This is a genomic window from Streptomyces sp. BoleA5, from assembly GCF_000373665.1.
Lineage (GTDB): Bacteria > Actinomycetota > Actinomycetes > Streptomycetales > Streptomycetaceae > Actinacidiphila.
Genome location: NZ_KB892146.1, coordinates 115,344 through 172,055, shown reverse-complemented (window position 1 = coordinate 172,055; position 56,712 = coordinate 115,344). Strand labels below are relative to the sequence as shown.

Sequence of the window (56,712 nt, the reverse complement as noted above, 5' to 3'; positions counted from 1 at the left end):
TCGCGGGATCCCCTTGGTACGGTCCCCCAAGTCCTCGCCGCCGTACGGCAACGATGCCGCGGCATCGCGAGGCAGAAACGCCCGTGAAACAAGGAGAGTCATCGAACGATGGCCGGACCAGCCTTCCGCGCCGCCGCCGTCCGAGTGCGCGTCCCCGCGACCAGCGCCAATCTCGGGCCGGGCTTCGACGCCTTCGGCCTGGCGCTCGGACTCTACGACGACGTCGTGGTCCGGGTGGCCGACTCCGGTCTGCACGTCGACATCGCCGGCGAAGGCGCCGACTCGCTCTCCCGCGACGAGAACCACCTGGTCGTACGGTCCCTGCGGACCGCCTTCGACCTGCTCGGCGGTCAGCCGCGCGGCCTCGAGGTGGTGTGCGCCAACCGCATTCCGCACGGCCGCGGCCTGGGCTCCTCCTCCGCCGCCATCTGCGCCGGCATCATGGCGGCCCGCGCGGTGACGATAGGCGGGCAGGACAAGCTCGACGACGCCACGCTGCTGGAGCTGGCGAACGAGATCGAGGGCCACCCGGACAACGTCGCCGCCTGTCTGCTCGGCGGCTTCACGCTGGCCTGGACCGAGGGCGGCGCCGCCCACGCGGTCCGGATGGACCCCGCCGGGTCGGTCGTTCCGGTGGTCTTCGTGCCGGGCAGGCCGCTGCTGACCGAGACCGCCCGGGGGTTGCTGCCGCGCACCGTCCCGCACGTGGACGCGGCGGTGAACGCGGGACGTGCCGCGCTCCTCGTCGAGGCCCTCACCCGGCGGCCCGACCTGCTGCTGCCCGCCACCGAGGACCGGTTGCACCAGGAGTACCGGGCGCCCGCGATGCCGGAGAGCACGGCACTGGTGAACCGACTGCGCGCCGAAGGCGTCCCCGCTGTCATCTCGGGTGCGGGACCCACGGTGCTCGCGCTGGCGGACGAGGAAACCGCCGACAAGGTCTCCCGGCTGGCGGGCGAGGGGTGGGCGGCGAACCGCCTGGCCCTCGACGCGGCGGGGGCGAGTGTGCTGCCGCTCGCTGTGGGGCAGTGACACGATTGCCGGTCGTAGAGAGGGGGAATGTTTGTTGGATCCGGTAGTGTTAATCTCATTGCTGCACCCGTGGACTCAGGCACCCGCCTGTTGTACCTGTTGTCCCGGTGCCTTGTGTCCCGCATCGGGACCGCCCACTCTTCCGGGAGCCTCCCACACCGCATAGGCAGCCTGCCTGGGCAGTGCCGAGCACGCTCCGGAGACGGCGCGGGTGACATTTCACCCGAGAGTGAACTCTCACCTCGCCGGTAACTGTGTTTTTTTGTTCCACATCATCTCCTCCGCCATCAGGCGGACCACCGCCCCGGGTCCGGCGCAAGTGATAAGGACCGGATCCGGACAGCACGACCGGTCGCCGAGCCAGACAGGCCGACGTCCGCTCCAGGGAAGGACCCTTCGTGAGCGACACCACCGATCTGATGGGCGTACGCGCAGACAGCCCTGTCGCCGCGTCCGATGCTGCCGCGCCTGCCACCGGTGCTGCCACTGCCCCCGCCGCGCGGCGCCGTCGCGCGGGTACCGGTCTTGAGGGCATGGTCCTGGCCGAGCTGCAGCAGCTCGCCTCCGGTCTCGGCATCAAGGGCACCGCTCGGATGCGCAAGAGCCAGCTCATCGAGACCATCAAGGCCGCGCAGTCCGGCGGCGGCGCCAAGGCCTCCGCCGCCGAGGGCGCGCCCGCTGCCGAGAAGCCGAAGCGCCGGGCCACCTCGCGTACCCGTACGGGTGATTCCGCCGAGGCCGGCGGCCAGGCCGCCGAGCAGCAGCAGAAGCAGATCGAGATCCCCGGCCAGCCGGCCGGCGAGAAGGCCGCACCCGCGGCCAAGGACAAGGCGGAGTCCGCCAGGTCCGAGCAGTCCGCCGAGGGCCGTGCCGAGGCCGCCGTGGACAGCGCCGAGGGCAAGTCCGGTGACGGCAAGGGCGGCGACGACCGCCGCGAGAGCCGCCGCGACCGTCAGCGGGACCGGCAGCGCGACCGCCGCAAGGGCGGCGAGGACGGCGGCCAGCAGCGTCAGCAGCAGGACGGCGGCCAGCAGCGTCAGCAGCAGGGCGGCGGCCCGCAGGGCGGCCAGGGTGGCCAGGACGACTATGACGACGGCGAGGGCGGCGGCCGCCGCCGCAGGGGCCGTTACCGCGACCGCCGCGGCCGGGGCGGCAACCGCCGCGAGGACTTCGCGGGCGAGCCGCAGGTCGCCGACGACGACGTCCTGATCCCGGTCGCCGGCATCCTGGACATCCTCGACAACTACGCGTTCATCCGGACCTCCGGCTACCTGCCCGGTCCGAACGACGTGTACGTCTCGCTCGCCCAGGTCCGCAAGAACGGCCTGCGCAAGGGCGACCACGTCACGGGTGCCGTCCGCCAGCCGAAGGACGGCGAGCGCCGCGAGAAGTTCAACGCGCTGGTGCGCCTGGACTCCGTCAACGGCATGGCGCCGGAGAGCGGCCGCGGCCGCCCGGAGTTCAACAAGCTCACCCCGCTGTACCCGCAGGAGCGGCTGCGGCTGGAGAACGAGCCCGGCCAGCTGATCACCCGGATCATCGACCTGGTCGCCCCGATCGGAAAGGGCCAGCGCGGCCTGATCGTGGCCCCGCCGAAGACCGGTAAGACGATCATCATGCAGGCGATCGCCAACGCGATCACCCGCAACAACCCCGAGTGCCACCTGATGGTCGTCCTCGTCGACGAGCGTCCGGAAGAGGTCACCGACATGCAGCGGTCGGTGAAGGGCGAGGTCATCTCCTCGACCTTCGACCGTCCGGCCGAGGACCACACCACCGTCGCGGAGCTCGCCATCGAGCGCGCCAAGCGGCTGGTGGAGCTGGGCCACGACGTCGTCGTCCTGCTGGACTCCATCACCCGTCTGGGCCGCGCGTACAACCTCGCGGCGCCCGCCTCCGGCCGCATCCTGTCCGGTGGTGTCGACTCGACCGCGCTGTACCCGCCGAAGCGCTTCTTCGGTGCCGCGCGCAACATCGAGGACGGCGGCTCGCTGACCATCCTGGCCACCGCGCTGGTCGAGACCGGCTCGCGCATGGACGAGGTGATCTTCGAGGAGTTCAAGGGCACCGGCAACATGGAGCTCAAGCTCGACCGCAAGCTCGCGGACAAGCGGATCTTCCCGGCGGTGGACGTCGACCCGTCCGGTACCCGCAAGGAGGAGATCCTGCTGGCCCCGGACGAGCTGAACATCACCTGGAAGCTGCGCCGGGTGCTGCACGCGCTCGACTCGCAGCAGGCGATCGAGCTGCTGCTGGACAAGATGAAGCAGACCAAGTCCAACGCCGAGTTCCTGATGCAGATCGCCAAGACCACCCCGGGTGGCAACAACGACTGACGCCCCGGCGTCGGCACGGCCCAGAAGGCCGGTCCGGTCACTTCGGTGACGGGACCGGCCTTCCGTCGTCCGAGCCCGCCGGCGGCCGTCCGAGCCCGCCGCGGCACCGACCGGATGGCTCTCACCTGCGGCGGTGTCCGGCGCGTCCCGCGGCGGGGCGGCCCCGGACCCGCTGTCATTGCCCTGCGGGCACCCCCTCGCGTGGCTGATCGGGCACGGGAGCGGGTACCCCATCATGGGGAGCCGATCAGGACAGAGGAGCCGATGCCCGAGCACGCGGACGAGGGACGAGCCGCCCGGCGGCGCCTGCGCGGCCCGCGCCGGCGGGCCCTGCGGATCACCGCCTGGGTCGTGGCGACGTTCCTGCTGCTGACCACCACCGCCGTCGGATGCCTCTACCTCAAGCTCAACGGCAACATCAGGGGCATCGACATCAACGCCCTCCTCGGGCGCGACCGGCCGGCCGACGTCGACAACGGCTCGATGGACATCCTCGTCCTCGGTTCCGACTCCCGTTCGGGCAGCAACCAGAAGGCCGGCGGCGGCACGGACGACGGCACCGCCCGCTCCGACACCGCGATGATCGTCCACGTCTACCAGGGGCACGACCGGGCGAGCGTGGTCAGCATCCCCCGCGACACCCTCGTCGACCGGCCCGCCTGCGCCGAGCCCGGCGGCGGCACCGCCCCGCCCCGCAGCGGCGAGATGTTCAACGAGGCGTACGCCATCGGCGGCCCGGCCTGTGCCGTCAAGACGGCCGAGACGATGACCGGCATCCGCATGGACCACTACATCGAGATCGACTTCTCCGGCTTCCAGCACCTGGTCGACGCCCTCGGCGGGGTCACCGTCACCACCAGCCAGGCCATCAGCGACGACCGCAGCCACCTGCACCTGCCCGCCGGCACCCACCACCTCGACGGCAAGCAGGCCCTCGGCCTGGTGCGCACCCGGCACGGGGTGGGGGACGGCAGCGACCTGGGCCGGATAAAGCTGCAGCAGGCCTTCCTGAAGGCCCTGGTGGACCGGGTGAACGGCATCGGGCTGCTGAGCTCGCCGACCCGGCTCTACGAGATCGCCGACACCGCGACCGGCGCCATCACCACCGACTCGGAGCTGGCGTCCGTCAAGAAGCTGGTCGGCCTCGGGGAGAGCCTGAAAGGGCTGGGGTCCAAGGACATCGGCATGGTCACCATGCCGGTGCGCTACGACCCCGCGGACCCCAACCGCGTCCTGCCGATCACCGACCAGGCGGAGCGGGTCTGGGCGGCGCTGCGGGCCGACAAACCGATCCCCAGGTCCGCCACCAAGGGCTCGGCGGGTGACGACGTCGACACGAACGGCGTGGTCAGGGGCTCCTCGCAGCCGTCCGGCGGCGGACCGGAATAGATCACCGCGGCCCCCGGTTTGGGCAGATGCGGCCAGTGCTGGCAGACTGGTACGTCGGCCCCGGTTCACGTGACGCAAGCCCGCGGCACGACCCGGGACCCTCCCGAACACTAGGAGAACCCCTTGAAGCGCGACATCCACCCGGAGTACGTGGAGACCCAGGTCAGCTGCACCTGCGGCGCCTCGTTCACCACCCGCAGCACCGTGAAGGACGGCGTCATCCGTGCCGACGTCTGCTCCGCGTGCCACCCGTTCTACACGGGCAAGCAGAAGATCCTCGACACCGGTGGCCGTGTGGCCCGCTTCGAGGCCCGCTTCGGCAAGGCGGCCGGGTCCGCCAAGAAGTAGCGACCCGAAAGCGCCGGTCCACGGCCGTCCGGATATCCTCCGGCGGCCGGACCGGCGCTTTGTCGTCCCAGGCTGGTCCACCGGCGTCCACCCCTTCCAGAAGCAGGGATCCTGATGTTCGAGGCGGTCGAGGAACTGATCGGCGAGTACGCCGACCTCGAGAAGAAGCTTGCCGACCCGGCGGTCTTCGCCGACCAGGCCAACGCGCGCAAGCTCAACAAGCGCTACGCGGAGCTGACTCCCATCATCGGCACCTACCGCGGCTGGAAGCAGACCGGCGACGACATCGGCACCGCGCGCGAACTGGCCGCGGACGACCCCGACTTCGCCGCCGAGGTGAAGGAGCTGGAGAAGCAGCGCGAGGAGCTCACGGAGCGCCTGCGGCTGCTGCTCGTGCCGCGCGACCCCAGCGACGACAAGGACGTGATCCTGGAGGTCAAGGCGGGTGAGGGCGGCGAGGAGTCCGCGCTGTTCGCCGGCGACCTCCTGCGCATGTACCTGCGCTACGCCGAGCGCCAGGGCTGGAAGACCGAGATCATCGACGCCAACGCCTCCGACCTCGGCGGCTACAAGGACGTCCAGGTCGCGGTGAAGACCAAGGGCGGCAACGGCGCCACCGAGCCCGGTCAGGGCGTCTGGGCACGGCTGAAGTACGAGGGGGGCGTGCACCGCGTCCAGCGCGTGCCGGCCACCGAGTCCCAGGGCCGCATCCACACCTCCGCCGCCGGTGTGCTGGTGACCCCCGAGGCCGACGAGGTCGAGGTCGAGATCGGCCCCAACGACCTGCGGATCGACGTCTACCGCTCCTCGGGCCCCGGCGGCCAGTCGGTCAACACCACCGACTCCGCGGTGCGCATCACCCACCTGCCCTCCGGGCTGGTCGTCTCCTGCCAGAACGAGAAGAGCCAGCTGCAGAACAAGGAGTCGGCGATGCGCATCCTGCGCTCCCGGCTGCTGGCCGCCGCGCAGGAGGAGGCCGAGCGCGAGGCCTCCGACGCCCGCCGCAGCCAGGTGCGGACGGTGGACCGCAGCGAGCGCATCCGCACCTACAACTTCCCGGAGAACCGCATCTCGGACCACCGCGTCGGCTTCAAGGCGTACAACTTGGACCAGGTCCTCGACGGCGAACTGGACGCGGTCATCCAGGCGTGTGTCGACGCCGACTCGGCGGCCAAGCTGGCCGCCGCGGGCGACGGAAGCTGAACCGGAGGCGGAGAACGTGAACCTGCTGCTCGCCGAGGTCGCCCAGGCGACCCAGCGGCTGGCCGACGCCGGCGTTCCCTCGCCGCGGTTCGACGCCGAGGAGCTCGCGGCGTATGTGCACGGGGTGAAGCGCGGCGCGCTGCACACCGTCGCCGACGCCGACTTCGACGCGCGCTACTGGGAGGCCGTGGCCCGCCGCGAGGCCCGCGAGCCGCTGCAGCACATCACGGGCCGGGCGTTCTTCCGGTACCTGGAGCTCCAGGTCGGCCCCGGGGTCTTCGTGCCCCGCCCGGAGACCGAGTCGGTCGTCGGGTGGGCCATAGACGCGGTACGTGCCATGGACGTCGCCGAGCCGCTCATCGTCGACCTGTGCACCGGTTCGGGCGCCATCGCGCTCGCCCTGGCGCAGGAGGTGCCGCGCAGCCGGGTGCACGCGGTGGAGCTGTCCGACGAGGCGCTGGTGTGGGCCCGCAAGAACGTCGAGGGCAGCAAGGTCGACCTGCGGCAGGGCGACGCCCTGGAGGCCTTCCAGGACCTCGACGGCCAGGTCGACCTGGTGATCTCCAACCCGCCCTACATCCCGCTCACCGAATGGGAGTACGTGGCGCCGGAGGCCCGCGACCACGACCCCGGGATGGCGCTGTTCTCCGGCGAGGACGGCCTCGACACGATCCGCGGCATCGAGCGCACCGCGCACCGGCTGCTGCGCCCGGGCGGGGTCGTCGTCATCGAGCACGCCGACACCCAGGGCGGCCAGGTGCCCTGGATCTTCACCGAGGAGGCCGGCTGGGCGGACGCCGCCGACCACCCCGACCTCAACAACCGTCCCCGGTTCACCACTGCCCGCAAGGCGACGCCGTGACCACGGCGCCGCACGTCATGGAGGTCTGCTGATGGCACGGCGTTACGACTGCTCGGACGCGACGGACCGGATCGCCGGACTGCGCGAGGCCGCGTCCGCCGTACGCCGCGGCGAGCTCGTGGTGCTGCCCACCGACACCGTCTACGGGATCGGCGCGGACGCGTTCAACACCGAGGCCGTCGGCGACCTGCTGGAGGCCAAGGGCCGGGGCCGCAACATGCCCTCGCCCGTCCTGGTCGGCTCCCCGAACACCCTGCACGGCCTGGTCACCGACTTCAGCGAGCAGGCCTGGGAGCTGGTCGACGCCTTCTGGCCGGGCGCGCTCACCCTCGTCGCCCGTCACCAGCCGTCGCTCCAGTGGGACCTGGGGGACACCCGCGGCACCGTCGCCGTCCGCATGCCGCTGCACCCGGTCGCCATCGAGCTGCTGACCGAGACCGGCCCCATGGCCGTCTCCAGCGCCAACCTGACCGGTCACCCCTCGCCGCAGGACTGCGACGCGGCGCAGGAGATGCTCGGCGACTCCGTCGCGATCTACCTCGACGGCGGCCCGACGCCCGCGGCCGTTCCGTCCTCCATCGTGGACCTCACCGGCAAGGTGCCCGTCCTGCTGCGGGCGGGCGCGATCAGCGCGGAGCAGCTCCGTGAGGTCGTACCCGACCTGGAGGTCGGCAATTGACACCGCCCATACCCGGGCAGTGGGATCACGGCGAGCGCCCGTTCCGCATCCTCCACGTCTGCACCGGCAACGTCTGCCGCTCGCCGATGGCCGAGCGGCTGACCCGGCACGAGCTGACGCTGCGGCTCGGTGACGGCGCCGCCGGGATCATCGTGGAGAGCGCCGGCACCTGGGGACACGAGGGCGCGCCGATGGAGGCGCACGCGGCGGCGGTGCTCGCCGAGTACTCCGCCGACCCGGTCGGCTTCCTCGGGCGCGAGCTCCTCGACGACCACGTGATCGACGCCGACCTCGTGCTGACCGCGACCCGCGACCACCGCGCCCAGGTGATCTCCATGGGTCATGCGGCGGGTCTGCGCACCTTCACGCTGAAGGAGTTCACCCGGCTGGTGAAGGCGATAGACCCGGCGACGCTGCCGGAGGGCAGCGTGACCGAGCGCGCGCGGTCCCTGGTGCGCGCCGCCGCGGCCCTGCGCGGGTGGCTGCTGGCGCCCACCGCCGACGCGGACGAGGTGTACGACCCGTACGGCGCCCCGCTGACGTTCTTCCGCAGCATCGGCGAGGAGATCCACGACGCGCTGGACCCGGTCCTGACGGCGCTCACCGGGGTTCCGGCGCCCACCGCCTGACCCCGGGGGCGGAAGGTCTCCCCGGGTCGCGGACGGCCCTTCGGGCGGGCTCCCGGGGCACGGTGGCGCGGCCCGCGGCGACCACCCGGCCCCCGGTGGAGCACAACGCGGCGCGAAATGTCCGGAAGGATGCAACAGTGGCAGGTGAGAACCTTCCCAGCCGCCCCCGGGAGCGCCGCCATGCCCACCGCGGAAGTGTCTTCACCCCACATAGTCACCCCCACGCTCCCGGCCGGGGGCCCCGGCCTCGACGAGCTGCGCGCCCATGACCCGGAACTGGCCGACATCCTCCTCGGGGAAGCCCAGCGGCAGGCCTCGTGCCTGCAGTTGATCGCGGGTGAGAACTTCACCTCCCCGGCCGTCCTGACGGCGCTCGGCTCACCGCTGGCCAACAAGTACGCCGAGGGCTACCCCGGCCACCGCCACCACGCCGGGTGCGAGCTGGTGGACCTGGCCGAGCGGCTGGCCGTGGAAAGGGCCACACGGCTGTTCGGAGCCGCGCACGCGAACGTGCAGCCCTACTCCGGCTCCTCGGCCGTGCTGGCCGCCTACGCGGCCCTCCTGGTCCCCGGGGACACCGTCCTGGCGATGTCGCTGGCCCACGGCGGCCACCTCACCCACGGGTCCGAGTCGAACTTCTCCGGCCGCTGGTTCCGCATCGTCGGATACGGAGTGACGCGGGGCGAGACCTTCGAGGAGGGCGGCCTGATCGACTACGCGCAGGTGCGGGACCTGGCCCACCGGCACCGCCCGAAGGCGATCGTCTGCGGCGGGATCGCCTATCCCCGGCACATCGACTACGCCGCCTTCCGCGAGATCGCCGACGACGTCGGCGCGTACCTGATCGTGGACGCCGCGCACACGCTCGGCCTGGTCGCCGGCGGCGCCGCGCCCAACCCGGTGCCGTACGCGGACGTGGTGTGCGCGACCACGCACAAGACGCTGCGCGGACCGCGCGGCGGGCTCGTCCTGTGCGGCGCGGACCTGGCCCAGCGCATCGACCGGGCGGTCTTCCCCTTCTCGCAGGGCGGTCCGCACATGCACGCCGTCGCCGCGAAGGCGGCGGCCCTCGCCGAGGCGGCGCGGCCGGAGTTCGCGCTCTACGCGCACCAGGTCGTCGCCAACGCCCGCGCGCTCGCCGGCGCGCTCGCCGCGCAGGGCCCGCGCATCGCCACCGGCGGCACGGACACGCATCTGATCGCCGCGGACGTGTCGGCCCTGGGCGTCACCGGTATGCGCGCCCGCGGACTGTGCGCGGCCGCCGGGATCGTGCTGGACAAGTACACGCTGCCGTACGACACGGAGCCCTGCACCGCCGGTTCCGGAATCCGCCTGGGCACCGCGTCGGTGACCACCCAGGGGATGCGCGAGGAGCAGATGCCGCAGGTCGCGGACCTGATCGTGCGCGCGCTGCGGGAGGAGCGGGGACTGGCCGGCGAGGTCGCGGAACTGGTGGAGGGCTTCCCCCCGTACCCCGGCTGAGACGCGCTTCACAGGGGGGCCGGGCCACCCCGGTGGGTGGCATGTGCAACCCTGGGTACCCGCTGTGAGTCTTCGTCTGTGTTTACAGTCGACACCCGGACGCGAATAGGGTGTGCCCGTGCGCGAGTACCTCTTGACCCTGTGTGTCGCAGCAGCCGTGACCTACCTCCTCACGGGGCCGGTGCGGAAGTTCGCCATCGCGGCAGGGGCCATGCCCGAGATCCGCGACCGCGACGTCCATCGCGAACCCACGCCGCGCCTCGGCGGCATCGCCATGTTCGGCGGCCTGTGCGCGGGCCTGCTGGTGGCGGCCCACCTGACCAACCTCAAGAGCGTCTTCGAGCTCTCCAACGAGCCCCGGGCGCTGCTCTCGGGCGCCGGGCTCATCTGGCTGCTGGGCGTGCTGGACGACAAGTGGGGCGTGGACGCCCTGATCAAGCTGGGCGCGCAGATGATCGCGGCCGGTGTGATGGTGCTGCAGGGCCTCACCGTGCTGTGGCTGCCGATCCCGGGCAAGGGCATCGTCGCGCTCACACCGGTGCAGTCGACCCTGCTGACCGTGGCGCTGGTCGTGATCACGATCAACGCGGTCAACTTCGTCGACGGACTCGACGGACTCGCGTCCGGAATGGTGTGCATCGCCGCGATCGCGTTCTTCATGTACGCGTACCGCATCTGGTACGGCTACGGCATCGAGGCGGCCGCCCCGGCGACGCTGTTCAGCGCCATCCTCATCGGGATGTGCCTGGGCTTCCTGCCGCACAACCTGCATCCCGCGCGGATCTTCATGGGCGACTCGGGCTCGATGCTGATCGGCCTGGTGCTGGCCTCCGGCGCCATCTCGATCACCGGTCAGACCGACCCCGACGCCATCACCAACCTCACCGGTTCGACCCGGGACACCACGCACTTCATGGTGCCGTTCTACCTCCCCCTGCTGCTGCCGCTGACGCTCATCGCGATCCCGGCGGCCGACCTGGTGCTGGCCATCGTGCGCCGCACCTGGAACGGGCAGTCGCCGTTCGCCGCCGACCGCGGACACCTCCACCACCGGCTGCTGGACATCGGCCACTCGCACAGCCGGGCCGTGTGGATCATGTACTTCTGGTCCGCGCTGATCTCCTTCGGCGCCGTCGCCTTCTCGGTCAACTCCTCCAGCCTGCTGATCGTCCTGAGCATCGTCGTGCTGAGCGCCATGGGGCTGCTCGCGCTGCTCATGCCGCGTTTCCGCCCCCGGGCCCCGCGCTGGGCCGAGGCGTTCGTCCCGCCGCGGTACCGCCGTACCCGGGCGGAGGCCGCGCGAGAGGCCCACGACGCCGCCGCGGCCACCATCGCCGCGGGGGAGGCCCCCGGCGTCAACGGCGCTACCGCGCTCAGCGCGCGGTCCCTGGTGGACGCCGGCCGCGGTTCGGGCAGCCGTCCGTAGGCCGAACGCTCTTTAGCACAGCCGTCGAGAGGCGTCCGGAAGACTCCGCGAGAGTTACTTCTTCCGTGTGACAGGTCACACACGAACCGGGTAAAGACCTCATCAAATAGTTTGTGATACCGTTCACGAGAACCCGGAATCAAGCCGAAAGACCCTAGTGCGATGGTCTTCCGGCGTGAGGCATGTCCTCGCCGCCGGGCTACCCTCGTCCTCGACGACCCCTGTACTCCTAACCTCGCCGGAGGAGCTGCCGCCATGCAGTCCAACGACGTCCGAACGCTTCTGAACTGCGCCGTGCCCGCCGTAGCCGCGGGGGTGATCGCGGTCGCTGTCTCCAGCGTGCTCGCGGGCGGCAAGGGCGCGATCGGCGCGGGCTTCGGCGCGGTGGTGGTGATCGCGTTCATGGGAATCGGTCTGACGGTGCTTCAGCGCACCGCCCGTTCCTATCCCACGCTGTTCCAGATGATGGGCCTGATGCTCTACACCGTGCAGCTGCTGCTGCTCGCCATCGTGCTGGCCGTGTTCAAGAACACGACGCTCTTCGACACCCAGGTGTTCGCCTTCACCCTGCTCGGCACGACCCTGGTGTGGATCGCCGCCCAGGCACGTGCTCATATGAAGACCAAGATGCTGTACGTGGAGCCCGGCTCCGCCGGAACTTCACCGTGAAAAGCAGGGCCGGTGCAGGCGGACTTCCGCTCGTTTGCTATCGTCCGGTCTCAACTGCGGCAGAGCTGGCGCGGGTGGCAGTCATGCCTTCGCAACAGCCCTTCGGCTCAGCGCCCACCCGCCGCCCCCACATCCGTCAGACCAGTCCAGTGCCGTTCCGTGGCCGTGTGCCGCGCCGACACGTAGAGGTTGCCGTACCTATGCGCCACGCTGAAGGAGCTCTCGGTGAGTGATGTAACGACGCTCGCCTTCGAGACGAACTGCCACATCTTCGACGGGTGCGGCTTCCCGGCCCCCGGCCTGCACTCCTTCCTCTTCAAGCCGCTGATCGGCGACGGGGACAGCAGCGTCTACTTCAACAAGACGATGCTGCTGGCACTGCTCGGCAGCATCGTGATCGTCGGCTTCTTCTGGGCTGCGTTCGCCAAGCCGAAGATCGTGCCGGGCAAACTGCAGATGGTCGCCGAGGCCGGCTACGACTTCGTCCGCCGCGGCATCGTCTACGAGACGATCGGCAAGCGGGACGGCGAGAAGTACGTGCCCTTCATGGTCGCGTTGTTCTTCTTCGTCTGGATCATGAACCTGTGGTCGATCGTGCCGATCGCCCAGTTCCCCGTGACGGCGATCATCAGCTACCCGGCCGCGCTCGCCGCGATCGTGTACATCACGTGGATGTCGCTGACCTTCAAGAAGCACGGCTTCGTCGGCGGCTGGAAGAACATCACCGGCTACGACAAGAACCTCGGCGCGGTGCTGCCGATGGTCGTCGGCCTGGAGTTCCTCTCCAACGTCATCGTGCGGCCGTTCACGCACGCCGTGCGACTCTTCGCGAACATGTTCGCCGGGCACGTCCTGCTGCTGCTGTTCACCATCGCCAGCTGGTACCTGCTCAACGGGATCGGCATCGCCTACGCCAGCGTCTCGTTCGTGATGGTCATCGTCATGACCGCCTTCGAGCTCTTCATCCAGGCCGTCCAGGCGTACGTCTTCGTGCTGCTGGCCTGCTCCTACGTGCAGGGCGCGCTCGCCGAACACCACTGAGCAGCCGCACGACGCACAGCCCCCCGATTGTCCGGTGGCCAACCCCCACCGGTCCGTGAAAGAGAAGGAAGAAACAGCATGTCCGCTGTGAACCTCGCCGCCACCCAGATCCTCGGCAACCTGGGCTCCATCGGCTACGGCCTCGCGGCCATCGGCCCCGGCGTCGGCATCGGCATCATCTTCGGCAACGGTACGCAGGCGCTCGCCCGTCAGCCCGAGGCCGCCGGCCTGATCCGTGCCAACCAGATCCTCGGCTTCGCCTTCTGTGAGGCGCTCGCGCTGATCGGTCTGGTCATGCCGTTCGTCTACCCGACCTCCTGAGTCCGGGCTGACGAGACCAACCCCTTTCGACGGAAGGCACTGATGTGAACGCCCTGGCACAGCTGGCGGCCGAGGAGGCGGAGAACCCCCTCATCCCGCCGATCCCAGAGCTCGTCATCGGTCTCATCGCCTTCGCCATCGTCTTCTTCTTCCTCGCCAAGAAGCTCCTCCCGAACATCAACAAGGTTCTGGACGAGCGCCGCGAGGCCATCGAGGGCGGCATGGAGAAGGCCGAGGCCGCACAGGCCGAGGCTCAGCGGACCCTCGAGGAGTACAAGCAGTCGCTCTCCGAGGCCCGCCACGAGGCCGCGCGTCTGCGCCAGGAGGCGCAGGAGCAGGGCGCCGCGCTCATCGCCGAGATGCGTGCGGAAGGCCAGCGGCAGCGCGAGGAGATCATCGCCGCCGGTCACGCCCAGATCGAGGCCGACCGCCGGTCTGCCGCGCACGCGCTGCGCCAGGACGTCGGCAAGCTCGCCACCGACCTGGCCGGCAAGATCGTCGGTGAGTCCCTCGAGGACACCGCCCGCCAGAGCCGCGTGATCGACCGCTTCCTCGACGAGCTCGAGGAGAAGGCCGAGGCCGCGCGATGAACGGAGCGAGCCGCGAGGCACTGGCCACCGCGCGCGAGCGCCTCGACGCGGTGACGGACAGCACGTCCGTCGACGCGGCGAAGCTCGCCGAGGAGCTGGCCGCCGTCACGGGGCTGCTCGACCGCGAGGGTTCGCTGCGCCGCGCCTTGACCGACCCGGCCCAGCCGGGGGAGGCCAAGGCGGGCCTGGCGCAGGCGGTCCTCGGCGGGCAGATCGGCGGCGAGACGTCCGATCTGGTCTCGGGCATGGTCCGCAGCCGCTGGTCGCAGTCGCGTGACCTGGTCGACGCGCTGGAGGAGCTGTCCTACGGCGCCGACCTGATCGCCGCGGAGCGGGCGGGCCACCTCGACGACGTCGAGGACGAGCTGTTCCGCTTCGGCCGCATCGTCTCCGGCAGCAGCGAGCTGCGGGCGGCGCTGACCGACCGCGCCGCGGGCGGCCAGGCCAAGGCGGCCCTGCTGCACTCGCTGCTGGGCGGCCGCGCCAACCCGGTCACGGAGCGGATCGTGGTCCGTCTCGTGACCCACCCGCGAGGCCGTAGCCTGGAGGCAGGGATCGACGCCCTGTCCAAGCTGGCGGCGACGCGCCGTAACCGCACGGTTGCGGTCGTGGTGTCGGCGGTACCGCTGAACGACCGGCAGAAGCAGCGCCTCGGCGCCGCGCTGGCCACGATCTACGGCCGGCAGGTGCACCTGAACCTCGACGTGGACCCCGCGGTCCGCGGCGGCATCTCGGTTCGGGTCGGCGACGAGGTCATCGACGGGACCATCGCGGACCGCCTCGAAGAGGCGAGCCGCCGGATGGCCGGCTGAACCAGCCACCAACTCAAAGAGCAGTACCAGCGGCCCGAGTTGGGCCGTAGCGAATACTTCGGGCCCAACAAGGAGAGCAGGGAACCCAGATGGCGGAGCTCACGATCCGGCCGGAGGAGATCCGGGACGCGCTGGAGAACTTTGTCCAGTCGTACCAGCCGGACGCGGCCTCGCGCGAGGAGGTCGGAACGGTCAGCCTGGCCGGCGACGGTATCGCCAAGGTCGAGGGTCTCCCCTCGGCGATGGCGAACGAACTGCTGAAGTTCGAGGACGGCACCCTCGGTCTCGCCCTCAACCTCGAGGAGCGCGAGATCGGCGCGATCGTCCTCGGCGAGTTCAGCGGCATCGAGGAGGGCCAGCCGGTGCAGCGCACCGGTGAGGTGCTCTCGGTCGCCGTCGGCGAGGGATACCTGGGTCGCGTCGTCGACCCGCTCGGCAACCCGATCGACGGCCTCGGCGAGATCGAGACCGAGGGCCGCCGCGCCCTGGAGCTGCAGGCTCCCGGCGTCATGGCCCGTAAGTCCGTCCACGAGCCGATGCAGACCGGCCTCAAGGCGGTCGACGCGATGACCCCGATCGGCCGCGGCCAGCGTCAGCTGATCATCGGCGACCGTCAGACCGGCAAGACGGCCCTGGCGATCGACACGATCATCAACCAGCGTGACAACTGGCGTTCCGGCGACCCGAAGAAGCAGGTCCGCTGCATCTACGTCGCCATCGGTCAGAAGGGCTCCACCATCGCGGGCGTGCGCGCCTCGCTGGAGGAGGCCGGCGCCCTGGAGTACACCACGATCGTGGCGGCCCCGGCGTCCGACCCGGCCGGCTTCAAGTACCTCGCCCCGTACACCGGCTCGGCCATCGGCCAGCACTGGATGTACCAGGGCAAGCACGTCCTGATCGTCTTCGACGACCTGTCCAAGCAGGCCGACGCCTACCGTGCCGTCTCCCTCCTGCTGCGCCGCCCGCCGGGCCGTGAGGCCTACCCGGGTGACGTCTTCTACCTGCACTCCCGTCTGCTGGAGCGTTGCGCCAAGCTCTCCGACGAGCTGGGTGCCGGCTCGATGACCGGTCTGCCGGTCGTCGAGACCAAGGCCAACGACGTGTCGGCGTTCATCCCGACCAACGTCATCTCCATCACCGACGGCCAGTGCTTCCTGGAGTCCGACCTGTTCAACGCGGGCCAGCGCCCGGCGCTGAACGTCGGTATCTCGGTCTCCCGAGTCGGTGGCTCGGCGCAGATCAAGGCCATGAAGTCGGTCGCCGGCCGCCTGCGCGTGGACCTCGCCCAGTACCGCGAGCTGGAGGCGTTCGCCGCCTTCGGTTCCGACCTGGACGCGGCCTCCAAGGCGCAGCTGGAGCGCGGCAAGCGCATGGTGGAGCTGCTCAAGCAGGGCCAGTACGCGCCGTTCCCGATCGAGGACCAGGTCGTCTCCATCTGGGCCGGCACCACCGGCAAGCTGGACGACGTCCCGGTCGAGGACATCCGCCGCTTCGAGCGCGAGCTGCTGGACTACCTCCGCCGTGAGAAGAAGGACCTGCTGCTGAGCATCGCCGAGACCGGCAAGCTCGGCGACGACACGGTCGAGGCCCTGACCGACGCGGTCGTGGAGTTCAAGAAGCAGTTCGAGACCTCGGACGGCAAGCTGCTGGGTGAGGGCTGAGCATGGGCGCCCAGCTTCGGGTATACAAGCGCCGCATCAAGTCCGTCACCGCGACCAAGAAGATCACGAAGGCGATGGAGATGATCTCCGCGTCCCGGATCGTCAAGGCCCAGCGCCAGGTCGCGGCATCGTCCCCGTACGCCGATGAGCTCACCCGCGCGGTGGCGGCGGTCGCGACCGGTTCCAACACGAACCACCCGCTGACCACCGAGGCCGAGAACCCGACCCGCGCCGCGGTCCTGCTCGTCACGAGCGACCGCGGTCTGGCCGGCGGCTACTCGTCCAACGCGATCAAGGCTGCCGACCGGCTCACCGAGCGGCTGCGCGCGGAGGGCAAGGAGGTCGTGCACTACCTCATCGGCCGCAAGGGCGTGGCCTACTACGGCTTCCGCGAGCGCCCGATCGCCGGCTCGTGGACCGGGTTCACCGACAAGCCGGTGTACGCGGACGCCAAGTCGGTGGCCGACCCGCTGATCGACCAGGTCCTCAAGGACACGGCCGAGGGCGGTGTCGACGAACTGCACATCGTCTTCACGGAGTTCGTGTCGATGCTGACGCAGGCGCCGGTGGAGAAGCGGCTGCTGCCGCTGTCCCTGGACGACGCCACCGGTGGCGAGGCCCGCAAGGAGGGGGAGATCCTCCCCCTGTACGACTTCGAGCCGTCGGCGGAGGGCGTCCTGGACGCGCTGCTGCCGCGGTACGTCGAGAGCCGGATCTTCAACGCGCTGCTGCAGGGTGCCGCTTCCGAGCACGCTGCCCGCCGCCGGGCGATGAAGTCGGCGACCGACAACGCCGAGGAGCTCATCAAGACGCTCACGCGGCTTGCCAACCAGGCCCGCCAGGCCGAAATCACCCAGGAAATCAGCGAGATCGTCGGTGGCTCCAGCGCCCTGGCCGACGCGTCTGCGGGGAGTGACTAAACATGACCACCACTGTTGAGACGGCCGCTGCCACGGGCCGCGTCGCCCGGGTCATCGGCCCGGTCGTCGACGTGGAGTTCCCCGTCGACGCGATGCCGGAGATCTACAACGCCCTCACCGTCGAGGTCGCCGACCCGGCCGAGGACGGCAAGAAGAAGACGCTGACCCTCGAGGTCGCCCAGCACCTGGGTGACGGCCTGGTCCGCGCCATCTCCATGCAGCCCACCGACGGTCTGGTCCGCCAGGCCGTGGTGACCGACACGGGCACGGGCATCACCGTCCCGGTCGGCGACTTCACCAAGGGCAAGGTGTTCAACACCCTCGGTGAGGTGCTGAACGTCCCCGAGGAGAACGCCAACGTCGGCGAGCGCTGGACGATCCACCGCAAGGCGCCGAAGTTCGAGGACCTCGAGTCCAAGACCGAGATGTTCGAGACCGGCCTGAAGGTCGTCGACCTGCTGACCCCTTACGTCAAGGGCGGCAAGATCGGTCTGTTCGGTGGCGCCGGTGTCGGCAAGACCGTCCTCATCCAGGAAATGATCATGCGTGTGGCGAAGCTGCACGAGGGCGTTTCCGTGTTCGCCGGCGTCGGCGAGCGCACGCGTGAGGGCAACGACCTCATCCAGGAGATGGAGGAGTCCGGCGTTCTGGACAAGACCGCCCTGGTCTTCGGCCAGATGGACGAGCCCCCGGGCACCCGTCTGCGCGTGGCCCTGGCCGGTCTGACCATGGCGGAGTACTTCCGCGATGTGCAGAAGCAGGACGTGCTGTTCTTCATCGACAACATCTTCCGCTTCACGCAGGCCGGCTCCGAGGTCTCCACGCTGCTCGGCCGCATGCCCTCCGCGGTGGGTTACCAGCCGAACCTCGCGGACGAGATGGGCCTCCTCCAGGAGCGCATCACCTCGACCCGTGGTCACTCGATCACCTCGATGCAGGCGATCTACGTCCCCGCGGACGACCTGACCGACCCGGCCCCGGCGACCACCTTCGCCCACCTGGACGCGACGACCGTTCTGTCGCGTCCGATCTCGGAGAAGGGCATCTACCCGGCGGTCGACCCGCTGGACTCGACGTCCCGCATCCTGGACCCCCGCTACATCGCGGCGGACCACTACGAGTGCGCCATGCGCGTCAAGGGGATCCTGCAGAAGTACAAGGACCTCCAGGACATCATCGCGATCCTCGGTATCGACGAGCTGGGCGAGGAGGACAAGCTCACCGTCCACCGCGCCCGCCGTATCGAGCGCTTCCTGTCGCAGAACACCCACGCGGCGAAGCAGTTCACCGGTATCGACGGCTCCGACGTCCCGCTGGACGAGTCGATCTCCGCGTTCAACGCCATCGCCGACGGTAAGTACGACCACTTCCCTGAGCAGGCGTTCTTCATGTGCGGCGGCATCGAGGACCTCGAGCGCAACGCCCGCGAGCTCGGCGTCAGCTGACGCCCGTCGCCTGACGGCTCACCGTGGCAGGGGGCGGACCCTGTGTCCGCCCCCTTGCCGCACCCCCGTTATCCTTTGTTTTATGCACCCGCCGGACGGCGGTGGGTGCCGACCCGAGGAGCCATCTTGGCTGAGCTGCACGTCGAGCTGGTCGCAGCGGACCGCCGTGTCTGGTCCGGCGAGGCCACACTTGTCGTCGCACGCACCGAGTCCGGCGACATCGGCGTCATGCCGAACCACGAGCCGCTGCTGGGCGTGCTCCAGTCCGGTCCTGTGACGATCCGTACCAGCGAGGGCGGCACCGTCGTCGCGGCGGTGCACGGAGGTTTCATCTCCTTCGCGGACAACAAGCTCTCGGTGCTGGCGGAGATCGCCGAGCTCGCCGAGGAGATCGACGTCCAGCGTGCGGAGCGGGCTCTGGAGCGCGCGAAGGCCGACGCCGACGCCGCCGGTGAGCGCCGGGCCGAGGTCCGGCTGATCGCCGCGACCAGCGGGTCGCGCTGAGCGCCCGGCCCACCGGGCCATGAGCCGCGGGAGGCCCGTGAGGGTGTCCCGCGGCTGCAGTATCCCTATTCGTGACATGGAGCGAGGAGGTCGGTGGGCGTGATCCTCGCTTTTCAGGTGTGCGGGGCCCTTGTGGCGGTGGCGCTGCTGGGGCTGTTCGTCTTCGGGCTGCGGCGCCGGCTGATCCAGCGGCCCGGCGGCACGTTCGACTGCAGCCTGCGGATGCCGCCCACCGGCGCCGACGAACCCTCCGGCAAGGGCTGGGCGTACGGGGTGGCCCGCTACAGCGGTGACCGGATCGAGTGGTTCCGGGTCTTCTCCTACGCGCCCCGGCCGCGCCGGGTGCTGGAGCGCTCCGCCATCGAGGTGCTGCACCGCCGCGCCCCCGAGGGCCAGGAGGAACTGGCGCTCCTGTCCGACGCGGTCATCCTGGTGTGCGAGCACCGCGGTACCCGCCTGGAACTCGCCATGAGCGACGACGCCCTCACCGGCTTCCTCGCCTGGCTCGAGGCCGCCCCTCCGGGCCAGCGGGTGAACGTGGCCTAGCAGGCGGTTCGGGGCTTCCCGCTGGTCGGGGGTCCCCCCGGACGGAGTCTGGGGGAGGGCGAACGTGGCCTAGCAGGCGGTTCGGGGCTTCCCGCTGGTCGGGGGTCCCCCCGGACGGAGTCTGGGGGAGGGTGAACGTGGCCTAGCCATCCGGAGGTCCGGCCTCTCCCGTCGGCCCTACGACTGCTTCGGCAGCCCCAGTTCCTGCGCGAGCACCGCCGCCTGCACGCGGCTGCGCAGCCCCAGCTTGGCCAGCATGCGGCTGACGTGCGTCTTCGCCGTGGCCTCCGCCATCTCCAGGCGTGCCGCGATCTCCGCGTTGGACAGCCCCTCGCCCACGCAGACCAGCACCTCCCGCTCCCGCGGTGTCAGCGGGCCGAGGACGGCGCGGTCGGCGGCCGGGCGCGGCCGCGGGCGGGCGAACTCGCCGATCAGCCGGCGGGTCACCGCGGGCGCGATCATTCCCTCGCCGCGCGCCACCAGCCGTACGCCCTCGATCAGCAGATCCGCCTCGGTGTCCTTCAGCAGGAATCCGGCGGCGCCCGCCCGCAGCGCTCCGAAGACGTACTCGTCCAGATCGAACGTGGTGAGGACGAGCACGTCGGCCAGCCCTTCCGCGACGATCTCGCGGGTCGCGGAGACCCCGTCCAGCCTGGGCATCTGGAGGTCCATGAGGATCACGTCCGGGCGCAGCTCGCGGGCGAGGCGGACCGCCGCCTCCCCGTCGGCCGCCTCGGCGACCACCTCGATGTCGGGCACCGAGCGCAGGATCAGCACCAGCCCCGCCCGTACCGCGGACTGGTCCTCGGCGACGACCACCCGGATCATGCGTTCCCCTCCATGGGCAGTACCGCCCGCACCCGCCACGTCGTGCCCTCACTGCCCGCCTCGAAGGTGCCGCCCAGCAGTTCGGTGCGCTCCCGCATCCCGATGAGGCCGCTGCCCGAGCCGGGGGCCCGGGGACCGGAGCGGTGGGCCGTGCCGCCGCTGCGGCAGGGGCTCGCCACGGTCACCGTCAGCGCTCCGCCGTCCTGTTCCAGCATGACGGGCACCTCGCCCGGCGAGGCGTGCTTCAGGACGTTGGTCAAGGACTCCTGCACGATCCGGTACGCCGCGAGTTCCACCGGCGCGGGCAGCGGGACGGCGCCCTCGGGGCGTTCGTCGCGCAGCACGAAGGCCGAGTGCGGGGCCGCGGCGCGCATCTGCTCCACGAGCGTGTCCAGACCGGCCAGCCGCGGAACGGGGGCCGGCTCCCCGTCCTCGCCCGCCGAGTCGCGCAGCAGCCCGATCAGCCGGCGCATCTCGGACAGGCCCGCGACGCTGTTCTCGCGGATCACCGCCAGCGCCTCGCGGGCCGGTCCCTCGTGGCGGTCCAGGGACAGCGCGGCGGTGGAGTGGACGGCGATCGCGGAGAGATGGCCCGCCACCATGTCGTGCAGTTCGCGGGCCATCCGGGCCCGTTCGCGGCCCACCGCCTCCCGGCGGTCCAGCTCGGCGAGGAGCGCGGTCTGCTCCGCGCGGAGCCGCTCATGGGCGGCCTCGTCGCGGTGCCGCCGTACGATCACGCCCGTCGAGGCGGGTGCCACCGAGACCAGCGCACCGACCACGCCGATCAGCAGGGACTCGGCGACCGGATGCACCGCCACCGCGGTTGCCGTGAGCGCGGCCGTGCCGAGCACGCTGCCGACCGGGACGACCCGGGTCAGCCGCTTGGGTCCGTACAGGACGGCGGCGTACACGAGGTCGGTGAACATCAGCACGGTCACCAGCAGGGAACCGATCACGAAGTCCGCGCAGAGGGTGAGCACAGCGACGACGATCGCCACGCGGGGCGCGGTCCGGCGCAGCAGTTCGCATCCGGCCATGACCACCAGCGGGAGCAGCGGCAGCCAGGCACGGTCGCCCGCCGGATGGTTCCCCGAGTAGGTGTACAGCCCGAACGCCCACATCGTGAGGCCTCCCGCGAGCCCCGCGACGGCGATCAGCACGTCGTCGCGGTGCGGGCGTCGGGCGGCGGCGGTCGTCATGGGCCCATCCCAGCACGCGGCGCGGACGACGCGCGTCCGCCGGGGGTCGGAGCCGGTACGTACACCGAAGGATGCAGCCGGGTCTCATCAGCGCCGACGACGCGCCCCGCGACGCCGGCGGGGGAGCCTTGCGGCATGCTCGTGACGCTGATCATCGGGAGCGAGATCGCCTTCTGGGTGCTGCTGGGCGCCGGGCTCGCCGTGCGCTACCTGCTGCGCCGGCCCCGGGCGGGGGCGGCCCTGCTGGTGTGCGTGCCCCTGGTGGACCTGGTGCTGCTGGCGGCCACCGTGGCCGACCTGCGCGACGGCGGCACGGCCGCCGCGCGTCACGGTCTCGCCGCCGCCTACGTCGGTTTCTCGGCCGGCTACGGCCACTGCGTCGTCCGCTGGGCCGACGCCCGCTTCGCGCACCGCTTCGCGGGGGGTCCGAAGCCCCCTCCGGCGCCGAGGTACGACAGGGCCCGGGCGGTGCACGAGTGGCGGCTGTTCGGCCGTACCGCGGTCTCCACGGCCGTCGCCGCCGCCCTGCTGGAACTGGCCGTCCGGCTCGTGGCGGACGCCGGAGGCACCGGGGCCCTGGGGGAGTGGCAGGTGCGGATGGGGGCGGCGGCCGGGATCCACGCCGTCGTGGCGGCGAGCTACACGCTCTGGCCCAGACGGGAGCCGGCCGCCTCGCCGCGCGGCTGAGCGCGCCGGGTCAGCGGTTCTCGCCGGGTACCCACAGCACGTCGCCGACCTCCTTGTTGGCCGTGCGGGCCAGGATGAACAGCAGGTCGGAAAGCCGGTTGAGGTAGGTGGCGGTGAGCGGGTTCATCGTGTCGCCGTGCTCCTCCAGCGCGGCCCACGTGGAGCGCTCGGCGCGGCGGACGACCGTGCACGCCTGGTGGAGCAGCGCGGCGCCCGGGGTGCCGCCGGGGAGGATGAAGCTGCGCAGCTTCTCCAAGTCCTCCAGGAAGCGGTCGCAGTCCGCCTCCAGCCGGTCCACGTAGGACTGCTCGACGCGCAGCGGCGGGTACTTGGGGTCCGGGACGACGGGCGTCGCGAGGTCGGCGCCGACGTCGAAGAGGTCGTTCTGGACCCGTACGAGGACGGTCGCGACCTCCTGCGCAAGCGCGCCGAGGGCGAGTGCCACACCGATCACGGCGTTCGCCTCGTTGGCGTCCGCGTAGGCCGAGATGCGGCTGTCGGTCTTGGCCGTACGGCTCATGTCGCCGAGGGCGGTGGTGCCGTCGTCCCCGGTCCGCGTGTAGATGCGCGTCAGATTGACCATGTGTCGAGCGTAGTCAGGCCGCGCCTCGGGCGCGCTCCGTGGCGGGACCGCGGCGGGGGAGGCGGATGCGGACTCCGGGGGCGGTCCCGGTCAAACTGGACGCGGTGCGGCATTAACTGGGCGCCGGGGCTCTCAACTGTGCGACGAAGGACACAGGGTGACCCGCCTCTCTTCCTGCTGCGCTCCTCCGCGGCGCGACGTTAAGGTCCCGGCAACAGCATCGAGAAGATAGGTGTGTGCCGTGGCGAAGAAGCTCGCCGTCATCGGAGCCGGCCTGATGGGCTCCGGTATCGCGCAGGTGTCCGCACAGGCGGGTTACGAGGTCGTCCTGCGTGACATCACGGACGAGGCGCTGGCCCGCGGCAAGGGCGGGATCGAGGCGTCCTACGAGAAGTTCGTCGCCAAGGGCAGGCTCGCCGCCGAGGACGCGGCCGCCGCGCTCGCACGCATCACCACCACCACCGACCTGGACGCGGCCGCCGACGCCGACATCGTCGTCGAGGCCGTCTTCGAGAAGATCGAGGTCAAGCAGGAGATCTTCCGCGCCCTCGACAAGATCGCCAAGGCGGACGCGGTGCTGGCCTCCAACACCTCCGCCATCCCGATCACCAAGATCGCCGCGGTGACGGAGCGCCCCGAGAGCGTGGTCGGAACCCACTTCTTCTCCCCGGTGCCGCTCATGCAGCTGTGCGAGCTGGTGCGCGGTTACAAGACCAGTGACGAGACCCTGGCGCGCGCCAAGGCCTTCGCCGAGGAGGTCGGCAAGACGACCATCGTCGTCAACCGGGACGTGGCCGGGTTCGTCACCACCCGGCTGATCGCGGCGCTGGTCGTCGAGGCCACCAAGCTCTACGAGTCGGGCGTCGCCACGGCCGAGGACATCGACGTCGCCTGCAAGCTCGGCTTCGGCCACGCGATGGGCCCACTGGCGACCGCCGACCTCACCGGCGTCGACATCCTGCTGCACGCCGCCGACAACATCTACACCGAGTCCCAGGACGAGAAGTTCGCCCCTCCGGAGCTCATGCGGCGCATGGTGGACGCGGGCGCGCTCGGCCGCAAGAGCGGCGAGGGCTTCTACCGGTACTGACGGAGCGTCAACCCGAAGGGCCCGGCCCGGCGCGGATGCCCGGCGGGCTGGGCCCCTCGGACCTCTCCTGTCACTCGCAAGGGTGAATTCGGTATCGGTTCGCTCACAGACGGCAACCTCTTCGTACGACGGACCGTCAGTTACGTAGAACCACGGCAGTTTCCACCCATTCACTCACGGGGAGGCGTAATGCACATCAGGGGCGATCACGCCGAGCTGGTCGTCGGGGGCCGCCTCGACGTCCGCACCGCGGCGGACGCCCGCAAGGTCCTGCACAGCGCGGTGGACGGGGGTCACGGCGACCTCGTGCTCGACCTGACCGAACTCGACTCGTGGGACGCGACGGGCCTGGGGGTCATCATGGGGGCGCACCGGCGCTGCGGCCGGGCGGACCGCCGTCTCGTCCTGAGGGGCGTACCCGCGCAGATGCAGCGGCTGCTGGTCGCCACAAGGCTGCACCGCATCCTGGTCATCGAGGGGGGAATCGCGGCAGAAGCACTGCCGCGGACCTAGGGCACCCAGCGGGCGTGCCCGTACGGAAGCGGCAACCCAGGACAGACTCGGACGCAAGGGCGGCATGGCCGCCCTGGGCTTCGCACATACTGTGGGAAGGTTTAGGGTTCGGTTCCGGCGTGCCTCAACCCCGTACGCCGAGGAGGGGAGCCGGACCGGTCCAACGGCGGAACCGCGGGCCCGGTGGGGCCCCGCTGCGACGCACATGGGGGCGGAGACTAATGGACCCACACGGACCCGACATGACCGGTGACGAGTACGGCGCACAACAGGACTCCACGAGCTTTGCCGACGCGACGCCCGCCGGGGGCGCGGAGGACGGCACCGCGCCGGCCCCGCGCGTCGCCCGGCCGCCGCGCGACCCGCTCGCCCTCGAACTCGGGGCGGGCACGGCGGACGGCTACGCGCCACGCGTCGTCGAACTCGTCGTGGGTGACTACAGGCTGACCCTCAACCCCGTCGACGGCAGCGAGGTCAGTTCCCTCGCCCCCGGCGGCCTGCCCGCGCCCGTGCGGCGCGCGGCGGAGGAGCGCGCCGCGCTCACCGCGACCACCCGCCCGACGGTGCCGCCGGGGTCCCGGGCCCCCGAGCTCCCGCTGCTGGAGCGCGGTGAGGAGCGCGAGCGCCTGGTGCGGCTGCTCTCCCGGGGCCGCTCGGTGCGTGTGACCGGGCCGTCCGGCGCGGGCCGCAGCGTGCTGCTCGACGCGGTCGCCGAGGCCTGCGCGGGCCTCGCCCCCGACGGCGTGATCCGGCTCTCCGGCTACCGCCGGACCCCCAGCGACCTGCTGCAGGAGCTCTTCGGCACCATCTACGACGCAGAGGACTACCGCCCCGACCGCGGCCGACTGCTGGAACTGCTGCGCGAGGTCGGCGCGGTCGTCGTCCTGGACGACCTGGAGTTCGGCGGTGCCTCGCTGGAGGAACTGCTCGCGGCGGCGCCCGAGTGCGCCTTCGTGATGTCCGCGACCCCCGACGTGCCCGCCCCCTCCACCGACTCCCTGGTCGAGGAGGTCTTCCTCCCCGGACTGACCCGGGTCGCCTGCCTGGAGCTGCTGGAGTACTCCGCGGGCCGCCCCCTGGAGGAGGAGGAGACCGCCTGGGCGGCCGACCTGTGGTTCGAGTCGGAGGGCCTGCCGCTGCGCTTCGTCCAGGCCGGTGCGCTGCTGCGGCAGCGCGACGCCCTCGGGGCGGAGATCCTCGCGGCCGACGAGTCGGTGTGGGGCGACGTGGAGGCCGCCGACGGGCTCCCCGTCGACGCGCCCTTCGACGCCCAGCCGGGCGCGTCGGCCTCGCACGTGCCGCTGCCCTCGCTCGCCGAGAGCGCCGCCCCCGCCGTCCTGCTCGCCTCCCGTCTCGGCGGCTCGGCGCAGGAGGCGCTGCGCTTCGCCGTGGCCCTGGGCGGCGAGTGCCCGCACCCGTCGCACCTGCCGGCGCTCATCGGCGACACCCACGGCGACGCCGCGCTCGGCGAGATCGCGGCCGTCGGGCTGGCCGTTCCCGTCGCCGCGCACCACCGCCTCGCGGCGGGCGTGAGCCGGCAACTGGCGCTCGTGGACGGACTGGCGGCCGAGGCCGCCGCCGAGGGCTCCCCGCAGGCGCTGGCGGCCGCCCAGCACTACGCCTGGTGGGCCGGGCACCCCTCGGTCGCCCCGCGCCGCGTCGCCGCCGAGGCGGAGGCCATCCTGGCCGCCCTGGGCGCCGCCCGCGACGGCGGCCACACGAGCGCCGCCGTGCTCCTGGCCCGTACGGTGGCGCCCGTCCTCGCCGCGGCCATGTACTGGAGCGCGTGGGAGCGGGCGCTGCGCCTCGGCCAGGAGGCCGCCCGGCTGGCCGGGGAGGTGGCCGAGGAGGCGTACTTCCTCCACGAACTCGGCGTCCTGGCGCTGTGCCTGGGCAGCCTGGACCGGGCCCGCAGCGAACTGGAGGCCTCGATAGCCCTGCGCGGCGCTCTCGCGGACCGCCAGGGCACCACGGTGGGCCGCCGTACCCTGGCGCTCGTCGCGGACCGCGAGGGCGGCCCTGTGCCCGGCACGGGCCTCGCGGGCGTCGAGACCCCGGCGACCGGCACCGACATGTCCGAGGCGCCCACGACGATCATCGGCAAGCGCCTGGCCGCGGCGGCCGCCGCCCCGCGCCGGATCGCCCTCACCGGTTCCCGCCGCAACCTCGTCGCCGCCGGCGCGGGCGCCCTGCTGGCGGCGGTGCTCGGCACCGTCGTCACCCTGGGTACGACGGCCTCCGGCGGCGACCAGAACACCCCCATGAACGTGAAGCCGGTCGAGTCCGCCCAGGAGGACGGCGCGGACGACGGCCTCCCGGCCGAGGACCTCCCGACCCCCGGCTCCACCCAGCGCCCCAGACCCTCCGCGAGCGGCTCCGGCGCCGCGACGGCGCCGGGCGCTCCGGCCGGCGGCACCACGGGCGCCGGCGGTGCCGGGTCCGTGTCCGGTGGCGGCTCCGGCGGCACCGACGGCGGGGCCGGTGGGGCCGACGGCGGCTCCTCGACGGGCGGCGGCTCGCACGGCGGCGGCTCGGGCGGCGGTTCGAACAGCGGAGGCTCGAACAGCGGCGGCTCCGGGGGCGACTCGAGCGGGGGAGGGGACACCGGCGGCGACACCGGCGGCACGGGCGACCCGACCGACGGCGGCCAGTCCGGCTCCCCGTCGACGTCGCCGAGCACCCCGGACACCGGCTCGCCCAGCCCGACCGGCTCCGACGGTGGCACCGGCGACGCCGGCACCTCCGCCAGCGCGAGCGCGCCCGAGAGTTCCGCCTCCGTCACCGGTCTGCCCGGCGGACCCGACACCTTGGGCGCGATCGCCTGACCTGCGCCCGTCAACGGCGCGGCCCGGCGGTCTGCCGACCGCCGGGCCGCGCCGTACCGCTCACCGCCGACGGGCGGGGGAGCGGGCGGTGTCCGTCAGAAGAGGCGGAGCTTGTCGTCCTCGATGCCGCGCAGCGCGTCGTAGTCCAGGACGACGCAGTCGATGCCGCGGTCCGTGGCGAGGACCCGCGCCTGCGGCTTGATCTCCTGCGCCGCGAAGATGCCCTTCACGGGCGCCAGCAGGGGGTCCCGGTTGAGGAGTTCGAGGTAGCGGGTGAGCTGCTCGACGCCGTCGATCTCGCCGCGGCGCTTGATCTCGACCGCGACGGTCGTGCCGGACGCGTCCCGGCACAGGATGTCCACGGGGCCGATGGCGGTCGGGTACTCGCGGCGGACGAGGCTCCAGCCCTCGCCGAGCACCTCCATGCGGTCGGCCAGCAGCTCCTGCAGGTGGGCCTCGACGCCGTCCTTGATCAGGCCCGGGTCGACGCCGAGTTCGTGCGTGGAGTCGTGCAGCACGTCCTCGATGGTGATGATGAGCTGCTCGCCGGCCTTGTTGGTGACCGTCCAGACCCCGTCCTCACCCTCCTTGAGCGTGCAGGGCGGCGACATCCAGTTCAGCGGCTTGTAGGCACGGTCGTCGGCGTGGACGGAGACACTGCCGTCGGCCTTGACCAGGAGCAGCCTGGTCGCCGACGGCAGATGGGCGGAGAGCCGGCCCGCGTAGTCCACGGAGCAACGGGCGATGACGAGACGCATGGTCGGCAACGTTACTCGCTACCGGGCGCGTCCGGAAAATGGCCTGTTGTGAACACTCCCGCCTAGTGTCATGGGACCTCTCCGCCTACGGTTGTGCGTGGAGGCCGTCGTGCGGGAGAACTCTGGGCGGCTTCTCTCCGTAGTCCGTCTGACTCCTCGGACAGGGGGGTCACGAGAGGAGTACTCATGTCGCTCGACGTCTCACCGGCCCTCCTCGAACAGGCCGAGCGAGGCGAGGTCGACGAACGGGAGTTCGTCGACTGCGTCCGGACCTCCCTGCCTTACGCATGGGACATGATCAGCTCTCTGGCGGCACAACTCAAGGTGGACGGCGGCGAGTTCGCCGACAACCAGGTACCCCCGCCGGACGAGCACGCACGCGGGCAGCTGCTCCGCGCCTTGGCGAGTGACGCGATACGGGGGGCCCTGCAGCGGCACTTCGGGGTCCGGCTGGCGTTCCAGAACTGCCACCGGGTCGCGGTGTTCCCGCTGGACCCGGCGGTCGACGGGCGTTACGCCACCTTCACCTCCGTACGCGCACAACTGCTGAACCAGTCCCCGGAACTGCGGGACTGCTGAACCGGGCAGGGTGCTCCCGCCATTGGTCGCACCACTGCTCTTTCAGGTTTCAATCAGGCCAATTGCGGGAGCACTTCGCTGCCGAGCCGCGCCACGTTCTCCTCGGTGGCCGCGAGATCGCCCGAGCCCTCGACGAGCAGGGCGAAGCGGCGGATGCCCGTCCGCTCGGCGGTGGCGGCCAGTCGGTCGGCGCACACCGCCGGCGGGCCGACGGGGTGGAGGTCGCAGAGGAGTTCGGTGTAGGCGAGCGGATCGCGCATCGCCCGGGGCCGGCCGTCGACGGTGCGGTGCGCGGCGAGGCCCCGCTGGAGCCAGCCCGGCATCGCCTTGGTGAGGGATTCCACGGCGTCGGCGCGGCGGTCCGCGATCTGTACGACGCCCGCGGAGACATGTTCCGCCGTTGCCGCCAATTCGGGTGAAAGCCCCGCATCGCGCGCCTCCGCCTGCCACATTGCGACCATGGCAGCTTTGTCCTCGTCGCCGCAGTGCATGCCGAGCAGCATCGGCAGACCCCTGCGCGCCGCGAGCCGGACACTGCCCGGCGAGGTGCAGGCGACGACGACCGGCGGCCCGCCCGGCGCCTCGAACTCGTCCGCCCGCGGCACGACGTCGACCTCACGGAAGGCGAATCGTTCACCCGAGGCCCCCACGCGGGGCTCGCGCAGCCAGCGCAGCAGCAGGTCCAGCGACTCGGGGAAACCGCTCTCGAAGGCGGGGAGTCCGGCGCCGAAGACCTCCAGGTCCACCCACGGGCCGCCGCGGCCCACGCCCAGCGTGAAACGGCCGCCCGAGGTGATGTGCAGCAGCGCCGCCTGTTCGCCGAGCGCCACGGGGTGCGCGGTCGGCAGTACGCTCACGGCCGTCCCGATCCCGATCCGGCGCGTCCTGCCCAGCAGCAGCGCGGCGAGCGTCACGGCCGACGGGCACACGCCGTACGGCACGAAGTGGTGCTCCGCCAGCCATACGGAGTCCAGCCCGGCCTTCTCCGCCGCCTCTGCGGACCGCACCGCGCGGTGCAGCGCCTCCCCCGGTCCCTGCCCCGGGAACTGGGCGGCGAGAACGAAAGTACCGACACGCATCGTGCTTCACACCTTCCTCGGTGGCCGACACGGCTCCCCTACTCGCACTAACGCCTGACACGTGCCAAAGGCACGGTCCAGCCACCGCGATTTCATGATTTTCCAGCTGATGGCCGAAATGGGGGACGCCGGGACGGGTACCCGGCTGGGTACGCGCTACGCGTAGGCTGGGAGCGGTCCCGAGTCCCCCGAACCGCATGAGGTGTGTGCCCGTGTCTCCGCGCCGAAACCGCCCGCGAGGCGCCGCCGGCAGAGCCGAGGAGCGTCCGGAGGCCGGTCCGGCCCGAGGCCCGGAGCGTGTGGAGAGCTGGCGGGGAGAGCAGTGGACCGTCCGCCAGCTGGCCGGGAGTACGGGCGGCAAGCACTACCGCTGCCCCGGCTGCGACCAGGAGATCCCGCCGGGGGTTGGCCACTTGGTGGCCTGGCCGGAGCACGGCGGCGTGGAGGACCGGCGCCACTGGCACACCGCCTGCTGGAACGCGAGGGACCGCCGGGGCGCACGCCTCCAGCGGTCCCGCAACGCCCCCCGGTACTGACCGGGGGACGGAAGCCCGGTGCCCCGGGTCAGACGTCGCGCTTGGAGAGCGTCGCGCAGGCCGCGCCCAGGGCGACGGCGGTGATGATCGCGAGCACGACCAACTGGCGCACCCCGTCGGCGTCTCCGTTCTCCAGCATCGGCATCTGGTAGAGCGACGCGATGGCGTTGGGGGAGGAGTACTCGATCAGCTTCTCCTGCACCGTGTGCAGGCTGTCCGACTGCATGAAGATCGCGACGATCAGCGGCAGCAGGACCACGCCCATCATCGTGGTGATCGCGCCCGCGGAGTGCCGCAGCAGCGCGCCCACGGCCAGGGAGAGCAGCCCGAGCAGGGCCACGTACAGGCCGACGCCGACGGTGGCGCCGAGCCACTGGGTGCCGCTGGCGGTGGTGAGGCCGTCCTCGACGACCAGGCGGGGGCCCAGGAAGGAGCCCTCGCCCACCGGCTTGCCGCCGAAGGCGGCGTAGTTCATCAGCGCGGTGAGCGCGCAGGCCGCGGTGGTGACGCTGAAGGTCAGCGCGAAGAAGACGATCGCCTTCGCGGCGAGCACCCGGCCGCGCTGCGGGCAGGCGGTCAGGGTCGTGCGGATCATGCCGGTGCCGTACTCGGAGCTGATCACCAGCACGCCGAGCGTCATCACGCAGAGCTGGCCGAGCAGCACCCCGAACAGGCCGAAGCCGAGGACCGGGTCGGAGACGATCTCGGACGAGTCCAGGCCGACGATCAGCAGGTTGATGCCGAGGATCAGCACCAGCATGACGCCGAGCGTCCAGATCGTGGAGCGCACCGTACGGATCTTGGTCCACTCGGACTTCAGCGCGTGGCCGAGGTGGGTCCTGTGCACCGGGAAGGCGGAGGAGAACTGCGGGGCCGGGCTGTGGACGGGGGCGGTCATCGGGCGTCCTCGACGGGCTGGGTCGGCTGCGGGGCGTCGGACGGGGTGGTGGGCGCCGCGGGCACGGCGGGCTGCGGGGCGGCGGACGGGGTGGTGGGCGCCGCGGGCACGGCGGGCTGCGTGTAGGGGTTCACCGGCGGGGCGTACGGCTGCGCCGGGGGCTGCTGCGGATGCCCGTAGCCGTACCCGTACGGCGGTTGCTGCGGCGCGGGCTGCGGCCAGGGTGCCTGCGGCGGCATGCCCCAGCCGCCGGGCGCCGGCGCGCCGGAGGGCTGCCGCAGACCCTGACGCGGGTCGGCCGTGGAGCGGTAGTCGACGGCGCCGTTGGTGAGGCGCATGTAGGCCTCCTCCAGCGAGGCCTGGTGCGGGGAGAGTTCCCACAGCCGCACCGCGGCCTCGTGCGCGAGGTCGCTGATCCGCGGCAGCTCCAGACCGGTCACGCGCAGCGCGCCGTCCTGCTCCTGCTGCACCTGCGCACCCGCGTCGGTCAGTGCCTTCGTCAGCTTCTCGCGGTCCGCGGCCACATCCGGGGTGCGGACCATCGCGAAGCCGGTGGAGTTGCGGGCGATGAAGTCCTTGACGCTCATGTCGGCGAGCAACTGGCCGCGTCCGATCACGATCAGGTGGTCCGCGGTCAGCGCCATCTCGCTCATCAGGTGCGAGGAGACGAAGACGGTACGGCCCTCCGAGGCGAGCTTGCGCATCAGGTGGCGCACCCAGTGGATGCCCTCCGGGTCCAGGCCGTTGACCGGTTCGTCGAACAGCAGCACCTCGGGGTCGCCCAGCAGCGCCGCGGCGATGCCGAGGCGCTGCCCCATGCCGAGCGAGAAGCCCTTGGAGCGCCTGCCCGCGACCTCCTGCAGGCCCACCACGCCCAGCACCTCGTCCACCCGGCGGGCGGGGATCCCGGACAACTGCGCCAGGCACAACAGGTGGTGGCGCGCACTGCGCCCGCCGTGCACGGCCTTGGCGTCCAGCAGCGCGCCCACCCGGCGCGGGGCGTTGGGCAGCTGCCGGAACGGCTGCCCGCCGACGGTCACCCGTCCCGCGGTGGGAGTGTCCAGGCCCAGGATCATCCGCATCGTGGTCGACTTCCCGGAGCCGTTGGGCCCCAGGAAGCCGGTCACCATGCCGGGCCGCACCTGGAACGACAGGTTGTAGACGGCCGTCTTGCTGCCGTAGGTCTTGGTGAGGCCGACTGCCTCGATCATGCTCCGCCCCTCGACGAACAGTCCGTGGGACGGTGCTCGCCCCCGTGAGGATTAGGAGGCCGGCGGGGGTGGATCGGTTCCCGCCCCGTGAGGCCCCAATCGTCCCGGTGCGGTCAGGCGTCCCGCTTCTTCAGCAGCGCGTAGCCGCCGATCAGCGCCACGATCACCCACAGCGCCATGATGCCGAGTCCGCCCCACGCGCTGTAGGGGGCGGGGTCGTCCGGGGCGATCGTGGCCCGCATGATCTTGCTGCCTGCCTGGTCCGGGAAGTACCGCGCCACCTCCTTGGCGCCCGGTACGGCCGAGAGGATCCCGGAGATCAGGAAGAAGAAGGGGATGAGGATGCCCAGTGAGACCAGCGGGCTGCGCAGCATCGTCGCGACGCCGACCGCGAAGAGCACCATCAGTGTCATGTAGAGGCCGGCTCCGAAGACCGCGCGCAGGACCCCCGGATCGCTGATCGAGGTGTCGAGGTCACCGCCCAGGATGGCCTGGCCGATGAAGAAGGAGACGAAGCTGACGATCACCCCGAGGACGAAGGTGATGCCGGCGGCGACGGCGACCTTGGAGAGGTAGAAGGTCGCGCGCTGCGGCACCGCCGAGAGCGAGGCCCGGATCATGCCCGTGCTGTACTCGCTGGAGATGATCAGCACGCCGAAGGTGATCAGCGCGAGCTGACCGAGGAAGAGACCGGACAGGCTCTGGGCGGTGGCGTCGAACTGGGCGCGGGCGCCCTCTTCGATGGTGTCCCACTGGGTGCGGAAGAGCAGGCAGAACAGACCGCTGATGACGATGGTCAGGACGGCGGCGGACGCCAGCGTCCACACGGTCGACCGGACGGTCCTGACCTTGGTCCACTCCGACTGCAGAACAGCGGTGGTCGCTGCCATGTCAGGCTTCCTTTCCGGTGTTCGTGTTCCAGGCGGCGCCCCACTGGGGCGCGGGAGCCGCGGCCTCGCCGGCCTCCGCCGCCGCCCCACCGGCGTGGTACTCCACCGACTCGGCGGTGAGTTGCATGAACGCCTGCTCCAGGGAGGCCTGCTGGGGGCTGAGCTCGTGCAGCACCAGCTGGTTACGGGCGGCGAGTTCACCGATCTTGGCGGATTCCGCGCCCTCGATCTCGAAGGCGCCCCCGTCGTCGATCACCGCGGTGATCGACGCGGCCGCCAGCGCGTCCTTGAACTTCTCCGGCTCCGGGGTGCGGACGCGGACGTAGGAGCGGGAGTTCTCGGCGATGAAGTCCGCCATCGTCGTGTCCGCCATCAGCTTTCCGCGACCGATCACGATCAGGTGCTCGGCGGTCAGCGCCATCTCGCTCATGAGGTGGCTGGAGACGAAGATCGTGCGGCCCTGGGCGGCCAGCCCCTTCATCAGATTGCGGATCCAGTGGATGCCCTCCGGGTCCAGGCCGTTGACCGGTTCGTCGAACATCAGGATCTCGGGGTCGCCGAGCAGCGCCGCGGCGATGCCGAGACGCTGTCCCATGCCGAGGGAGAACCCCTTGGAACGCTTCTTGGCGACGGGCGCCAGACCGACGATCTCCAGCACCTCGTCGACCCGGCGGGCCGGGATACGGTTGGACTGGGCCAGGCACAGCAGGTGGTTGTACGCCGTGCGACCACCGTGGATGGCCTTGGCCTCGAGCAACGCACCGATGTGCTTCAGCGGTTCGTGCAACTCGCGATAGTGCTTGCCGTCGATGCGGATGCTGCCGCTGGTCGGATTGTCCAGGTCCAGCATCATGCGCATCGTCGTCGACTTGCCCGCCCCGTTGGGGCCGAGGAAGCCGGTGACCACCCCCGGACGCACCGTGAAGGTGAGGTCATCCACCGCGGTCTTGTCCCCGTACCGCTTGGTCAGCCCCTGCAGCTCGATCATGCCGCATACACTATTTGGCCGCGGCGCGCGATGCACGCGGAATTCGCGCCCCCGTTTGTGCCCCCGGACACGACCGAGCCCCCGGCCGGGGAGGCGGGGGGCTCGATGTGCGCCACGGGCTCCGCGGAGCGTCAGCGCTGTGCCGGGACGCCGCGCGAGACGGGCTCGTCGTCGGCGGGGGCGCCGGCCGCGGCGACCGCCGCACCGGTCAGCGTGGCCAGCATCTCGCGGACGTTGGTCAGCTGGGCGTTGATGCTGTCGCGGCGGTTGGTGAGCGCCGCCAGCTCGCGCTCGGACTCGCTGCGGATGCGGTCCGCCTTGGCGTTCGCGTCGGCCACGATGTCCTCGGCCTGGCGCTGAGCGGTCTCCACCGTCTGGCGGGCGCGGCGCTCGGCGTCGGTGCGCAGCTTCTCGGCCTCCAGGCGGAGCTGCTCGGCGCGGTGCTCGATCTCGGCGAGGCGCTTCTCGGCCTTGGCCTGACGCGACGCCAGGTCGCGCTCGGACTGTTCGCGGCGCTTGGCCAGGTTGGTCTCGAAGTCGGCCGCGGCCTGGGCCGCCTTGGCGCGGGTCTCCTCGAAGAGGGCGTCCGCCTCCTCGCGCTTGGCCTGCGCGTCCTTCTGCGCGTCGGCGCGCAGCTGGCCTGCCTCACCCTTGGCCTTCTCGACGATGCGCTCGCCCTCGTCCTCGGCCTTCGTCTTGCGCTCGGCCGCGTAGGACTCGGCGTCGTTGCGCACCTGGGTGGCGGCGGACTCGGCCAGCTCGCGGTGCTGCTCGGCGGCGCGGCGGGCCTCCTCGCGCAGGTCCTTCGCCTCCTCCTCCGCGAGGCGGAGGATCTTCTCGACGCGCGCGCCGAGACCGGCGTAGGACGGTTCGGCGTCGTTGACCTGGGCCTGCGCGTTCTGGGTCTCGAGGTGGAGTTCCTCGATGCGCTTCTCCAGCGCGTTGATCCGGGCCAGCGCGCTGTCACGGTCGGCGACGAGTTTGGTGATGCGGTCGTCCACCTGACCGCGGTCGTATCCACGCCGCACGAGCTCGAAGCCGAAGGGGGAGGAAGTGTCGCTCATGGGGTTCCTGTCAATTCAGACCGGGTGGGGTGATAGGGGGAATCCTAGGGGCCGAAGCGGCGTGTCTTACAGTCACTGTCCAGTAACTGTGCACATTGTCCGCTCAATCGAGTGGCGCATCGTCGGACCGCTTGCTCCCTGTCCGGGGCGTACCGACCGTTGCACCAGCGGTGACCGCGTTCTTACCGTTCTGTGTGGCGTTCTGACCGTTGCCCTTCCCCCCGTCGGCCGGCTGCTGGAATGACTCCAGTGCCTCGAGGACATCCTGCACGCGGGTGATCTCCGCATTGATGTCCTGACGGCGCCGGCTGAGCAGCTCGAGCTCCTTCTTGCCCTCGGTCACGATGCGCTCGGCCTCGACGCGGGCCTCGCTGCGCACCCGCTCCGCGTCGCGCTCCGTGTCGTTCTTCTTCTGCTCGGCCCCCTTGAGCAGCTCCTCCGCCTTCTTCACCGCGGCGATGCGGACCTTGCTCGCCTCCGCGCTCGCGTTGGACCGCGTCTCCTCGGCCCTGGCCTCGGCCTCCGAGACCAGCTCGCGGGCCTTGGCCTCGGCCTTCTCCAACTGCTCCGTGGCGGCCTCGACGAGCTTGTCGACCCGCTCGCCCGCCGACTTCATGGTGGCGGCCGACTCCGTACGGGCCCGCTGGTGCAGCTCCTCGACCTCGGCCTCGACGCGCTGCCGCAGCTCCGTCGCGCGCTCGCGGATGGCGGTGGCGTCCCTGCGGGCCTCTTCGAGCAGCGTGTCGGCGTCCGTACGGGCCCGCTCCACCATGCCGTTGCTCTCCGAGGTGGCCCCGGCGACGATCCGGTCGGCCTCCTTGCGGGCGGCGCCGACCATCGTGTCGGCCTGCTCCTCCGCGGCGGTGCCGATCTTGAGGGCCTCACCCTGGGCCTGCGAGATGAGCTCGTCCGCCTGCGCCGCGGCTTCGGCGCGGCGCTTGTTGGCGTCCTCGCGGGCCTCGTCCCGGATCCGGTCGGACTCCGCGCGGGCGGCCTCGGCGTCGCGCTCGGCGGACTGCAGCGCGTCCTTGGCGAGGATGCCCAGCCGCTCCGCCTCCGCACGGGCCTTGGTGATCAGCTGGTCCGCCTGCTGGGCCGCGTCCGTGCGGCGCTTGTTGGCCTCGTCGCGCGCCTCGTCCATGATGCGGCGGGCCTCCGCCTCGGCGCTGCCCAGCGTCTCCTCGGCCGCGCGCCGGCGCTCCTCGGCGTCCCGCTCCGCGGATTCGAGGGCGTCCTTGGCGAGGATGCCCAGTCGCTCGGCGTCGCGCTGCGCCTTGCCCACGGTCTCCTCGGCCCGGGCGGCGGCGTCGGCGCGGAGCCGGTCGGCCTCCTCGATGGCCTCGGTGAGCAGCCGGTCGGCCTGCTCCGCGGCCTCCACCCGCTGCCGGTTGGCCTCGTCGCGGGTCTCCGTCCGCAGCCGGTCGGCCTCCTCGATCGCCTCGCCGACCGTGCGGTCGGCCAGCTGCCGGGCCTCCTCGGCCTCCTCCTGCGCCTCGCGGCGCATCCGCTGGGCGTCCTCGGTGGCGCGCTCGCGCTCGGCGTTGGCGTCCGCGTGCAGTCGGTCCGCGGCCTCCTGGGCCTCGGACCGCAGGCGCTCCGCGGCGTGCTCGGCCGCCGAGCGCAGCCCGGTGATCTCCTCCTCGGCCTGCTCGTGCATGCCGTTGACCGAGTCCCGCACCTGCTGGGCGGTCTGCTCGGCCGCGCCGACCAGCTCGGCCGCGTGCCGCTCGGCCTCGGCGACCAGCCGCTCCGCCTCAGCGCCGGCCTCTTCCACCCGCTTGCGGGCGGCGGCCAACAGCTCCTCGCCCTCGCGGCCGGCCTGCGCGCGCTCCTGCTCCGCCTCGCCGCGGGCCGCGGCCAGCAGCTCCTCGGCCTCCCGGCGGCGGCGCACGGCCTCCTCCTGTGCGGCGGACAGCGCCTCGGCCGCCTCGGCCCGCAGCCGTCCGGCGGTCTCCTGAGCCTCGGCCCGGACCCGGTCGGCGGTCTCCTGGGCCTCGGCGCGCAGCGTCTCGGCCTCGGCGGCGGCGTCGCCGCGCAGGCGTACGGCGAGCTGCTCGGCCTCGGCCCGGGTCTGCGAGGCGTCGGCGGCGGCCTCGTCCCGCAGCCGTACCGTCTCCTGCTCGGCCTGCTCCTGCAGCCCGCGGACCCGCTCGGCGACCTCCGTGCGCAGCGTGGCCGCCTCCTCGGCGGTCTCGCGGCGCAGCCGCTCCGCCTCGGTGCGGGCCTCGCGCAGCGCCTCCTCGGCCGCGGCGATGCGGTGCTCGGCCTCCTCGCGCAGCCGGACCAGATCGGCCTCGGCCTCGTCGCGCAGCCGCTGGGCGGCCCGCTCGGCCTCCTCGCGCAGCAGCACGCCGGCGCTCTCGGCGTCCTCCTTGACCTGCTCCGCCTGCTGCTCGGCCTCGGCGCGGACCTGCTCGGCCTCGCCCCGCGCGCGCTCCAGCAGTTCGTCTGCCTGCCGGCGCAGGCCACCGGCACGCTCGATCGCCTCGGTGCGGAGCTTCTCGGAGTCGGCGGTCGCCTTCTGCCGGTGCTCCGCGGCATCGGCCTTCGCCTTGGTCAGCAGCTCCTCGGCGGACCGGGCCGCCTCCTCGATCTGCTGCACCGCCTCGCGCCGCGCCTCGCCGCGGATGCGCTCGCCCTCGGCGACCGCCTCGGCGCGCAGCTGCTCGGCCTCGCCGCGCAGCCTGCGGGCCTCCTCCTGCAGCTCGACCGTCTTGGCGCGGTACTCCTTGGTGTCGTCCTTGGCGGTGCCGAGCAGTTCCTCGGCCGACTCCTCGGCCTGGCTGCGGAGGCGGTCCGCCTCGGCCTCCGCCTCGCGGCGGATGCGCTCGGCCTCCTCGCTCGCCGCGCCGGTGGTGGCACGGGCGTCCTCGGTGGCCTTGTTGAGCACCTCCTCGGCGGTGCGGGCCGCCTTGGCCAGTGCCGCCGCGGCGTCCTCGGCCGCCTCGGACTTGGCGGTCTCCTGGGCCTGGCTGCGCAGCCGCTCGGCCTCGTTGGTGGCGTCGGCGAGGATCTGCTCGGCCTCGGCCTTGGCGGCCTCCGCCTCCTTGGTCGCCTCGGCGACCAGCCGGGCCACCTCGGCCTTGGCCGTACGGGTGCGCTGCTCGATGTCGGCGTCGACGGTGGCCAGCCGCTTGGCGGCGTTGGCCGAGGCCTCCTCGCGGAGCCGGTCGGCCTCGCTCTGCGCCTCGCGCAGCTTCTCCTGTGCCTCGCGCAGCTTCTCCTCGGCGGAGCGGGAGAGTTCGCCGGCCTGCGTGCGGGCGTTGTCGGTGTCGCTCTGGGTGGAGGCACGCAGCTGCTCGGCCTGTGTGGTGGCCTCCTGGGCCTGGCTGGCCGCGGCGTTCAGCAGCCGCTCGGCGTCCGCGCGGGCCCGGCGCAGCAGTTGATCGGCCTCGGCGCGCGCGGTCGAGGCCTCGGACTCCAGCCGGTCGCGGGCGCCCTCGGCGATCCGCTGCGCCTCGGCGCGTGCGGCGGCCAGTGCGGCCTCCGACTCGGCGCGGGTCTCCTCCATGAGCCGGCGGGCCTGCGACTCGGCGCGGGCCCGCAACTGCTCGGCCCAGGCCACGTTCTCGTTGACGTGGCTCTCGACGTTGGTGCGGCGCTCGGCCAGCTCCTCGTCGAGCCGGCGGCGCCGGCTGACGGCCTCGGCGTGCCACTCGGCCTCCACGCGGGCCTGGTGCTCGGCCTGCTCCTGGAGGAGGCGCTGGGTGGCTGCGCGGGCCTCGCGCAGCTCCCGCTCCGCGTCGGCGCGCAGTTGGTCGGCCTGGATCTGGGCATTGCGCAGCAACTGGTCGGCCTGGTGGCCGAGGTTGTCGTAGGCAGGGCGGCTCGCGAGGTTGCGGCGCGCCTCGTGCAGCTTGGCGCGCAGCACCTCGACCTGGTAGCCGAGGTCGTCGGCATGCTGGACGACCTTGTCCCGCTCCTTACGAAGCCGCTCCATCTCGGCCTCGAACTGCGAGAGGTGGTCGTCCTCAACCTCGTAGCGGTCGTAGCCCCGCACTCCGCGGTCCCATCCGTCTCCTGGTGTACCCACCCGCCAACCGAGTGAGATTCCCCGGGGCCCCGTTAACCGCGGAGCCTTGCGGAGAATTGTGTCCGATCCCACGCCGAGGCGCGGGCAGGTACCCCAGCCCACCCCGGGGTCGCCAGGCCACTCTACCGGGGCGAGTCGTCTCCGGTCAGTGGTCCTTGGCCGAGGTGACGAGCTCGGTGAGCACACCATGGCAGTCCTTGGGGTGCAGGAAGGTGATCCGCGACCCCATGGAACCCTTGCGCGGGCTGTCGTAGAGCACCCGCACGCCCTTGTCGCGGACGGAAGCCGCGTCCGCGTCGACGTCCTCGGTGCCGAAGGCGATGTGGTGCACCCCCTCGCCGTTCTTGGCCAGCCACTTGGCGACGGTGGAGTCCTCGCGGGTGGGCTCCAGCAGCTGCAGGTAGGAGGCCCCGCCGTCGGAGGTCTCGTTGATCTTGAGCATGGCCTCGCGCACCCCCTGCTCCTCGTTGACCTCGGTGTGGAACACCTCGAAGCCATAGGTGGCACGGTAGAACTCGACGGTCTTGTCGAGGTCGAAGCAGGCGATGCCGATGTGGTCGATTCGCGTCAGCATGACTCCAGTGGACCGCCGGTCGCCATGGTCACGCAACGTGCGCGCGATCACACCGTCTGCCGGGTGACCGCCGGCTCCACCCCTCAGTACATTGACAGCACCCTCGAAAACCATCGTTAACATTCCCTCTGTGCAAAGGGGCCGCGTCATGACCAGCCAGGCACGAACGTCCGTGATCGTCGCGGGTGCGCGCACCCCCATGGGCCGGCTCCTCGGCTCGCTGCGCACCTTCTCCGGGGCCGAACTCGGCGCCGTGGCCATCAAGGCCGCGCTGGACCGGGCCGGCATCGGCGGCGACCAGGTGCAGTACGTGATCATGGGTCAGGTGCTCCAGGCGGGTGCCGGGCAGATCCCCGCCCGCCAGGCCGCGGTCAAGGCCGGCATCCCGATGAACGTCCCGGCGCTGACGATCAACAAGGTCTGCCTGTCCGGACTGGACGCCATCGCTCTGGCGGACCAGTTGATCCGGGCGGGTGAGTTCGACGTCGTCGTGGCCGGCGGCCAGGAGTCGATGACCAACGCCCCGCACCTGCTGCCCAAGTCCCGCGAGGGCTTCAAGTACGGCGCCGTCCAGATGCTGGACGCCATGGCGCACGACGGCCTGACCGACGCCTTCGAGGACATCGCGATGGGCGAGTCGACCGAGAAGCACAACACGCGCCTGGGCATCGGCCGCGCCGAACAGGACGAGATCGCCGCGCTCTCCCACCAGCGGGCGGCCGCCGCGCAGAAGAACGGCCTGTTCGAGGCCGAGATCACCCCGGTGGAGATCCCGCAGCGCAAGGGCGAGCCGGTGGTGTTCGCCAAGGACGAGGGCATCCGCGCCGAGACCACGGCGGAGTCGCTCGCCAAACTGCGCCCGGCCTTCAGCAAGGACGGCACGATCACCGCGGGCACCTCCTCGCAGATCTCCGACGGCGCCGCCGCGGTGGTCGTGATGAGCAAGGCCAGGGCCGAGGAGCTGGGCCTGGAGTGGATCGCCGAGATCGGCGCCCACGGCAACGTGGCCGGCCCGGACAACTCGCTGCAGTCGCAGCCGTCCAACGCCATCGCGCACGCCCTGAAGAAGGACGGCCTGTCGGTCGGGGACCTGGACCTGATCGAGATCAACGAGGCGTTCGCGGCGGTGTCGGTGCAGTCCATGAAGGACCTGGGCGTGACACCTGAAAAGGTGAACGTCAACGGCGGTGCGATCGCCCTCGGCCACCCGATCGGCATGTCCGGCGCCCGCATCGTCCTGCACCTGGCCCTGGAGCTCAAGCGCCGCGGCGGCGGTGTGGGCGCGGCGGCCCTGTGCGGTGGCGGCGGCCAGGGCGACGCCCTGATCATCCGCGTACCCGGCAAGTAGCCGCATACCGGCAAGCGACGGCACAAACGGCGAGTGAGCCGAAGGGGAGCGGCCGTTGCCGAAAGGGAGAGCGCGCTGAGTCTGCGAGGAACGAGCAGGCGAGCACGGTCGACCTTCCCCAGCTACCGCTGGGAGGGGCCCCGGCAACGGCTGGGCGAACCGGAGGCGAACCGAGCCCGAGAAATGAGGAGCGATGGACGTCCCCACCCTGGTGGAGCAGGCGCGGCAGGGCCGCCCGAGGGCGGTTGCCCGGCTGATCTCACTGGTGGAGGGGGCGTCACCGCAGTTGCGCGAGGTGATGGCCGCGCTCGCGCCGCTGACCGGTGGCGCGTACGTGGTCGGGCTGACCGGCTCGCCCGGCGTCGGCAAGTCCACGTCGACGTCGGCGCTGGTCTCGGCCTACCGGCGGGCCGGCAGGCGGGTCGGGGTGCTGGCCGTGGACCCCTCCTCGCCGTTCAGCGGTGGCGCCCTGCTCGGCGACCGGGTCCGGATGAGCGACCACGCGTCCGACCCCGGCGTCTACATCCGTTCCATGGCCACCCGCGGCCACCTGGGCGGCCTGGCCTGGGCCGCGCCGCAGGCGATCCGCGTGCTCGACGCGGCCGGCTGCGAGGTGGTCCTGGTGGAGACCGTCGGCGTCGGCCAGTCCGAGGTGGAGATCGCCGCCCAGGCCGACACCTCCGTGGTGCTGCTCGCGCCGGGCATGGGTGACGGCATCCAGGCGGCGAAGGCGGGCATCCTGGAGATCGGCGACGTGTACGTCGTCAACAAGGCCGACCGGGACGGCGCCGACGCGACCGCCCGCGAGCTCAACCACATGCTGGGCCTGGGCGAGACCCGCCGGCCGGGCGACTGGCGCCCACCGATCGTCAAGACGGTCGCCGCCCGCGGCGAGGGCATCGACGAGGTGGTCGAGGCCCTGGAGAAGCACCGCGCGTGGATGGAGGAGCACGGGGTGCTCGCGGAGCGCCGGCTGCGCCGCGCGGCCCTGGAGGTCGAGCACATCGCCGTCACCACGCTGCGCGAGCGCATCGGCGACCTCCACGGCGACCGCCGCCTCGGCGCGCTCGCCGAACGGATCGTCGCCGGAGGTCTGGACCCGTACGCCGCCGCCGACGAGCTCGTCGCGGGCCTCACCGAGCAGGCCTGAGGCCCGCACCTTCGGGCCCGCGCCCTCGCGCGCGGGCCCTCGCGGCGGGTCAGGCCTTGCCGCGCACCGCGCGCAGGTGGTCCGCGACCGGGTTGAGGGCCCTGCGGAGGGCCGCCAGGTCCTCGGCGGGGAGCAGGTCGATGAAGTGCTCCCGTACGGCGGCGACGTGGTGCGGGGCGACCTTGCGCATGGTCTCCCAGCCGTCCTCGGTCAGGACGGCGAACAGCCCGCGCCGGTCGGACTCGCAGTTCTCGCGGCGGACCAGGCCCGCGGTCTCCATGCGGCTGATCTGGTGCGACAGCCGGCTCTTGGACTGCAGGGTGGCGCGGGCCAGGTCACTCATCCGCATGCGGTGCTCGCTCGACTCCGAGAGGTTCACCAGGATCTCGTAGTCGTTGTAGGTCAGACCGAACGGCTGCAGATCCCGTTCGAGCTGGTGCGTCAGCAGCTTGCTGACCTCCAGGTGGATGCGCCAGGTGCGCTGCTCGTCGGCGGTCAGCCAAAGGGTGCCGGTCTCTGTCTCCATGATGGAATTATACCCAGAAAGTTGAAATCCGGATTATTCGGGGGTCCCGGTACGTGTCGGTAGGTTCACAGACCGAAGCGGCGCTGCAGGTCCCCGAGCTGTCCGGGGAGCCTCGGCACGCCCTGGGGCGCACCCGGGGTGCCCGTTCCGCCGCCGGGGACACCGGCCTCGTGCGGGACCGCGCCCGTCGCCTGCTCGGGCATGAGCACCTCGCTCGACTGGAGCAGCACCTGCCCCGCGCCCACGAACTCGAACTGGTGCTCCTCGCCCGAGGTGCCGCCGACGCCGGTCAGCGCCCGCAGCCCGCCCAGGACGCCGCGCATGTACCCGTGGTCGTAATGGTGGCAGGGGGAGGGGCAGTCCGCCCATCCCACCAGGGCCTGCGGGTCGACGCGGACCGGCGGCTCGACGAAGTGCACGGCGCCGTTGGAGGCCGCCACGAACTTCCCCGTGCCGATCAGGGTGAGGAAACCGGGGATGATCGACTGCTTGAGCGACAGGCCCGGCTGGAAGGCCAGCAGGTTGCCCGACCGGATGGTCAGGTTGCCGTCCTCCAGGTCGAAGGAGTTCACGTCGAACGCCCGGTCGGCGAGGATCATCTTGCCCTGGCCCTCGGCGACCACCCAGTCCGCGGCGTGCAGCGGGGAGTGGAAGTTGCTGCGGATCAGCCCGTCGAGGGCACCGTGGCCGATGCCGTGGAAGCTGATCTGCCCGTAGTAGGCGATCATCTTCCCCTTCTGCAGGAACCACTGGCCCTTCAGGTCGACGCTGAAGGCGTACGGGTTGACGTTGTCGTCGACCGGCAGGGTGTACGGGTCGTGGACGACCGGTCCGGTGCTCACAGCTTCTCCTCACTCGCCTGGACGTAGACCGTGCCCTGACCCGACAGCTCCAGCTGGAACGCCTCGCCGGAGCCGCGGCCCACCATGTCGCGCCAGCCGAGCGCGGTGGACAGCTTGTTGCGCACGTCGCCGCGGTGGGCGACATACGCCTGGGGGTCGACGTGCACCGGGCGCTGCGGGGTGATCGGCAGCTCGATGACACCGCCGTGCGCCATCACCGCGACGGCGCCGTGCCCCTGCAGGGTGGTGGTGAACAGCCCCTGGCCGGTGACCTGGCCGCGGATGACGCCCATGACGCCGCCCTGGGATCCCATGAACATCGTGCCCTGCCGCAGCGAGCCGTCGAAGGCCAGCAGCCGGTCCGCCTCGACGTACAGGGTGTCGCCGCCCAGGTCCACGCAGTGCACGTGGTGGCCGCCGTGGCCGAACATCACCGAGCCGTGGCCCTCGACGGTCATCAGCGGGGTCGCCTCGTTGGCCAGCCGGCGGCCGATCATGGAGCCGATGCCGCCCTGGCCGCCCTGCAGGTTCGGGGTGAAGCTCACGTTCCCCCGGTAGGCCAGCATCGCGCCGCGCTGGCTGAACAGCCGCTGGCCCGGCAGCACCTGGGCCTCGACCATCTTGGAGTTGATGCGGGTGAACGGCATCAGATCTGCCCCCCGATGGTGTTGCGCTCGCTCGGCTGCACGTACACCAGGCCGTCGCCCTCGAAGCGGATCTGGAAGGACTCGCCGCCCGACTCGCCGATCACCGTCCGCCAGCCGATGCCCGCCTGGAAGTGCTGCTGGAGGTTGCCGGTGTGCGCCACGTACGCGCCCGGGTCCACCTGCAGCGGCATCCCGGGGGTGACGCGGAGCACCACCGCCGGGCCGTCGGAGGTGATCGCGGCCTGGCCGGCGCCCTCCACCGTGGTGGTGAACAGGCCGTTGCCCTGCGAGGCGCCGCGCAGCCCGGTGAAGGTGGTCCCGGTCCGCAGCGTCGCCTCGGTGGCGAGCAGATTGCTGGCCTCGACGTAGAGCTTCTCGCCGTTCAGCCGCACGAGGTTGATCTCGCTCGCGCGGTCGGCGAAGTAGCAGGTGCCCTGCCCTCGTACCTCCATGACCTCCATGGACTCGCCGGTCAGCCGTCGGGTCACCATGCCGCGCAGACCCTCGCCGCCCCCGGACATCTTCTTGAAGCTCATCTGGCCGTCGTACGCGACCATCGAGCCGTTCTTCGCCTTCACGGCGTCGCCGGCCATGTCCACGGCGAGCACCTTGCTGCCCTGCAATCGAAACTGAGCCACGGGTCAGACCGTATCCGTCCGGGAGGAACCCGTCACCAGGGTCCTCGTCACATGATGTGCACCGGCTTCGCGCGGCGCTCCCGCCGCCCCGGGTGGAACGTCCATCCCGCTTCCTCCTCCTTCAGGGGCCGCTCGTCGCGTGTCGTGGAGGGGGACGCCGTCCGCGCGCCGGCGGTTCACCGGCGCCCCGCGACCCCGGGGGAGGGGCGGTCCGGGAGCCGGGTCATAATGGGCGGAGCGTTTGTGATCGCATTCACAAACAATCCGATCGCCGGCCCCGGCGCCCGCCGCAGTCCCTGTCCCGATAGTGAGGTCCCGTGGACACCAAGACCGCCTCCGCACTCAACCGGCTCCGCCTGGTCTCCGCCCCGGAAGGGGTCTCCTTCCTGCTCCTGCTGATCTGCTCGGTGCTCAAGCGCACCACGGACTTCAACGCGGTCCCGGTGATGGGGATGATCCACGGCATCCTCTTCGTCCTCTACGTCGTGTTCTGGCTGGACGCCTGGAACCGCGCCAAGTGGCCGTTCGGCCGCGCCGCGCTCTACTTCGTGTTCTCCGTGCTCCCCACCGGCGGCTTCTTCGCCGAGCGCAGGCTGCGCCGCGAGGCCGAGGACAGTGTCATCGCCGCCCGGGCGCGCAAGGAGCTCAAGGAAGGCGTGGTCGAGGCATGATCGTCGCCTTCTCCGTCACCCCGCTCGGCGTCGGCGAGGAGGTCGGTGCGTACGTGGCCGACGCGGTCCGCGTGGTGCGCGAGTCGGGCCTGCCCCACCGCACCGACGCGATGTTCACCTCCATCGAAGGTGAGTGGGACGAGGTCATGGACGTCGTCAAGCGCGCCGTGGCCGCGGTCGAGGCCCGGGCGCCGCGCGTCTCGGTGGTCCTCAAGGCCGACATCCGGCCCGGCGTCACCGACGGGCTCACCTCCAAGGTGGAGACCGTCGAGCGGAACCTCGCGCAGTAGGCGTCCGGCCCCCCGCGGGGTACCGCGCACCGGCGGTCAGTCGCCGGCCAGCGCGCCGCCCAACGGGGTGCGTTCGTACAGCACCTGGTGGCCGTAGCGGCGTGAGGTGAGCAGGCCCGCGTCCCGCAGGACCGCCAGGTGCGCCGACACGGACGACAGCGCGAGGCCGTGCCGGTGGGCGAGCGCGGTCGTGGTCGCGGGCTCGCCCAGCCCGCCGAGGATGGCGGCGCGGTTGGCGCCGAGCAGCCGCACCAGGGCTTCGGAGGCGGCCTGCGGCGCCTGCCACAGCCCGCCGATGCCGCGGGCCGGATAGACGACGGTGCCCTGCCAGGGCGGGTCGAAGCCCGCCGCGATGTCCGGCCACACGAAGACGCTGGGCGCCAGGACCAGGCCCTCGCCGCCCAAATCACGGTCGTGCTCCGTCGGCTTGTGCAGCGTGAGGGTGTCGTCGGCCCAGCTCAGCGACGGGTGGAGGTCGGCGAAGAGCCCGCTCAGCCCGCCGTCCGCGAGCCGGCGCGCGCGGAAGGCGATATCCGCCTCCAGTACGGCCCGCAGCCGGGGCCAGTACGGGGCGACCAGCGCCTGCCAGGCCCGCTCGTACAGGTCCGCCAGTTCCCGTACCGCGCGCGCCGGATCGGCCAGCATCGCGCGGCCCTGAGGAGTGGCGGCGGCGCCGGGGGTGTCCGCGAGCGAACGCGCCAGGTCCTGCCGGGCGACCTCCGGGTCGGTGGCACGCACCCGGGCGAGTTCGTCCTCGATGGCCGCCGACGGGCCCAGCGGCGGCGGGCAGAGGAAGTCCGGGCTGTGACCGGGGCGGGGCATCAGCAGCCACAGCGGGGTCAGGTCCAGCGCCCGGGCCGCCTCACGGGTCTGCCGCAGCCAGGGCATGTGGTAGGCCTGCAGCCCCGGCTCCTTCAGGGTGCGGACCGCGCCCTCGGTCTCCCACAGCGGGGAGACCGCGAACCGGCAGCGCAGCAGGTCGTCGGGTCCGAAGCGCATGCGGAACGGCACGGCACGCCCTCCGCTCATCTGGGGTGGGACTCATTACTTTCGGCTGGAGCCGAAACACTACGCCGTGCCCCCTCCCGGCCGCCAGGCTGCGCCCATGACGCTGAACACCGACTCCACCGCGGCCGGCCCGGCCGCCGGGCGCGGCTACCGCGCGGTCTTCGCCGTACGGGAGTTCCGGGCCGTCTTCGCGGCGCACGTGCTGTCGCTCCAGGGCACCGTGGTCGCCGAGATCGCGCTGTCCGTGCTGGTGTTCCGGCTCACCGGGTCGCCGTTGCTGACCGCGCTCACCTTCGCGCTCGGCTTCGTGCCGTACGCGCTGAGCGGCACCCTGCTCGGCGGGATCGCCGACCGCTTCCCGCCGCGCCGGGTGCTCGTCGTCTGCGACCTGCTGTGCGCACTGTGCGCGACCGGGATGGTGCTGCCCGGGACGCCGATCGCGGTCCTGCTGGGCCTGCGCTGCGTGATGGCGATGATCGCGCCGGTGTTCACCGGCACCCGGGCCGCGAGCCTGGCCGACATCCTGCCGGGCGACACCTTTGTGCTGGGCCGGTCCCTGATCCGTATGGTCGCGCAGGGCGCGCAGATCGTGGGTTTCGGCGTCGGCGGGTTCCTGCTGGTCGTCCTCCCGCCCCGGGCCGCGCTGGCGATCACCGCGGCGGCCTTCCTCGGTTCCGCGGTGCTGCTGCGCCTCGGCACCGCACGGCGTCCGGCTCGCGGCGCCGGCGCGGCGCGTTCCGCGGGCGGCACCGGCCGCCTGATGCGGGACCCCCGGGTGCGGTACCTGCTGCTGCTCTGCTGGATCCAGCCGTTCTTCGTGGTGTTCCCCGAGGCGCTCGCGGCCCCCTACACCGACTCCATCGGCGCGGGCACCCCGGGCCTCGGCCTCTTCATGGCGGCGATGCCCGTCGGCACCGTCCTCGGCGAACTCCTCGCGGGCGCCTTCCTGCCGCCGGCCGCCCGGGCCCGGCTGGCCGTCCCGCTCGCCGCGTGCTCGCTCCTGCCGTACGCCCTGTTCGCCCTGCGCCCCTCGCTGCCGCTGGCCGTCGCCGCGATGTTCGTCACGGGCCTGACGGCCGCGTACACCCTCGGGCTCGACCAGTGGTTCGTGGCGGCGGTCCCGGAGGCGTTGCGGGGGCGGGCGATGACGTTGCAGTCGGCGGGGCTGATGACGATCCAGGGGCTGGGGATGGCGGTGGCGGGTGCGGCGGCGGAGTTCGTGGCGCCTCACGTGGTGGCGGCCGGCGCGGCCGGTGCGGGGACGGTGTGCGTGCTGGCGGTGCTCGGGCGGGTGCGCAGGACTGCCGCAGGCGGTGTCTGAGCGGGCCGGGCGGAGAAGGTGCCCGTGGTGCCGCGGACCGTATGGGGCGGTCCGCGGCACCACGAGTGATGGGGCGCCGGTCGGGTCAACGGTCCTGGGTCAGCTGACGTTGACCCCGGTCCATGCGGCGGCGACCGCGTTGTACTCGGCGGAGCCGGTTCCGTACAGGTCCTTGGCCGCGCTCAGGGTCGCGGTGCGGGCCTTGGCGTAGTTGGTGGACGAGGTGAAGTACACCGTCAGCGCGCGGTACCAGACGGCGGCGGCCTTGGCGCGGCCGATGCCGGTGACGGTGGAGCCGTTCTTCGTCGGGCTGTTGTAGGCGACACCGTTGACGGTCTTGGCGCCGCTGCCCTCGGAGAGCAGGTAGAAGAAGTGGTTGGCCACGCCCGACGAGTAGTGGACGTCGAGGTTCTTCACCGAGGACGACCAGTAGTCGGCGGAGGCGCCGTCCTTGGACGGCTTGTCCATGTACCGCAGCGGGCTGCCGTCGCCGTTGATGTCGATCTTCTCGCCGATGAGGTAGTCGGGCGTGTCCGAGGGCAGGTTCGCGTAGAACTCCACCATGGTGCCGAAGATGTCGGAGGTGGCCTCGTTGAGGCCGCCGGACTCCCCGGAGTAGGTCAGGCCCGCCGTGGCGCTGGTGACGCCGTGGGATATCTCGTGGCCCGCGACGTCGAGGGCGGTCAGCGGGTGGGTGTTGCCCGAGCCGTCGCCGTAGGTCATGCAGAAGCAGCTGTCGTCCCAGAAGGCGTTGACGTAGTTACTGCCGTAGTGGGCGCGTGACAGGGAGCCCTTGCCGTCGTTGCGGATGCCGGAGCGGGCGAAGGTGTTCTTGTAGAAGTCCCACGTCGCCGCGGCGCCGAACTGCGCGTCCACGGCGGCGGACTGGCGGTTGGAGGGGGAGCCGTTGCCCCAGACGTCGTCGGCGTCGGAGAAGGTGGTCCCGGTGCCGCTGGTGCGGTTGTTCAGGTCCGTGGTGTAGATGCCGCCGCGGCTCGCGTCCTTGAGCGTGAAGGTGCTGCCGGACTTCGTGGTGGTGAGCTGGACCGAGCCCACGTGGACGCCGGTCCCGCTGCCGGTCTGGATGCCTTCGTAGGCCTGGATCACGGCGCCGGTGGCGGCGTCGGTGACGACGTTGAGCGCGCTGGGGGTGCCGTCGGCCTGGGTGCCGTGGACCACGGTCCGGTACGCCAGGCGGGGCGTGCCGCTGACGGCCCAGACGACCTTCTCGGGGGCGGCGGCCGCCCCGACCGCCTTCAGCGGCTCCTCGCCCTTGACGAGCGGGGTCTTGAGCAGGCCCTTGACGGTTGCCGTGGCCTTCTCCCGGGCGGCGGCGGCCGTGACGGAGGGCGTGAGCGTGGCGGGCGCGATTCTCGCGGTGGCCGCGCGCGAGACGGACCGGGTGGCGCCGCTCCTGTCCTGGTGCACCACCAGGTCGCCGCCGAGCACCTCCAGGCCGGCGTAGGTGCGGTCGTAGCGCAGGTGACGGGTGCCGTCGGGGTCGACGACGGCGTCCCTGACGGTCAGTTGCTCGCGGTCGCCCAGGCCGAGGCTCCCGGCGAGGCCGGCGGCCTCGCCGCGGGCGTCGGACAGGGCCTGTGCGTGGGTGGCGGCGATGCCCTGGGCGGTGGGGGCGCTCTGGGCGTTCGCCGCGAGGGACTGGAGACCGCCGGCCAGGAGCGCCGAGGCGGCGGCGAGCGTGCCGAATGCCAGCTTCTTGCGCAATGTGACTCCTTGGCTCCCGTCGCGTGGGGGCGACGGGCGAGGACCCCGGGCATGTGGGTGACCGGGGCCGTGTGGGGGGTGCGCGGTGTTCCGCGCGGCAAGGAGCCTCGCACCGAACGGAGGGTTAATGACAGGTGCATTTCATCCTTTGGCCGGTTCGCGTGACGGCGACCCCGGCCCATGCGGCCATCTCCCGGCCCAAAGGGTGACAACTCCGTCCCGCGCGTAGGGGAAACCCTCCCCGGGGAGGGCGGCTTTCCGGTCACGATCCGCGTTCTGGATGGCTGAAACATCGCGGTAATACGTGTGACGGGAAACCGCCGTACGATCACGCGCACCATGGCGCCGGTGGACGACGCCGTCCCGCCCCGCGAGACGCTGCTGCCCAGCATGTGACCGACGGGTAGGCTCGGGCCTGTGCCCAAGCCGCTGAGCCTGCCCTTCGACCCCATCGCCCGTGCCGACGAGATCTGGACCCGGCGCTGGGGGCGTGTGCCCTCGATGGTCGCGATCACGTCGATCATGCGCGCCCAGCAGATCCTGCTCTCCCAGGTCGACTCCGTCGTCAAGCCGTACGGGCTGACCTTCGCCCGCTACGAGGCGCTGGTGCTGCTGGCCTTCAGCAAGGAGGGCGAGCTGCCGATGTCCAAGATCGGCGAGCGCCTCATGGTGCACCCCACCTCGGTCACCAACACCGTCGACCGCCTGGTCGCCGCGGGCTTCGTCGCCAAGCGGCCCAACCCGAACGACGGCCGCGGCACGCTCGCCTCCATCACCGCCAAGGGCCGCGAGGTGTGCGAGGCGGCCACCGAGGACCTCATGGGGATGAAGTTCGGGCTCGGCGCGTACGACGACGAGGAGTGCGCGGAGATCTTCGACCTGCTGCGACCGCTGCGCATAGCCGCTGGGGACTTCGAGGAGTGAGACCCGCCACGGCCGGGGCCGTGGCGGGTGCCGGAATCGCAGCGGTTACGCTCGTTCGCATGAAGCAGAGTGTTCTGACCCGGTACCGCACGCTCGCCTACGTGACGGGCGTGCTGCTGGTGCTGCTGACCATCGGCGTGATCGCCAAGTACGTGCTGGAGATCGACGGCGCCGCGGGTTTCACCAAGGTCGTCAGCATCGCCCACGGCTGGCTGTACGTCCTCTACCTGGTCTTCGCCTTCGACCTGGGCTCCAAGGCGAAGTGGCCGATCGGCAAGCTGGCCTGGGTGCTGCTGGCCGGCACGATCCCCACCGCCGCGTTCTTCGTCGAGCGCAAGGTGAGCCGCGAGGTCACCCCGCTGGTGGTGCCCGCGGGTGAACCCGTCAAGGTCTGACACTCGCCTGACCTGCGGTTTCCTCCCCTCCCTCAGTGGACGGGAGGATTCGGCGTCGACAAATACTAGGACGTCCTAGTATTTTCGCCTTGTAGGGGCCATCCTCGTGCTACGGGGACGCGCCCGGTAGGCGAGAGAGGCGGAGACACGGCATGGACGCTGCAGCCATCGAGGAGGGGCGCAGCCGCTGGCAGGCGCGCTACGACGCCGCGCGCAAGCGCGAGGCTGACTTCAGCACGCTCTCCGGCGATCCGGTCGAGCCCGTGTACGGCCCGCCCGCGGGTGAGGGCGTACCCGGCTTCGAGCGGATCGGCTGGCCCGGCGAGTACCCCTTCACGCGCGGACTGCACCCGACCGGTTACCGGGGCCGTACGTGGACGATCCGCCAGTTCGCGGGCTTCGGCAACGCCGAGCAGACCAACGAGCGCTACAAGATGATCCTGGAGGCGGGCGGCGGCGGCCTGTCCGTCGCCTTCGACATGCCCACCCTCATGGGCCGCGACTCCGACGACCCCCGCTCGCTGGGTGAGGTCGGCCACTGCGGTGTCGCCATCGACTCCGCCGCCGACATGGAGGTCCTGTTCAAGGACATCCCGCTGGGCGACGTCACCACCTCCATGACGATCTCCGGCCCCGCGGTGCCGGTCTTCTGCATGTACCTGGTGGCCGCCGAGCGCCAGGGCGTCGACCCCGCCGTGCTCAACGGCACCCTGCAGACCGACATCTTCAAGGAGTACATCGCGCAGAAGGAGTGGCTGTTCGCCCCCGAGCCGCACCTGCGCCTGATCGGCGACCTGATGGAGCACTGCGCGGCGGGCATCCCCGCGTACAAGCCGCTGTCGGTCTCCGGCTACCACATCCGCGAGGCCGGCTCCACGGCCGCGCAGGAACTCGCCTACACACTCGCCGACGGCTTCGGCTACGTGGAGCTGGGACTGTCCCGCGGGCTGGACGTCGACACCTTCGCGCCGGGCCTGTCCTTCTTCTTCGACGCGCACCTGGACTTCTTCGAGGAGATCGCCAAGTTCCGCGCCGCGCGCCGGATCTGGGCCCGCTGGATGCGCGACGTGTACGGCGCCACGACCGACAAGGCGCAGTGGCTGCGCTTCCACACCCAGACCGCGGGCGTCTCGCTGACCGCTCAGCAGCCGTACAACAACGTCGTCCGCACCGCCGTGGAGGCCCTGGCCGCGGTCCTCGGCGGCACCAACTCGCTGCACACCAATGCGCTGGACGAGACGCTGGCGCTGCCCAGTGCCCAGGCGGCGGAGATCGCGCTGCGCACGCAGCAGGTGCTGATGGAGGAGACCGGCGTCGCCAATGTGGCCGACCCGCTGGGCGGCTCCTGGTACGTCGAGGCGCTGACCGACCGCATCGAGGCGGACGCGGAGAAGATCTTCGACAAGATCAAGGAACTCGGCGCCCGCGCGGTGCCGGACGGCCGGCACCCGGTCGGCCCCATCACCTCGGGCATCCTGCGCGGCATCGAGGACGGTTACTTCACCGGCCAGATCGCCGAGGCCGCCTTCGAGTACCAGCGCGCTCTGGAGAAGGGCGACAAGAGGGTCGTCGGCGTCAACTGCCACACCGGCTCCGTGACGGGCGACCTGGAGATCCTGCGGGTCAGCCACGAGGTCGAGCGCGAGCAGGTCCGCGTGCTCGCCGACCGCAAGGGCGAGCGCGACGACGCCGCCGTCCGCAAGGCACTGGACGCGATGCTGGCCGCCGCCCGGGACGGCGGCAACATGATCGGGCCGATGCTGGACGCGGTGCGGGCCGAGGCCACGCTCGGCGAGATCTGCGGCGCCCTGCGCGACGAGTGGGGCAGCTACACCGAGCCCGCCCGCTTCTGACGGACGACGCGGGGCCCGTCGGGAACAGCGCGTGTTCCCGACGGGCCCCGCCATCCGTCGTGTCCGCCGCCCCCGGAGCCCGGGGGCCGCGGACACACGGCTCAGAACTGCTCGACGAAGTACGGCTGCAGGGTCATCCAGCCGTTGCCGCGAGCGCCGTTGCGGGTGCCGTTGTCGCTGCGGGCCAGCGTGTACCAGGAGTCGACGTAGTCCGGGTCGTCGGTCCACCAGTCGTCCGGGACGGCGTCCAGGACCGCGTTCACCAGCGGGATGTAGGCGCCCTGGTCGGCGATGGTCAGCAGGACCCCCGCGATGGCCTTCGCCAGGTCGCGGTAGTTGGTGCTGCCGTCGTCCTCCATCATCACGGCGTCGGCGAGGTTGTACTTGTACAGCGACCAGTTGACCAGGATCTGGTTCGGGCTGTACGTCGTCCCGTCGTTGTCCAGGTACGGCATGTCGACGGGGTCGACCCGTACGACCCCGTCGAGGCCGAAGCCCGTGACGAGGGTGTAGATCTCGGCGTCGCCCTTGACCCACGGCTCCTCGTCGTCGGAGAGCCGGACCTGGGTGATGCGCGTGGTCCAGAAGCCCGCCGCGGCCGTCGAGGCCGACGTCGAGGACGGCGCCGCGGAGCGCCGCTCGGAGGACGTCAGGCCCTGGCGGTCCAGTTCGCCCCGCAGGACGTCCAGGCCCGCGGCCAGCGCCTTGGAGCCGTCGATGTCGACGACGTACACCGGGTGGGTGGGGGCGGTACGGGCGTCGAGGCGGTGGGCCCGGCCCCGGCTGTCGTAGGCGGTGACGGTGCGGACGTCCTCGTCGGAACTGGCCGCGGCCACCCAGGGGGTGACACCGGAGGCCAGCGCCGCGCGCATCGAGTCGTCCCCGAGCCGCAGCCGCAGCAGGGAACCGACGTCCGCGCCGAGGCCCTTGGCGGCGGCGATCCGCCGGTCGGCGTCGGCGAGCGCGGGCCGCAACTGCTTGCCTGCGAGTTCGGTGACGGCCACCTCGTCCGAGGACAGCGCCGCGTGGCGGACGCGGGCGCTCCACGAGGCGTCGGAGAGGGAACCGGCGATGGCGCGCGCCGCCTGGTCCTCCGCCACGGTGACGGCGGACGACGGGGCGTGGGCACGCGGGGCGGCGGTCGCGGGGAGCGCGGTGGCGCTCTGTGCGGCCGTCAGGGCGATCAGCGAGGCGGCGACGGTGGCGACGACGCCGCGCCGGCCGGGGTGAGGGTGTCTCACGTGGATCGATCCTCCTGGGGGCGAGCGATCAATGGGCGCGCTGACAGGGTGGAACGAGGGAACGCCGAGCAACGGCCATGCCTGGCCGCCGGGTTGTCTATGCGAGTAGATGACCCGTCGGTAAGCATGACGATGACATGCCATACGGGCAAGGGGTGTCGAGGTTTCCGCGGTGGAAGATCAGTCGAACTCCCGGCGACGGCTAGATCGCCGAGGCCGCGGCGAGGCCGCCCAGCAGGACGGTGGTGAAGCGGGCCGCCCAGTCGGCGTCCACCGGTTCGCAGCTGACGAGCGCGCGGTGCACCACGGCCCCCGCGATGACGTCGAAGATGAGGTCGACCTGCGCTGTGGGGTCGCCGTCGTCCGGCGGGATCTCCCCGCGTGCCTGGGCCCGTCGGCGGCCCTCGACGACCAGGCGCTTCTGCCGGTCGACGATCGCCGCCCGGATCCGCCGCCGCAGCCCGTCGTCGTGGGTGGCCTCGGCGACCACGGCCATGAGCGCGGTCCTGGTGGCGGGCTGCTCCAGCAGGGCCGCGAACTGCAGGACCACGCCCTCCACGTCGGCCCGCAGGCTGCCGCGGTCGGGCAGTTCGAGCTCGTCGAAGAGGACGGCGACCGCGTCCACGACGAGTTCGTTCTTGTTCGCCCAGCGCCGGTAGAGGGTGGTCTTGGCGACCCTCGCGCGGGCCGCGACGTCGCCCATGGTGAGCTTGCCCCAGCCGAGCTCGACCAGGGCCTGCCGTGCGGCGTCCAGGATCGCCCGGTCGGCCTCCGCGCTGCGGGGACGTCCGGTCCTTCTGCCTGTTTCACGCGCGCACATGGCTGGGAACCCTATCCCCGTTGCGCGGCGCGCGACCCTGCAGTTACGCTACGGGGCGTATCGAAAGGGTGGCGGCCACCGCGCGCGAGTCGGGGACTTCGCGTCGGGCGGCGCGTCATCGCCGCGTGCCGCAGGTGGCGCTTTCGGGGGGCGATTCCCCGGGAACCGCGACGAGGGGGGAGGATTGGTCTCATGCAGCCACGGAACATGTCCATGAGCGGCGTGGTCGACCTCGCCGCTGTCAAGGCGGCCGGCGAGGCCAAGGCGAAGGCCGAACAGGCCCGCGCGGAAGCCGCCCGCAACGGGGGAGCGCCCGCCGCCCCCGCCTTGGTGACCGAGGTCACCGAGGCCACCTTCGAGAGCGATGTCCTGCAGCGCTCCACCGAGGTCCCGGTCGTCGTCCACTTCTGGACCGACCGCGCGGACGCGAGTGTGCAGTTGCAGGAGACGCTGGAGCGGCTCGCCGCCACCTACGCGGGCCGGATCGTCGTCGCCAGGATCGACGTCTACGCGAACCAGCTGCTGGTGCAGCAGTTCGGCGTACAGGGCATTCCCGCGGTGTTCGCGGTGCTGGCCGGCCAGGCCATGCCGCTCTTCCAGGGCGCCGCTCCCGAGGACCAGATCCGCGAGGTGCTGGACCAGCTGGTCGCCGTGGCCGAGCAGCGGTTCGGGATCACGGGCGTGCCGGCCGAGGAGGGCGCCGAGGTGCCGGTGGCCGAGGAGCGGCCGCCCACCGCGCAGGAGATCGCGCTGTCGGCGGCGCACGACGCGCTGGACCAGGGCGACCTCGGTGGCGCGATCCAGGCGTACCGCAACGTGCTCTCGGACGACCCGTCCAACGCCGAGGCGAAGCTGGGCCTGGCGCAGGCCGAGTTGCTGCGGCGGGTGGAGGGAGCCGACGCGCAGGCCGCCCGCAAGGCCGCGGCCGACGCGCCGGCGGACGTGGCGGCGCAGATCGCCGTGGCCGATCTGGACCTGGTCGGCGGCCATGTCGAGGACGCCTTCGGCCGGCTGGTGGACACCGTGCGGCGCACCGTCGGCGAGGACCGCGAGACCGTGCGGCTGCGGCTGCTGGAGCTGTTC

The 56,712-nt window shown here is 71.8% G+C and carries 55 protein-coding genes (1 of these 55 cut by a window edge); 35 read left to right on the top strand and 20 right to left on the bottom strand.

All coding sequences use genetic code 11. The features are described from left to right. Positions 1-108: 108 nt before the first annotated feature. From thrB to B085_RS0136365, 20 genes are all read left to right on the top strand, one after another. On the top strand, positions 109-1,032 hold the full coding sequence (gene thrB, locus B085_RS0136460) for a homoserine kinase (protein WP_018563539.1): 924 nt from the start codon (positions 109-111) through the stop codon (positions 1,030-1,032). Between the two features lie 398 nt (positions 1,033-1,430). After that, a complete protein-coding gene (gene rho / locus B085_RS0136455) occupies positions 1,431-3,368 on the top strand; it encodes a transcription termination factor Rho (RefSeq protein ID WP_026251818.1) in 1,938 nt (645 codons plus the stop codon). Positions 3,369-3,632: 264 nt separating this feature from the next. Then, complete coding sequence (locus tag B085_RS0136450) at positions 3,633-4,757, top strand: LCP family protein (protein WP_018563537.1); 1,125 nt, start codon at positions 3,633-3,635, stop codon at positions 4,755-4,757. 123 nt (positions 4,758-4,880) lie between these two features. After that, positions 4,881-5,105: a 50S ribosomal protein L31 gene (rpmE, locus tag B085_RS0136445; protein WP_018563536.1), complete on the top strand. Its 225-nt coding sequence runs from the start codon at positions 4,881-4,883 to the stop codon at positions 5,103-5,105. A gap of 114 nt (positions 5,106-5,219) precedes the next feature. Next, complete coding sequence (gene prfA, locus B085_RS0136440) at positions 5,220-6,308, top strand: peptide chain release factor 1 (protein WP_018563535.1); 1,089 nt, start codon at positions 5,220-5,222, stop codon at positions 6,306-6,308. 16 nt (positions 6,309-6,324) lie between these two features. Then, the gene (gene prmC / locus B085_RS0136435) at positions 6,325-7,170 is read left to right on the top strand and encodes a peptide chain release factor N(5)-glutamine methyltransferase (RefSeq protein WP_018563534.1); all 846 of its coding nucleotides are present in this window, start codon (positions 6,325-6,327) and stop codon (positions 7,168-7,170) included. Positions 7,171-7,201: 31 nt separating this feature from the next. Then, on the top strand, positions 7,202-7,849 hold the full coding sequence (locus B085_RS0136430; RefSeq protein WP_018563533.1) for an L-threonylcarbamoyladenylate synthase: 648 nt from the start codon (positions 7,202-7,204) through the stop codon (positions 7,847-7,849). Continuing rightward, entirely contained in the window at positions 7,846-8,478 is a 633-nt protein-coding gene (locus B085_RS0136425) for a protein-tyrosine-phosphatase (RefSeq protein ID WP_018563532.1), read from the top strand. Before B085_RS0136430 ends, B085_RS0136425 begins: the two co-directional genes overlap by 4 nt. A gap of 180 nt (positions 8,479-8,658) precedes the next feature. Continuing rightward, positions 8,659-9,960, top strand: coding sequence for a serine hydroxymethyltransferase (gene glyA, locus B085_RS0136420; protein ID WP_018563531.1), 1,302 nt, complete (start codon positions 8,659-8,661; stop codon positions 9,958-9,960). Between the two features lie 118 nt (positions 9,961-10,078). Beyond that, positions 10,079-11,386 (top strand): MraY family glycosyltransferase, encoded by a 1,308-nt coding sequence (locus B085_RS0136415; protein ID WP_018563530.1) that lies wholly within the window; start codon positions 10,079-10,081, stop codon positions 11,384-11,386. 255 nt (positions 11,387-11,641) lie between these two features. Beyond that, the gene (locus B085_RS0136410; protein ID WP_018563529.1) at positions 11,642-12,055 is read left to right on the top strand and encodes a hypothetical protein; all 414 of its coding nucleotides are present in this window, start codon (positions 11,642-11,644) and stop codon (positions 12,053-12,055) included. Between the two features lie 210 nt (positions 12,056-12,265). After that, positions 12,266-13,096 carry a F0F1 ATP synthase subunit A gene (gene atpB, locus B085_RS0136405; protein ID WP_026251816.1) on the top strand — a complete coding sequence of 277 codons (831 nt, stop codon included), beginning with the start codon at positions 12,266-12,268 and terminating at the stop codon, positions 13,094-13,096. Positions 13,097-13,174: 78 nt separating this feature from the next. Next, positions 13,175-13,417, top strand: coding sequence for an ATP synthase F0 subunit C (atpE, locus tag B085_RS0136400; protein WP_018563527.1), 243 nt, complete (start codon positions 13,175-13,177; stop codon positions 13,415-13,417). Positions 13,418-13,461: 44 nt separating this feature from the next. Continuing rightward, positions 13,462-14,007 carry a F0F1 ATP synthase subunit B gene (locus B085_RS0136395; RefSeq protein WP_018563526.1) on the top strand — a complete coding sequence of 182 codons (546 nt, stop codon included), beginning with the start codon at positions 13,462-13,464 and terminating at the stop codon, positions 14,005-14,007. Then, positions 14,004-14,819 (top strand): F0F1 ATP synthase subunit delta, encoded by an 816-nt coding sequence (locus B085_RS0136390; protein WP_018563525.1) that lies wholly within the window; start codon positions 14,004-14,006, stop codon positions 14,817-14,819. Before B085_RS0136395 ends, B085_RS0136390 begins: the two co-directional genes overlap by 4 nt. An 89-nt stretch (positions 14,820-14,908) precedes the next feature. Further along, the gene (gene atpA / locus B085_RS0136385; RefSeq protein WP_018563524.1) at positions 14,909-16,480 is read left to right on the top strand and encodes a F0F1 ATP synthase subunit alpha; all 1,572 of its coding nucleotides are present in this window, start codon (positions 14,909-14,911) and stop codon (positions 16,478-16,480) included. Between the two features lie 2 nt (positions 16,481-16,482). Next, positions 16,483-17,400, top strand: a complete 918-nt coding sequence (locus B085_RS0136380) for a F0F1 ATP synthase subunit gamma (RefSeq protein WP_018563523.1) — start codon at positions 16,483-16,485, stop codon at positions 17,398-17,400. 2 nt (positions 17,401-17,402) lie between these two features. Continuing rightward, positions 17,403-18,845 (top strand): F0F1 ATP synthase subunit beta, encoded by a 1,443-nt coding sequence (atpD, locus tag B085_RS0136375; protein ID WP_018563522.1) that lies wholly within the window; start codon positions 17,403-17,405, stop codon positions 18,843-18,845. A gap of 123 nt (positions 18,846-18,968) precedes the next feature. Beyond that, complete coding sequence (locus B085_RS0136370; protein WP_026251815.1) at positions 18,969-19,349, top strand: F0F1 ATP synthase subunit epsilon; 381 nt, start codon at positions 18,969-18,971, stop codon at positions 19,347-19,349. A 99-nt stretch (positions 19,350-19,448) separates the two neighbouring features. Next, positions 19,449-19,895, top strand: coding sequence for a DUF2550 domain-containing protein (locus B085_RS0136365; RefSeq protein WP_026251814.1), 447 nt, complete (start codon positions 19,449-19,451; stop codon positions 19,893-19,895). A gap of 177 nt (positions 19,896-20,072) precedes the next feature. On the opposite strand, the gene B085_RS0136360 is transcribed toward B085_RS0136365, so the two are convergent. Together B085_RS0136360 and B085_RS0136355 are read right to left on the bottom strand one after the other, a co-directional pair. Then, positions 20,073-20,723, bottom strand: a complete 651-nt coding sequence (locus tag B085_RS0136360) for a response regulator (RefSeq protein WP_018563519.1) — start codon at positions 20,721-20,723, stop codon at positions 20,073-20,075. Beyond that, positions 20,720-21,922 (bottom strand): sensor histidine kinase, encoded by a 1,203-nt coding sequence (locus B085_RS0136355; protein WP_018563518.1) that lies wholly within the window; start codon positions 21,920-21,922, stop codon positions 20,720-20,722. Before B085_RS0136355 ends, B085_RS0136360 begins: the two co-directional genes overlap by 4 nt. A 135-nt stretch (positions 21,923-22,057) precedes the next feature. On the opposite strand from B085_RS0136355, the gene B085_RS0136350 reads away from it, so the two are divergent. Next, positions 22,058-22,609: a hypothetical protein gene (locus B085_RS0136350; protein WP_018563517.1), complete on the top strand. Its 552-nt coding sequence runs from the start codon at positions 22,058-22,060 to the stop codon at positions 22,607-22,609. Between the two features lie 10 nt (positions 22,610-22,619). Here the strand turns inward: B085_RS0136350 and B085_RS0136345 are convergent, their stop codons facing one another. After that, positions 22,620-23,192 (bottom strand): cob(I)yrinic acid a,c-diamide adenosyltransferase, encoded by a 573-nt coding sequence (locus tag B085_RS0136345; protein WP_018563516.1) that lies wholly within the window; start codon positions 23,190-23,192, stop codon positions 22,620-22,622. Positions 23,193-23,433: 241 nt separating this feature from the next. Between B085_RS0136345 and B085_RS0136340 the strand changes: the two genes are divergently transcribed. From B085_RS0136340 to B085_RS0136330, 3 genes are all read left to right on the top strand, one after another. Further along, a complete protein-coding gene (locus B085_RS0136340) occupies positions 23,434-24,282 on the top strand; it encodes a 3-hydroxyacyl-CoA dehydrogenase family protein (protein ID WP_018563515.1) in 849 nt (282 codons plus the stop codon). A gap of 189 nt (positions 24,283-24,471) precedes the next feature. Further along, entirely contained in the window at positions 24,472-24,795 is a 324-nt protein-coding gene (locus B085_RS0136335; RefSeq protein WP_018563514.1) for an STAS domain-containing protein, read from the top strand. A gap of 242 nt (positions 24,796-25,037) precedes the next feature. Further along, positions 25,038-27,620, top strand: coding sequence for an ATP-binding protein (locus B085_RS0136330; RefSeq protein WP_018563513.1), 2,583 nt, complete (start codon positions 25,038-25,040; stop codon positions 27,618-27,620). 95 nt (positions 27,621-27,715) lie between these two features. Here B085_RS0136330 and nucS read toward each other — a convergent pair whose 3' ends face one another. Continuing rightward, complete coding sequence (gene nucS / locus B085_RS0136325) at positions 27,716-28,378, bottom strand: endonuclease NucS (RefSeq protein WP_018563512.1); 663 nt, start codon at positions 28,376-28,378, stop codon at positions 27,716-27,718. A gap of 186 nt (positions 28,379-28,564) precedes the next feature. Between nucS and B085_RS0136320 the strand changes: the two genes are divergently transcribed. Continuing rightward, complete coding sequence (locus B085_RS0136320) at positions 28,565-28,957, top strand: SCO5389 family protein (protein WP_018563511.1); 393 nt, start codon at positions 28,565-28,567, stop codon at positions 28,955-28,957. Positions 28,958-29,010: 53 nt separating this feature from the next. Here B085_RS0136320 and B085_RS0136315 read toward each other — a convergent pair whose 3' ends face one another. Continuing rightward, on the bottom strand, positions 29,011-30,036 hold the full coding sequence (locus B085_RS0136315; protein WP_018563510.1) for an LLM class flavin-dependent oxidoreductase: 1,026 nt from the start codon (positions 30,034-30,036) through the stop codon (positions 29,011-29,013). Positions 30,037-30,248: 212 nt separating this feature from the next. Here B085_RS0136315 and B085_RS0136310 point away from each other — a divergent pair, with 212 nt between their 5' ends. Continuing rightward, a complete protein-coding gene (locus B085_RS0136310) occupies positions 30,249-30,572 on the top strand; it encodes a hypothetical protein (RefSeq protein WP_026251812.1) in 324 nt (107 codons plus the stop codon). 28 nt (positions 30,573-30,600) lie between these two features. Here B085_RS0136310 and B085_RS0136305 read toward each other — a convergent pair whose 3' ends face one another. The 7 genes from B085_RS0136305 to mce form a co-directional block, all read right to left on the bottom strand. After that, on the bottom strand, positions 30,601-31,470 hold the full coding sequence (locus tag B085_RS0136305) for an ABC transporter permease subunit (protein WP_018563508.1): 870 nt from the start codon (positions 31,468-31,470) through the stop codon (positions 30,601-30,603). Further along, a complete protein-coding gene (locus B085_RS0136300) occupies positions 31,467-32,681 on the bottom strand; it encodes an ABC transporter ATP-binding protein (RefSeq protein WP_018563507.1) in 1,215 nt (404 codons plus the stop codon). Before B085_RS0136300 ends, B085_RS0136305 begins: the two co-directional genes overlap by 4 nt. A gap of 113 nt (positions 32,682-32,794) precedes the next feature. Beyond that, the gene (locus tag B085_RS0136295; RefSeq protein WP_018563506.1) at positions 32,795-33,571 is read right to left on the bottom strand and encodes an ABC transporter permease; all 777 of its coding nucleotides are present in this window, start codon (positions 33,569-33,571) and stop codon (positions 32,795-32,797) included. Between the two features lies 1 nt (position 33,572). Continuing rightward, entirely contained in the window at positions 33,573-34,559 is a 987-nt protein-coding gene (locus B085_RS0136290) for an ABC transporter ATP-binding protein (RefSeq protein WP_018563505.1), read from the bottom strand. Between the two features lie 131 nt (positions 34,560-34,690). After that, a complete protein-coding gene (locus B085_RS0136285) occupies positions 34,691-35,623 on the bottom strand; it encodes a cellulose-binding protein (RefSeq protein ID WP_018563504.1) in 933 nt (310 codons plus the stop codon). A 103-nt stretch (positions 35,624-35,726) separates the two neighbouring features. Continuing rightward, the gene (gene scy, locus B085_RS0136280; protein ID WP_018563503.1) at positions 35,727-39,623 is read right to left on the bottom strand and encodes a polarized growth protein Scy; all 3,897 of its coding nucleotides are present in this window, start codon (positions 39,621-39,623) and stop codon (positions 35,727-35,729) included. 178 nt (positions 39,624-39,801) lie between these two features. Next, entirely contained in the window at positions 39,802-40,230 is a 429-nt protein-coding gene (mce, locus tag B085_RS0136275) for a methylmalonyl-CoA epimerase (protein WP_018563502.1), read from the bottom strand. Positions 40,231-40,402: 172 nt separating this feature from the next. Between mce and B085_RS0136270 the strand changes: the two genes are divergently transcribed. Both B085_RS0136270 and meaB read left to right on the top strand, forming a co-directional pair. Further along, positions 40,403-41,578, top strand: a complete 1,176-nt coding sequence (locus B085_RS0136270) for an acetyl-CoA C-acetyltransferase (RefSeq protein ID WP_018563501.1) — start codon at positions 40,403-40,405, stop codon at positions 41,576-41,578. 193 nt (positions 41,579-41,771) lie between these two features. Further along, positions 41,772-42,728: a methylmalonyl Co-A mutase-associated GTPase MeaB gene (gene meaB, locus B085_RS0136265; RefSeq protein WP_018563500.1), complete on the top strand. Its 957-nt coding sequence runs from the start codon at positions 41,772-41,774 to the stop codon at positions 42,726-42,728. 49 nt (positions 42,729-42,777) lie between these two features. Here the strand turns inward: meaB and B085_RS0136260 are convergent, their stop codons facing one another. The 4 genes from B085_RS0136260 to B085_RS0136245 all read right to left on the bottom strand — a co-directional run bounded on the left by B085_RS0136260 (position 42,778) and on the right by B085_RS0136245 (position 45,381). Continuing rightward, on the bottom strand, positions 42,778-43,254 hold the full coding sequence (locus B085_RS0136260) for a MarR family winged helix-turn-helix transcriptional regulator (RefSeq protein ID WP_018563499.1): 477 nt from the start codon (positions 43,252-43,254) through the stop codon (positions 42,778-42,780). Positions 43,255-43,319: 65 nt separating this feature from the next. Continuing rightward, positions 43,320-44,096, bottom strand: a complete 777-nt coding sequence (locus tag B085_RS0136255; RefSeq protein WP_018563498.1) for an AIM24 family protein — start codon at positions 44,094-44,096, stop codon at positions 43,320-43,322. Further along, positions 44,093-44,743, bottom strand: a complete 651-nt coding sequence (locus B085_RS0136250) for an AIM24 family protein (RefSeq protein WP_018563497.1) — start codon at positions 44,741-44,743, stop codon at positions 44,093-44,095. The genes B085_RS0136255 and B085_RS0136250 overlap by 4 nt, the downstream gene beginning before the upstream one ends. Further along, a complete protein-coding gene (locus B085_RS0136245; RefSeq protein WP_026251811.1) occupies positions 44,743-45,381 on the bottom strand; it encodes an AIM24 family protein in 639 nt (212 codons plus the stop codon). The genes B085_RS0136250 and B085_RS0136245 overlap by 1 nt, the downstream gene beginning before the upstream one ends. A 317-nt stretch (positions 45,382-45,698) precedes the next feature. Here B085_RS0136245 and B085_RS0136240 point away from each other — a divergent pair, with 317 nt between their 5' ends. After that, a complete protein-coding gene (locus tag B085_RS0136240; RefSeq protein ID WP_018563495.1) occupies positions 45,699-46,052 on the top strand; it encodes a DUF3817 domain-containing protein in 354 nt (117 codons plus the stop codon). After that, positions 46,049-46,342, top strand: coding sequence for an MTH1187 family thiamine-binding protein (locus B085_RS0136235; RefSeq protein WP_018563494.1), 294 nt, complete (start codon positions 46,049-46,051; stop codon positions 46,340-46,342). The genes B085_RS0136240 and B085_RS0136235 overlap by 4 nt, the downstream gene beginning before the upstream one ends. 36 nt (positions 46,343-46,378) lie before the next feature. Here B085_RS0136235 and B085_RS0136230 read toward each other — a convergent pair whose 3' ends face one another. Next, positions 46,379-47,353, bottom strand: a complete 975-nt coding sequence (locus B085_RS0136230; protein WP_026251810.1) for an ArsR/SmtB family transcription factor — start codon at positions 47,351-47,353, stop codon at positions 46,379-46,381. Between the two features lie 94 nt (positions 47,354-47,447). On the opposite strand from B085_RS0136230, the gene B085_RS0136225 reads away from it, so the two are divergent. Further along, positions 47,448-48,671, top strand: coding sequence for an MFS transporter (locus tag B085_RS0136225; protein ID WP_018563492.1), 1,224 nt, complete (start codon positions 47,448-47,450; stop codon positions 48,669-48,671). Positions 48,672-48,770: 99 nt separating this feature from the next. Here the strand turns inward: B085_RS0136225 and B085_RS0136220 are convergent, their stop codons facing one another. Then, on the bottom strand, positions 48,771-50,396 hold the full coding sequence (locus B085_RS0136220; RefSeq protein WP_018563491.1) for a M4 family metallopeptidase: 1,626 nt from the start codon (positions 50,394-50,396) through the stop codon (positions 48,771-48,773). Between the two features lie 417 nt (positions 50,397-50,813). On the opposite strand from B085_RS0136220, the gene B085_RS0136210 reads away from it, so the two are divergent. The 3 genes from B085_RS0136210 (at position 50,814) to B085_RS0136200 (ending at position 53,568) form a co-directional block, all read left to right on the top strand. Continuing rightward, positions 50,814-51,320 (top strand): MarR family winged helix-turn-helix transcriptional regulator, encoded by a 507-nt coding sequence (locus B085_RS0136210; protein ID WP_018563489.1) that lies wholly within the window; start codon positions 50,814-50,816, stop codon positions 51,318-51,320. A gap of 59 nt (positions 51,321-51,379) precedes the next feature. Then, on the top strand, positions 51,380-51,715 hold the full coding sequence (locus B085_RS0136205; protein WP_018563488.1) for a DUF3817 domain-containing protein: 336 nt from the start codon (positions 51,380-51,382) through the stop codon (positions 51,713-51,715). A gap of 152 nt (positions 51,716-51,867) precedes the next feature. Next, the gene (locus tag B085_RS0136200) at positions 51,868-53,568 is read left to right on the top strand and encodes an acyl-CoA mutase large subunit family protein (RefSeq protein WP_018563487.1); all 1,701 of its coding nucleotides are present in this window, start codon (positions 51,868-51,870) and stop codon (positions 53,566-53,568) included. Positions 53,569-53,669: 101 nt separating this feature from the next. On the opposite strand, the gene B085_RS0136195 is transcribed toward B085_RS0136200, so the two are convergent. Then, a complete protein-coding gene (locus B085_RS0136195; RefSeq protein WP_018563486.1) occupies positions 53,670-54,809 on the bottom strand; it encodes a DUF3103 family protein in 1,140 nt (379 codons plus the stop codon). Positions 54,810-55,011: 202 nt separating this feature from the next. After that, complete coding sequence (locus B085_RS0136190; protein ID WP_018563485.1) at positions 55,012-55,629, bottom strand: TetR/AcrR family transcriptional regulator; 618 nt, start codon at positions 55,627-55,629, stop codon at positions 55,012-55,014. Between the two features lie 192 nt (positions 55,630-55,821). Here B085_RS0136190 and B085_RS0136185 point away from each other — a divergent pair, with 192 nt between their 5' ends. Continuing rightward, on the top strand, positions 55,822-56,712 hold the 5' portion of the coding sequence (locus B085_RS0136185) for a tetratricopeptide repeat protein (protein ID WP_078620223.1). Its footprint extends 69 nt past the window's final position; only the first 891 of its 960 coding nucleotides appear in the window; its start codon is at positions 55,822-55,824; the stop codon falls past the right edge of the window.

Coding starts and splice junctions, on each gene's coding strand:
- B085_RS0136250 (WP_018563497.1), bottom strand. CDS start 44,743: ATGCCGTTCACCCGCATCAACTCCAAGATGGTCGAGGCCCAGGTGCTG.
- B085_RS0136345 (WP_018563516.1), bottom strand. CDS start 23,192: ATGGTCAATCTGACGCGCATCTACACGCGGACCGGGGACGACGGCACC.
- B085_RS0136200 (WP_018563487.1), top strand. CDS start 51,868: ATGGACGCTGCAGCCATCGAGGAGGGGCGCAGCCGCTGGCAGGCGCGC.
- B085_RS0136390 (WP_018563525.1), top strand. CDS start 14,004: ATGAACGGAGCGAGCCGCGAGGCACTGGCCACCGCGCGCGAGCGCCTC.
- B085_RS0136350 (WP_018563517.1), top strand. CDS start 22,058: ATGCTCGTGACGCTGATCATCGGGAGCGAGATCGCCTTCTGGGTGCTG.
- B085_RS0136290 (WP_018563505.1), bottom strand. CDS start 34,559: ATGATCGAGCTGCAGGGGCTGACCAAGCGGTACGGGGACAAGACCGCG.
- thrB (WP_018563539.1), top strand. CDS start 109: ATGGCCGGACCAGCCTTCCGCGCCGCCGCCGTCCGAGTGCGCGTCCCC.
- B085_RS0136355 (WP_018563518.1), bottom strand. CDS start 21,922: ATGACGACCGCCGCCGCCCGACGCCCGCACCGCGACGACGTGCTGATC.
- mce (WP_018563502.1), bottom strand. CDS start 40,230: ATGCTGACGCGAATCGACCACATCGGCATCGCCTGCTTCGACCTCGAC.
- B085_RS0136225 (WP_018563492.1), top strand. CDS start 47,448: ATGACGCTGAACACCGACTCCACCGCGGCCGGCCCGGCCGCCGGGCGC.
- B085_RS0136360 (WP_018563519.1), bottom strand. CDS start 20,723: ATGATCCGGGTGGTCGTCGCCGAGGACCAGTCCGCGGTACGGGCGGGG.
- glyA (WP_018563531.1), top strand. CDS start 8,659: ATGCCCACCGCGGAAGTGTCTTCACCCCACATAGTCACCCCCACGCTC.
- atpD (WP_018563522.1), top strand. CDS start 17,403: ATGACCACCACTGTTGAGACGGCCGCTGCCACGGGCCGCGTCGCCCGG.
- atpA (WP_018563524.1), top strand. CDS start 14,909: ATGGCGGAGCTCACGATCCGGCCGGAGGAGATCCGGGACGCGCTGGAG.
- B085_RS0136320 (WP_018563511.1), top strand. CDS start 28,565: ATGTCGCTCGACGTCTCACCGGCCCTCCTCGAACAGGCCGAGCGAGGC.
- prfA (WP_018563535.1), top strand. CDS start 5,220: ATGTTCGAGGCGGTCGAGGAACTGATCGGCGAGTACGCCGACCTCGAG.
- B085_RS0136300 (WP_018563507.1), bottom strand. CDS start 32,681: ATGATCGAGGCAGTCGGCCTCACCAAGACCTACGGCAGCAAGACGGCC.
- B085_RS0136410 (WP_018563529.1), top strand. CDS start 11,642: ATGCAGTCCAACGACGTCCGAACGCTTCTGAACTGCGCCGTGCCCGCC.
- B085_RS0136335 (WP_018563514.1), top strand. CDS start 24,472: ATGCACATCAGGGGCGATCACGCCGAGCTGGTCGTCGGGGGCCGCCTC.
- B085_RS0136330 (WP_018563513.1), top strand. CDS start 25,038: ATGACCGGTGACGAGTACGGCGCACAACAGGACTCCACGAGCTTTGCC.
- nucS (WP_018563512.1), bottom strand. CDS start 28,378: ATGCGTCTCGTCATCGCCCGTTGCTCCGTGGACTACGCGGGCCGGCTC.
- B085_RS0136430 (WP_018563533.1), top strand. CDS start 7,202: ATGGCACGGCGTTACGACTGCTCGGACGCGACGGACCGGATCGCCGGA.
- B085_RS0136380 (WP_018563523.1), top strand. CDS start 16,483: ATGGGCGCCCAGCTTCGGGTATACAAGCGCCGCATCAAGTCCGTCACC.
- B085_RS0136315 (WP_018563510.1), bottom strand. CDS start 30,036: ATGCGTGTCGGTACTTTCGTTCTCGCCGCCCAGTTCCCGGGGCAGGGA.
- B085_RS0136295 (WP_018563506.1), bottom strand. CDS start 33,571: ATGGCAGCGACCACCGCTGTTCTGCAGTCGGAGTGGACCAAGGTCAGG.
- B085_RS0136305 (WP_018563508.1), bottom strand. CDS start 31,470: ATGACCGCCCCCGTCCACAGCCCGGCCCCGCAGTTCTCCTCCGCCTTC.
- B085_RS0136205 (WP_018563488.1), top strand. CDS start 51,380: ATGAAGCAGAGTGTTCTGACCCGGTACCGCACGCTCGCCTACGTGACG.
- B085_RS0136190 (WP_018563485.1), bottom strand. CDS start 55,629: ATGTGCGCGCGTGAAACAGGCAGAAGGACCGGACGTCCCCGCAGCGCG.
- B085_RS0136235 (WP_018563494.1), top strand. CDS start 46,049: ATGATCGTCGCCTTCTCCGTCACCCCGCTCGGCGTCGGCGAGGAGGTC.
- atpE (WP_018563527.1), top strand. CDS start 13,175: ATGTCCGCTGTGAACCTCGCCGCCACCCAGATCCTCGGCAACCTGGGC.
- B085_RS0136450 (WP_018563537.1), top strand. CDS start 3,633: ATGCCCGAGCACGCGGACGAGGGACGAGCCGCCCGGCGGCGCCTGCGC.
- meaB (WP_018563500.1), top strand. CDS start 41,772: ATGGACGTCCCCACCCTGGTGGAGCAGGCGCGGCAGGGCCGCCCGAGG.
- B085_RS0136285 (WP_018563504.1), bottom strand. CDS start 35,623: ATGAGCGACACTTCCTCCCCCTTCGGCTTCGAGCTCGTGCGGCGTGGA.
- B085_RS0136260 (WP_018563499.1), bottom strand. CDS start 43,254: ATGGAGACAGAGACCGGCACCCTTTGGCTGACCGCCGACGAGCAGCGC.